Genomic DNA, 42309 nt, shown 5'->3' with positions numbered 1-42309 from the left:
TCCGATGAGATGCCGGTCTGTCTCACTCTCATGCAAAGGTAAGATCAACCATTTAATCCGCTTACCCTATCTATTCAGCCGCGCCAAGCGACGACACGCAATGGCGCAAGCCAATGGGCAGGTCATATGAGCAAGACACCTCCGATACAGGCACAGGACGGCAGGGCGATCGCCGGCAGCACGCCGGGGGGCACCCTGGTCGACGGCGAATTACCGTCTTCGTCGTCCCCGAAGGCCCTGATCGAGGCGGAAGATGACTGGCAGGCGGTGGCCCACTGGCTTGCCGAATACGCTGGCAGTGCGCAGACCCAGCGCGCCTACCGCCGCGAGGCCGAGCGGCTGCTGCTGTGGCTTGAAGAGCGCCGCCTTTCGTTGACCCAGATGACCCGGGGTCACCTTGATGAGTTCGAGGCCTTTCTCGCCGACCCGCGCCCCCGTGAGCAGTGGGTAGGACCGGTCAGACCGCGTCAGGATCCCCGTTGGCGGCCGTTTCGTGGCCCCCTGTCCCCGGCAAGTCGACGCCAGAGTCTGGTGATCCTGCAAGGCATGATGGCCTGGCTGGTGGAGGCGGGCTGGCTGTCGCGCAACCCGTTTCGATTGATGCGCGACAAGCGCAGGCGACTCAACAATGGCCAGCGGCGTGTCGAGCGCTATCTGGAGCGTCCGCTGTGGGACTGGTTGTGGGCCTGGCTCAACGAGCCGCTGGAGCCAGGTGCCGACCGACGAGCCAGATTTCTCTGGACCAGGCGGCGGCTGGTGTTCGGCTTTGCCTACCTGCTGGCCCCGCGGATCAACGAGATGAGCCAGGCGCGCATGGGGGATCTGGTGAGGCGGGAAGGGCGCTGGTGGTGGCAGGTGGTCGGCAAGGGCGGCAAGTTTGCCGAAATCCCGGTGCCGCCCGACATGATCGAGCTGGCCCGGGAGGCGCGGACGCTCTACGGCGAGCCGGCCGATCCCGCCGGGGATCCAGCGCCACTGTTGAGGCGCCTGGATGGAAAGACCGCGCTGGGTGACAACCAGTTGTACCGACTGATACGCACGACCTTCAGTCAGGCCGCGGACTGCCTGGAAGAGCAGGGCGGGGATCCCCAGGCGGTGGCACGGCTACGACAGGCTACGCCGCATTGGCTCAGGCACACCGCTCTGACCCATCAGGCCCAGGCGGGCGTGGAGCTTCGTTATCTGGCGCAGTCGGCACGTCACTCACGCCTGGAGACGACGACACGCTACCTTCACACCGAAGACGAGGAATGGCATCGCCAGCAGTCGCTGCACGGCCTTGGCCAGGCAGAGGGACCAAAATGGGGGCAAGGGAGGGGGGAGAATAAGGAATGAAGAAACAGCCCCCCTGGACAGGTTTCTGGCTGGGGGCGGGTAGCAGAATCCGCCAGTAGAACCCGCCAGTAGAACCCACCAGTGGAGCCCGCCAATGGAGCCAACCAGGCAAGCCTAGTGCTCGAGGGGGCCGCGCTTTCGGGCGATATAACGATTGGCGTGCTCGGTGAGCGCCTTGACGTCGGACTTGTAGCCACGGTCGAGTCGGTAGGCAGCCACCGCCAGCGCCAAGGTGGCGCCCAGCATGATCAGCATGGCGATATGGAATGTCATCACTTGTCCCTCCAGGTGAGCAGGGCCTTGGCATAGGATGCCACGAGAGCCAGACCAAAGCCAACGAAGGCGCCCCAAAGCGGCTTGGCCGTGCTGGCCACCACCAGCGTCGCCCCCGAGCTATCCTTGTCGGCGAAGAACAGCGCAATCAGCGAAAGCGCGCCGACGGTGGTGCCCGCGCGATCCGCCAGATCCAGCAGATTGGTAAGGATGGCCGCTCGCTTGGCCCGGCGCTGGGCGGCCAGGTGAGCGATGATTTCTTCCAGCTGCTGCTGCGTCAGGCCTCGCTCGGAGGCCGGCGTGCCGGTCTTGTCGGCCCGTGACGAGCCCAGATACTGGTCGAGCTCCTTTTCCAGTGCATCGAGTCGTCTATCACGTGAGCGATGCGGGCCCTGTCCTTGGGGGTCTGGCGCTTGCATGTCGATCTCTTTATGTAGCTTAGGCGGCGAGCGACAGCGAGTGCTCCGTTGTCACCCGCTCAGGGCGAATTCTAGCATGACGCCTGGCCGGGTTCTCCGAACCGGGGCTGACCGGGGGAGGACGACGGCGGGGCCAGGCAGGTATAATCCTGGCAGCATTCTAGGGAGTCACCATGACCACGACGAGTACCGCAGAACAGGCCCAGCAGGAGCTGCTGGAAGAGTTTGAACTGTTCGACAACTGGATGGACCGCTATCAGTACATCATCGACATGGGCAAGGCATTGCCGGCCTTCCCCGATGAGCACAAGCGTGACGAGCTGAAGATTCAGGGCTGTCAGTCCAATGTGTGGATGCACCACGAGCGCCAGGGCGACACCCTGCACTTTGCCGCCATCTCGGACGCCGCCATCGTGTCAGGGCTGATCGCCGTGCTGATGCGCATCTACAACGATCGAAAGCCCAGCGACATCCTCGCCACCAGTCCGCATTTTCTCAAGGACCTGGGTCTCGACAAGCACCTGTCGCCGACCCGCAGCAATGGCCTCAACGCCATGCTCGAGCGCATCTATCGCGTCGCGGAGCAGGAAGCTGCCTGACGCTTGAACCCTGGGCGTCGACGAGGCGCCCGCGTCAGTCCGCTGATCTCGAGTCGCTGTCGCCGCGCACCTCAAACCGCTCGTCGAGCTCCGGATCCTGGCGGCAAAGCCTCTCGCTGGGCCCGCCAGGCACAGGATCGATGCCGCCCTTGGCGCCAGGATGGCAGCGCAGAATACGCTTGAGCGCTAGCCAACCGCCCCGTATCGGGCCGTGAACCGTTATGGCTTCGTGACTGTAGTGCGAGCAGCTTGGCCAGTAGCGACAGCGTGGGCCCAGCAATGGGCTGATGACACCCTGGTAGAGGCGAATCAGCGCCAGTAACGGCCATGCCAGCCAGCGCTTCGGTCCGCGCCCTCGGAGTGATGGCTCCTGCGCGGGGGGCGATCGATCATCGCGACCACGGCCGCTGTCAGCCCCGGCCGTCGCCGATGACTCAGGATCCCTTGGTGTAGAGCTCATCGGGATCGATCAGCGCAGCGCTGCTGATGCGGGCGCTGTCAGCCTCCAGGGACAGATAGAAACAGCTACGACGGCCGGTATGGCAGGCCGGACCGGTCTGCTCGACCTGCAGCAGCAGGGTATCGCCGTCACAGTCCAGCGACGCACTCTTGAGATGCTGCTGCTGGCCGGAAGACTCGCCCTTGCGCCACAGCTTGGCGCGGGAGCGGGAGTAGTAGTATACCCGGCCAGTGCGCAGCGTTTCCTCCAGCGCCTCCCGGTTCATCCACGCCATCATCAGCACTTCGCCGCTATCGTGCTGCTGGGCGATGGCCGGCAGCAGGCCATCGCCGTTGAATCGCACATTGGCCAGCACCTCTTCGAGAGAATGACGGCTATCGCAGGGTTCGCGCTCGAGGCGTTTGAGCAGGTCGGTCATGGGGCTCAGGTGGCGTCCTTGGGGGTGGAAGAGGATGTATTGACTGGATCAGCGGTGGCGTCGGCACGCTCCTCGGCACCATCGTTGCGGCTGCCTTGGCAGGCCTGGCACAGGCCAAGCAGTTCGATGGTCTGGCGCTGTACCTGGAAGCCCAGCGTCCTGGCACGGGTTGCCAGTTGCTCGTTGATCTCGTCGAGGTGCAATTCCTCGACGCGCCCGCAGTCCCGGCAGATCAGCAGCTGGAAGCGATGGGCATGCTCGGGGCAGGGGCAGGCGACGTAGGCATTGAGCGACTCGATGCGATGTACCAGCCCCTGTTCGATCAGGAACTCCAGCGCACGGTACACCGTCGGGGGGCGCGCGGCGGCGTGATCCTTGGCTAGCCGATCCAGCAGATCGTAAGCCTTGAGGCCACCGCTGGCCTCACCGATCAGTTCCAGTACACGTCGCCGGATGGGGGTGAAACGCACGCCACGATGTGCGCAGTGAGCTTCAGCCTGTTGTAGCAGGGCGGTTTCGGTCATGGGGTCCAATATTCACGAAGCGGCAACCTAGTCTACGCGCTGGCCCGCCGGCGGGCCAGACACGCGAAACTGTCAAATGGCTTCTGCCGGGGCTTCCTGCAGCTCGCCCTGGCGGGCGAAGTGGTGCTGGGCGAAGGCCACCCGCTCGGCAGCGCTGCGCTCCTCGGTCTGCGCCTCGATCAGATCGAGGCGTCGCCGCAAGCCTTCGCCATTGGCCATCTGGATCGCCAGGCCAGGGCGGGCATTCAGTTCGAGCAACATGGGGCCGCGGTCACGATCGAGCACCATGTCGGTGCCGAGATAGCCAAGCCCGGTCATCTCGTAGCAGCCGGAGGCGAGTTCAAGAAGGGTGGTCCAGCCAGTGATCTGCAGGCTGGCCAGTTCGTGGCCGGTATCGGGATGATCGGTGCGCGAACGATCGAACTGGACGCCTCGTACGGCGCGCCCGCTGGCGATATCGATACCGACGCCCACCGCGCCCTGGTGCAGGTTGGCCTTGCCGTCGGAGGCGGCGGTGGACAGCCGCATCATCGCCATCACCGGGTAGCCCTTGAACACGATGACACGGATATCCGGCACCCCTTCGTAGGTATAGGCAGCGAAGGTGGTATCGAAGTTGATCAGCCCCTCGACCAGGGCAACGTCCGGGGAGCCTCCAAGCGAATAGAGCCCCGAAAGGATATTGGAGACGTGGCGTTCGACATCCTCGATATCCAGCTCAGCGCCGCTGGGCTTGATGAAGTGCTTGCCCTCGACGCGCTCGATGACCAGGATGCCCTTGCCGCCGCTGCCCTTGGCCGGCTTGATCACAAAACCGTTGTGGCCCGCCAGCATCTCGCTGATGTGCTTGACACTAAACTGGGTCGACACCGTGCCGATATGCTCCGGCGTGGTGATGCCGTATTCCTGTGCCAGCAGCTTGGTCTTGAGCTTGTCATCCACCAGCGGATACAGCTTGCGACTGTTATAGCGACCGATGTAACGGATGTTACGCCGGTTCATGCCGATGATGCCCTTGGCCTTGAGCTTGCCGGGACTGGTCCAGTTGAGCATGGCTCAGTCCTCCGTGACCGGCTTGAAACGACGCAGTTCGAGCAGCCGGTAACCGGTGTAGTTGCCCAGCAGCAGGATCAGCGCCATCAGGATGAGCTGCAGGCCGAGGAAGTTGAAGGTGATGTGGCGAATCCAAGGATTGTTCATCGCCAGATAGGCCAGTACCGCGGTCAGCAGGCTGCCGCCGCCCTGGATCAGCACCTCCTTGGGGCCTTCTTCTTCCCACAGGATCGACATCCGTTCGATGGTCCAGGACAGGATGATCATCGGGAAGAAGGTGATCGTCAGGCCCGCATTGAGGCCAAAGCGATAGGACAGCACGGTGAAGATCGAGATGATCGCTATCACCGTTATTATCACCGCCGTCACCCTGGCCACCAGCAATAGATTCAAGTGTGACAGATAGCTGCGGATGACCAGACCGACGGCCACCACCAGCAGAAACCCGACCAGGCCGGTGAGCAGGGTGGTCTGGATGAAGGCCAGGGCAATCAGTACCGGCATGAAGGTACCGGACGTCTTGATGCCGATCAGCACCCGCAGCAGCACCACCACCAGCGCACCGATCGGGATCAGCAGGATGGTCTGGAACAGCGCCTGTTCCTCGAGCGGTAAGCTGTGGATCGAGAAGTTGAGCAGGGTATCGCTGTCCTCGGCGAGCTGGCTGCGCACTGCCGCCGCGGCGGGCTGGTTGCGTACCAGCATGGAGAAGGAAATACGTGAATCGCGACCGCCTTCCACCTCGAGCACGGCATTGCCAGCGCTTTCCCACATCAACAGGTTGTCGGGCTTGCCCTGTTCGCCGGTGGCCGGATTGAACAGTGCGCGCTTGTCGCCGTCATAGACCTGTATCCACGAGGTCAGGCTCTGGCGCCGACGGCCGCTGTCGAGCATCAGGCCACTGACCTCACGGGCGGCAACGCCGGCCTGGTTCAACAGGCGCACGGCCAGCGGCACACGATCGAACTGGGTTAGCAGTAGCCTGGCATTTTCCCCCTGGCGGTCATCGGCGAATTCGCTCAGCAATTCACGGGCGAAGGTAAAGGCGTCGGACGAGCGTGCCCAGGCGCGGTCGATCACCTGCTGGGCGGCGGTGTCGTAGGGACGCTCCCAGGCGACATCGGTCACCGGCGGCGGCGGGGGCGGAGCGGTTGCCTTGCGGGCACCTTCGGTCACCAGTACCTGGGCGGTGTAGTAGAGGCGCTGATCGCCCACCGCCTCGCGGGTGGACCACTCGGCGCGACGTGCGCCGTTTTCCTGCAGGAACGCCAAGCCATAACCCGGCGAGGCGGTGTGCTCGGTCAGCACACGAAAGCCGTCCTGAGAGGAGGGCAGGGCCATGTCCACCTTGGCTGGCTCGCCCTGGCCATCGAAGGTGACCTGAGCCTCGATTTCCCAGACCTGGCGCTGTTCACCCGGCGTCCAGGGGACCTCGAATTCCACGTGGCGGTGAATGCTCATCGCGATGCCAACCACCATCAGCAGGGCGACGATCAGATAAAAGGGCAGTCTGGACATGGGTCTTCCTTAATCGGGAGCGAAAGGCCGACGCCCCGGGGTGTCGGCACACAGCGTTATCTCAGGGCTGTTCCTGATCATCACGATCGGCCGCTTCCTCGTCTGCGGCTTCGCTGGCCGATTCCCCTCCTGGGAATTCGGGACGGTCGTGCAGGTAGTGGCGTGCCACGTCGATGACGGCGATATCCAACAGGAAACGACGGCCAAGCAGGACGGGATAGCTCAGGTGGGTGCGGTCGTTCAGGGTGAATTCGACCTGTTCACGCAGCGGGCCGAGGGTCATCAGCAGGCTGACCACGGGGCGGCTTTCTTCACCGTTGGCCTGGACGATGGTCACCTTGCGTTCTACCGGTGCCTCGATCCATTCATCGCGCACGGCCTCGACCACCGAATCCTCTTCATTGAGGCCCAGCTTGAAGCGCACCCATTCGTCACCATCCCGTTCGAAGGTGGTGACATCGGTAGCGGACAGCGATGAGGTGTTGGCCCCGGAGTCGATCCGCGCCTTCAGATAGGTGCCCACATCGGGCAAGCCAACCCACTCGCTGCGACCCAGCAGTTCTTTGTTGTCGATACCGGACTCGGTGCTGGCCTCGCACTGCGTCGTCCGAGGACCGGGCTCCGCGCTGCCGCGCTCGAGCCCGGCCAGATCTTGGCGTACGCCGCGCAGCAGGCTACCGACTTCGCGGATATCGGCGGTCATGCGGCGATCCTGCGCCGCCTGTTCACTGAGCATGTCGTGGGTCAGGTCGCAGCGTCCCGCCAGGCGCGTCTCGAGCCCTCGGATCTCGGCGTGGAATTCCGAAGGCGTGAGAGGCTCAGGAGGAGGCGGAGCGTCGACCGGTGCCAGAGCACAGCCACCGAGCATCGCGGCGGCGGCCAAAGAAAGAAAACGAGTCGGTCGGAGGGGCATGACGCTAGCGTCCTTGTATCGGCATCGACAAAAATGGTGTGACTCGACAAGACCACTTCCGAGGAAGCTAATCGAACGAGACAAATTGAAGCGATGATAAGGAGCGACGCCAGCGCTGTCCATGCTGGGGCCGGGTTGATCACGCCTCAGGTGCTCCGCTGTACTGCTGAGAACCGCCCACAATCCCGAGCCCGCACCCCTGAAAAAGCGCAAGGGTGTCTACTGAGCGGGGCCCATGTCTACCTCATCAGAAATCGGGACAATAGACCCAAGGAGTTGCCTGAGTATTGGCGGCTACACAAGTCCCTATACACGCCCCTGGGCATTCCGCTTCCACTATGCAGAACCTTTCGTGCTTTGCTGAAGCTAGCACGAGGCTGACTACAATAACGCAACAAGATAGCGACAGAGTCGACTAAAAGGTTCAACGTTCTCGTCGGAGCCCTCGCCATGGATAACAAGATTCTTGTGGTAGTGACCAGTCACGCCAAGTATCCCAATCATGATCGAGCCACGGGTCTGTGGCTAGGTGAAGCCGTGCATTTCATCGATCATGTCGAACAGGCTGGCTGGACCTGCGACATCGCAAGCCCCAAGGGGGGCTATACGCCCATCGATCCCCACAGTCTGGCGGCCGCCGAAGCGATTGACTGGGACTACTATCAGAACAAGGACTTCATGAACCGCCTGGGTACGACGCTGGCCCTGGACGAGGTCAACGCAGCGGACTATCGGGCAATCTATCTGGCGGGCGGGCATGGAGTCATCTGGGACTTTCCGGGCAACGAGACGCTCCAACGCCTGTGTCGGGACATCTACGAGGCAGACGGTATCGTATCCTCTGTGTGTCACGGTGCCGTGGGCTTGCTCAATGTGACCCGGGATGATGGGGAATACCTGATCAAGGGCATGAAGGTGACCGGCTTCTCCAATCACGAGGAGCACCTGGCCAAGCTCGACGACATCGTGCCGTTTCTTACCGAAACGGAGCTTGTCGAGCGTGGCGGGCTCTATTTGAAGGCGGATCGCGCCTGGGAGCCATTCGCCGTAGTCGATGAGCGGCTGGTCACCGGGCAAAATCCAGCCTCGGGCCGACGCGTGGCCGAACTGGTGTTGGAAGCGTTGGGCGACTGATCACCGTCGGTCAGCAAGATCTTTTCTATCCGGACATCACCATGGCAGCCAGACATCGTCAGGGAAGACGCACGATAGCGATTATCGTCACCACGGCGCTGGTCGCCGGACTCGTCATGGGGTTCTACGCAGGAAGCCGTTACCAGCTCTGGCATCTCCAGGACGCCTGCCTGGATGCCGGAGGACGGGTTTCAGACGACGGTGTGGCACGATGTGACATCGAACGTGAGGTTCCTGCCAGCTAGCCTGTGCTCGCAAGCGGAGAGGAAGCGTCGCTGGGTTGTGCAGGATGGAAAAGCAGCCAGACGATCGACATGGAGGCCGCAAGCGCCAAAGGGGAGGCAGCAGAGCATCAGAGGCTTGTCGGGGAGAACCGGCAAACACCTCATTTAACATAATATAGATTATGCGAACCATGGGTCATGAAAGCTTGTGGAGGCTGATAACAGCCTCTTGTTACCAGAACCCCGCATCAATCGCTGTCCTTATCTACCTCGAACTTACCTCGAACTCGGCGGTAGCTTCCCACCGAGCCCAACGGATTCAGATCATCGAGCTGGCATCCCTACGTGGCGGCCACTCACATTCACACGAGCACGATCTGATGCTCTGGTGGCCGGCACTGACTCAACCCTTCTCCTTGAACTGCTGGTAGGTCTCCCGGGCGCGTTCCAGGTGGCGTGCCATGGCGGCTCTGGCGGCGTCGGGCTGGCGTGACAGGATGGCGTCGAGCACGTCCTGGTGCTCGGCTTCCACGCGCTTGAGATAGGTGCTGGTGGAGTCGGTGTTGACCTCGCTGGTCGCCAGCTTCGAGCGCGGAATCGCGCTCAGGTTGAGTTGCTCCAGCGCCTGGGGGAAGAACGGATTGTGGGTGGCCCTGGCAATCGCGTGGTGGAACTCGAAGTCCTCGTTACGCGCCTGGCTACGCTGCTGACGAGCCTTGACGAAGGCGGCATGGGTGTCACGCAGGCGAGTCTCGTCGTCGGCTTCGAAGCGCTCGGCGGCCAACGCCGCCGCCGCAGGCTCCAGATTAAGCCGCAGCTCGATGACATGCAGGATGTCTTCGACGGTGGTCGGACGAATCCGCTTGGCGGGCATGGCCTCGGCCGGTGCGGCCCGGATCACCGTGGTGCCGACGCCACGCCGTGCCTCGACCAGGCCCAGCGACTTGAGGTGAGCCACCGCCTCGCGAATCACCGTCCTGCTGACACCGAAGGAATCACACAGGCCGCTTTCTGTCGGCAGCTTCTCGCCGACGGCGATGGTTCCGGCGGTGATCAGACCTTCCAGCTGGTCGGCCACGTTCATCGACAGACTGCCTTCACGCGTCAGCTTCTTGACGTTTAGCGGTGCCGGTTCCGTGCGGGGTGCTGGCTTGGCTGCCATGGTCGATTCCTCTTCAGTTCGCGTGGCAATCACGCGACGTGCCGCAAAGTGCTATTTTTCAGGGCTATTTATCAGGGCTGTAGATCAGCACTGACTATCAGGACGCCAGTGTATCAAGGCGATGGCGTCAGGTCCCCGATGACAGGCAGGACCCTCTACCTGTACGCAGGCGCTGGTGCCTGGTGGCTTTCCGCGACGATTCAGTGGCTATTCATCGTCAGGGTGGCCCTGGCCTGCAAACTTGCCGCCCTGGAAGCGCACCGAAGGGTCATCGGGAGCCAGCCGCCCTCCCGTGGCCTCGATCTTGGCACGCCAGGGTTCCGAGCTATCCCTGGGCACCCAGCCCAGAAAGCCTGCTTCGCGATTGTCCCACCATTGTTCGGCGTTGTTGGAGGCGCCGTAGACCACGGTGTAGCCCAGTTCAGGGACGCAGAAGGCGCGCTCGAGCAACGCCATGAAATCCTCGACGCTCATCCAGGTGGCCAGCATGCGGGCATCGGCGGGCTCGGGAAAGCAGGAGCCGATACGCACCGCCAGGGTCTCGACCCCGAACTTGTCGAAGTACAGGCTGGCGAGGTCCTCGCCGAAGCCTTTCGACACGCCATAGAGCGAATCCGGGCGTTTCGGCACCTTGGCGTCCAGCCGCTGATGCTGTGGGTAGAAGCCGATGACGTGGTTGGAACTGGCGAATACCACCCGCGGCTTGTCATGACGGCGCACCGCCTCATAGAGGTGATAGGTGCCCATGATGTTGGCCGGCAGGATCTGCTGCCAGGAACGCTCCACCGATACACCGCCCAGGTGGATAACACCATCGCAGCCTTCGACCAGGCGAGCGACAGCATCGACGTCGGTCAGGTCTGCCGTGACGATCTCTTCATGGCGGGTGTCGTGGGTCACGTCCTGGTCGACGGCGACCATGTCGGACAGCCGGACCTCCTTCGCCAAGCGACTCAAATGAGGTCTCAGAGCGGTGCCCAGGCCCCCGGCGGCGCCGGTGACCAGCAGTCGATTCAACATGTCAGAATTCCTTCTCGGGTGTCGTGTCTCGTGTCTCGTGATACGCGCCTTCAGCGACCGAAGCCGTACAGTTCGGCGGGATTGTCGACCAGGATGCGTTGGCGCTGCTGCTCATTGGCCCAGGCCAGCAGTACGTCGAGCTGGTCAGGGTCGTCGGGGTACTGATCTCGCGGGACACCAACATGGGGCCAGTTGCTGCCCCAGAGGATGCGCTCCGGTGCGTGGTTGATGACCCGCCGGGCGATGGCGCCGACGTCGTCGTAGTCGGGCCCTCCGCTCAGGCTGGTTTCATAACCGGCGCAGATCTTGAACCAGGCGTTGCCGCGATCGAGCAACCTGAGAATGGCGTCGACGCGAGGATCATCGGCCGGCACCGGATCGATGAACTTGCCGATATGATCGATAATGTACGGACACTCGATACGTTCCAGCATCGGCAGGTGCTGGTCGAGCTCGCGGCCATTGAACTGCACCATCAGGTGCCAGCCCAGGGGCGCGATCAACGGCTCGACCTCGGGCAGGCGAGCCAACGGCATGGCGCCTCCGCCCAGGTTCATGATGCGTGCGCCGCGCACACCTCGGCCATGCCAGTCTTCGAGGGTTTTCAACGGGGTGTCAGGACTGACGACGGCGACCCCGCGGGCCTTGTCCAGGCCTAGTTGGTCGAGCGATTCAAGCAAGGCGCCATTGTCGAACTGATAGGCGTTGGACTGGGTCACGACCACCCTGTCGAGCCCCATCCAGCGCTGATAGCGCCTGAAGTCCTCGAGGGTCGCGAGCTCCTTGATCGGCGCGGCCTGCGGGTGTCCCTCGAAGCCTTCCAGAAACAGGTGGGCATGGCAATCGGTGGCGCCGGCGGGCGCCTTCAGCCTGGGCGCGCGCCCTTCCAGCGGACGGGTATTGGCCGGTATCACTGTGTTGTCTCCTTGAGGGCGAAACGTGTCAGGGCGTCGCGATCGATCTCGATGCCAAGTCCAGGGCCGTCGGGGATATCGACCCAGCCCTGATCATGCTCCAGCGGCTGGGTAACAATGGCCTGACGGAATGGATTGTGGGTCCGATCGAACTCCATGATGGGTTCGATCGGCTCACGTCTGGGCGGATTGGGCGGCAGCGCCGCCATGGCCTGAAGGCTGGCGGCGATGCACACGGCGGTGCCCCACACATGGGGAATCAGACGCACGCCATGAAGCGCCGCCATATCCACGACGCGCCGCATTTCGGTGAAGCCGCCGACGCCGCATATGTCGGGCTGGCAGATATCGATGGCGCGACTGGCCAGCGGCTCCTGCATGGCGTAGCGGCCATGCCAGTTCTCGCCACTGGCGACCGGTAGAGGCTGGCCATCGCGCACCGCGCGATAGGTATGAATCTGCTCCGGCAGTACCGGTTCCTCGAACCAGTCGACGTCGAAAGACGCCGCCCGCTTGCCGACCTCGAGGGCCTCCAGCAGGTCATAGCCGTGGTTGGCATCGATCATCAGACGCCGATCGGGACCGATGGCCTCGCGCACGGCGGCGATGACCCGAAGATCTTCCTCGACGTTGAAGCCGATCTTGATCTTGACCCCGTGAAAGCCTTCCTCGGCGTAGCCCGCCACCTCCGCGGCGATATCACTGACCCGGTCCACGCCATCGCGACGAAAGGAGCCGGTGGCGTAGGCCTGGACGCGTTCGCGAAAACGCCCTCCCAAGAGCTCCGACACGCTGGCACCGTAGTGCTTGCCCTTGATGTCCCACAGCGCGATGTCGATGCCGCTGAGGGCGGTCATGGTCAGCCCCCTCTGGCCCTGGTCACGCAGCCGGTTGTAGAGCACGAGCCACAGTCTTTCATGCTCCAGCGGGTTGGCGCCGATCAGGGTGTCGGCGTAGGTGGCCACTACCGCGGCGTTGGCCTGGGCCGGACCGAGGCACTCCCCCCAGCCGACGGTGCCGTCTTCGCAGGTGATCTCCACCAGGCAGTGCTGGCGGCGTTCGAAGCGCATGGAAGCACTTTCGAAGGCCTGTTCAAGGGGATGATCCAGCAGATGGGTCTCGACCCTGGCGATCTTCATCGGTGTGCCTCTTTTCCTGTAGGTGGTCAGCGGTGTGTGGCGCCTCGTCAAAGGCTGGCTTGGCATGGTCGCCATCACTCCAGCATGTTGGGCAGCGCCATGGACAGTGCCGGAACGTAGGTCACCAGCATCAGAGCGGCGAACAACGCCAGGTAAAACGGCCAGATGGTGCGAACGGTCTGCTCAATCTTGATCTTGCCGACCACGCTGCCGACAAACAGGCAGGCACCCACCGGCGGCGTGCACAGCCCCAGCCCCAGATTCATCATCATCATGATGCCGAACTGGATCGGATCCATGCCGAACTGGGCGGCAATCGGCAGGAAGATCGGCGTGCAGATCAGGATCAGCGCCGCCATGTCCATGATCATGCCGAGTGCCAGCAGGATCAGGTTCAGCATCAGCAGGATGGCGAGCGGATTGTCGGTGATCCCGAGCAGTGTGTTGGACAGCAACTCCGGCACGCTATAGAGGGCGAGCAGATAGGAGAACGCCGAGGCGCAGCCGACCAGGATCATCACCAGCGCGGTGGTGCGCACCGACTGATAGACCGCCTGCTTGAACGATGCCCAGCGCAGCTCACGATAGACCAGCGCGGTGACGACGATGGCGTAGATGGCCCCGAAGGCGCCTGACTCGGTCACCGTCAGCACGCCGGACAGCACGCCGCCCACGATGATGACCGCGGTCAGCAACCCTGGCAGTGCGGCGGCAAAGCTGATCGCCAGCGCCTGCCAGCCCGGAAAGCGTTCGCCCTGGTAACCACGCTTGACCGCTACCAGATAGGCGGCAAGGGCCAGCAGGCCACACATCAGGATGCCCGGCACGATGCCCGCCATGAACAGCTTGGTGATGGACAGGCCGCCCCCTGCCGCCACGGCGTAGAGGATCATGTTGTGGCTGGGCGGAATCACCACCCCAGCCACCGACGAGGTCACCGTCACGTTGACCGCGTAGTCCGCGTCGTAGCCCTTCTCCTTCATCACCGGAATCAGGATGGAGCCGAGCGCCGAGGTGTCCGCCACCGCGGAACCGGAAATCCCGCCGAACAGCATCGAAGAGGTCACATTGACCACCCCGAGCCCTCCGCGCACCCGGCCCACTGCGGCAGAGGCCAGGCGCACCAGGCGCTGGGAAATACCGCCGTGCAGCATCAGCTCGCCGGCGAAGATAAAGAACGGAATGGCCAGCAGGGAAAACACTGAAATGCCCGAGAGGATGCGCTGGAATGCCACGAACAGCGGCAGTCCCTCATAGAGAAAGCCCCCTACTGCTGCCAGTCCTACCGCAAAGGCCACCGGAGCGCCGACGGCCAGTCCCAGGGCAAAGAGTCCAAAAACGATAGCGAGTCCCATGCTCAGTCCTCCTGGGTCGGGTTGTGCCGGCCGCCAAGCCGCTTGACGATGTTGGCCACAGCGAACAGCACCATCAGCGCGCCACAGATCGCCAGCGGCGCGGCACGCCAGCTTTCGGAGAGTCCGAGCATCGGGATAGGTCGTGCCAGGTTGGTCATCATCAACTGCCAGCCCTGCCAGGCCATGAAGCCGCCAAAGGCCACCACGAACAGATCCGCCAGATGGTGCATCAGACCCTTGATCGGCGCCGGCATGTTGTCGCGTAGCAGGTCGATGGACAGGTGGCTGTTGTGACGAACGCCAGCAGCGGCGCCGAGAAAGGTGATGTAGGCCACGCTCAGAAGCGCCGTCTGCTCGACCCAGGTGGGGGTGTCATTGAGCACGTAGCGGCCAAATACCAGCCAGCCAAAGGTGATGATCAGCAACACCAGCAGCACCCCGGCCACCATGATGCAACCATGGGCGATACTGTCGAGGATGCGGTCCAGTCGGCTGGGTGTTTCTCGCTTGTAGCGTATGCTTCGTGACTCCGGCGATGCCGGAGGAAAGGCACCACGGCGTACCGTGGCGCCCTCTTGCTCTGACTCGGTTTGCTCGGACCCGACGTCAGAGGTGTCGGTGGGTGCGTTCACGCATCAGCCTCCCCGCCCGCCCCCGGCACCGGGGACGGGGCTCTCGTATCAATGGGATCAGTCGGCCTGAGCCGCACGAATGTCGTCGACCAGCGAGGCTAGGTCCGGGTTCTCGGCAAGAAAGCCCTCATAGACCGGTTGCATCAGCGCCTGGAATTCTGATTTGTCCGGAACCTCATTGATCTCGACGCCTGCGTCCAGCGCCGTTTGCCGACTGGCCGCGGTACGCTCTTCCCACAGTTCACGCTGCTGCTCGGTGGCGACCTGCCCGGCCTCCCGGACCGCCGCCTGGTCCTCTTCGGACAGCTCGTCCCAGGTACTGCGGGCCATGCACAGGCACTCGGGAATGACCAGGTGGTTGGTCAGCGAGTAGTAGCCGGCAACCTCGTAGTGACCGCTGGATTCGTAGGACGGGAAGTTGTTCTCGGCGCCGTCGATCACACCGGTCGTCAGCGATTGGTAAACCTCACCGTAGGCCATGGGGGTGGCGTTGCCACCCAGCGCATCGATCATGTCGACGTAGAGGTCGTTGTTCATGACCCGGACCTTCATGCCCTCGACATCTTTCGGAGTCTCGACCGGATGGTCGGTGTTGTAGAGGCTGCGCGAGCCTGCCCCGAACCAACCCAGCGCGACCAGGCCCTGCTCCTCCATCGCTGCGGCGAAGCGTTCGCCGATCTCGCCATCCATCAGTTCGTACATGCGCTCTTCACTTTCAAAGATGAAAGGCAGCGAGAGTACGTTGGCCGCCGGCACCATCGGACCCATGGGGCCCATGTTGAAGTTGCCGAAATCCAGAGCACCGTTGCGGGTCTGCTCGATGGCATCGGGCTGATCCCCCAGCACGGCGTTGTGATAGACCTTTGGCGTGATGCGCCCTTCCGTTCGCTCGTCCACCTCCTTGGCGAAGGTCTCCAGCGCAATGCTGTTGGGGTACTCGGGAGGATGAATATTCCAGCCGCGCCACTGTTCGGCCAGGGCTGGCGTTGCCAGCAAGGCGGTGGTCGCGGCCAGGCCGGCAAGATGGATGGCGCGGGTGAGCTTGCGTGAAGCGGCGGGATTCATGGCGAGTCCTCTGGTTGACCTTGTTGGCGTTGTTGTCATACCCGGTTGGGCAAGTGTCCGGCCCTCTCGTACTGCCATCACATGGCGATGGCCTGAGCCGTTTTCTGGAAACCATGGCATACTATGTATGACAAAGTAGAAGAGAGGACTTCCTGGCTGCAACCCCTTCCTGACACTTTTTGACTAAAGTGCAATGCCACTGTCGAGGTGCGTTAGCCAAGGCGGCCAACATGATCGACATTTTTCGGAAAAGCCCTTTATTCGCAGGCAATAACGACCTGTCCGAAACCTGTCTCTGGTGCAGAGAGGCCCCGCTGCAGCGGCAGTTTATTTGTAAAATGCTGTCATTTTAGAGCGTGACGCGTGACCCGCTGTGTCCATGTGCAGCATAAGCTGCATAGGCGACAGGAAGTCTCGTGGGACGAGCAAGGCCTCGGCTGATAAAGACATTCAGCGCAGACAATATCGATGCAGAACAACGGGAGAATCGGGCGCCGCTGAGCGCCCGAGAACATGGCGGAGATTCGTTCGAGGGAAGAATCGAGGCGGCGCGCCCGAACCATCGGATCGGGCGCTGGTCGGGAGGTGGGGAGGTGGCTAGAAGGCCCAGGCTGCCGACAGCGACACCGTATCACCATCGAAGCGATTTTCGGATGACACATCGTGAAGCCACTTGCCGATCAAGGTGACCGGCGCCTGGCCCAGTGAGACACTCTTCATGAAGGCCGGCCCTACCCCTGCCCCGCTACTGCGAAAACCATCTTCCAGGCGATCCGGTACCGGTCCCGAGTCCGACTCGAGCTGTTCGTAAACGTACCCGGCCAGACCCAGTCCGAAGCTTGGTGTCAGGTACTTCGCCGCCAGAACGTCTAGGTGAAACTCGTCGCCGGTGGTGTAGTCGGTGGCATCGTTCTTGAAGTTGAACAGGATGCCCGCGGTCATCGACAGGTCCCATCCGCTTTCGGGCAGCCAGCTGTAGGTAATGGTGGGATCGATCGACCAGTAGTGCCGCCCCAGGTTGATCCGATCGTCCTCGTCGTAGCGCCCCACCGGAATATTGATACCCACCGCCGCCGTGGTGTGGTGAGTCCCGTTGGCCCAGTTGAGGGCGACCGGCACCAGGTACGGATCACCGAAGCCGCTGTTGCTTCCGGTGTTGAAGCGTTCCTGGCCTGGGATGCTGGCCTCGAGATCGACGCTGACGTCAAACACGTAGGGAAGATTGATCCCGGCGATGTAGGTGGCACCGAGCCACTCGACGTCGGTCACCCAGGTCAGCTTGAGCAGGTTGAACCACAGCGTCTGGTCGAGACCCGCCGACAGCCGCCCGCCCAGGGGGCGCGCGCCGATATCGCCCTCGTAGCGCACCAGGTCGTTGCGCGCATAGACCCCGGGTGGCGGGGCCAAGCCTGCGGCAAAGTCGTTATAGGCGCCCGGTACATAGATGCTGCTGCCACCTTCCGAGGCATGAGCCGTCGCTGGGGCCAGCAGTGCTGCACCGAGGATCGGCGCTGCCAGCAGGTAGTGATACATACCGGAGGTCAGGAGTCGGGGGCGACAAATGGCCATGGGGACGGTTCCATTGAGAAGTTTGCTGCAAAGTATAGGAAGCACTACGAACTTTTGGGCACAATTTTGACGTACCTGCCTCCTATGCCCCCGCGTACCCTGCTGCTCTTCCCGTGACGTCTACCTCCAGCGTCCTGCGACTACTTCGGTCGTCCTGCGATTACTTCGGTCGATTGGCCAGATACGACAACGGCGCCCCAAGGGGCGCCGTTGTCGGGTGCGGGAAGCGAGTTCCGGGTACGCCCTTACTCGCCGGCGGGCGCGTAGGAGCCATCTTCGCGGTGCACTTCCTTGCCCGTCAGGCCCGGAGTGAACACGCAGGCCAGGTGCATGGTCTTGGAAGCACGCAGCAGGTGCTCGTCATGCTGATCCAGGATGTAGATGTCGCCCGGCTTGATCGGCCAGATCTTGCCGTCGGCCAGGGTCTCCACCTCGCCTTCGCCCTCGATGCAGAACACCGCCTCGAAGTGATGCTTGTAGTGGATGTGGGTCTCGGTACCCTCGAAGATACGGGTGATGTGGAAGGAACACTGACCGCCGTCATCGGCGAGCATCAGGCGGGTGCTGTCCCAGTTACCGTTCTCTGCCTTTACCAGGCGGTCGGTCTGACGGGCTTCTTCCAGGTTGCGAACGATCATCGAATTCTCCGTTGTCGGGTGTCGGGGGCGTCGGCGGTGCCGGGCATCGAAAGGCCCTGTGCGAGGCTTCGAGCGCTGGTGGCGTCCGCAGAAAAAGCGAGGGCGAGCCCTCGCTTTACATATTGCTCAGGGCAGGATCAGCGGCACCTTGCTGCTGGCGCCTGCCCGCAGATAGCCTGAGGGCGTATCCTGTTTCAGCTTAGCGCCTCGTGGGTGCTGCGCTCGAGGATATCGAGACCTTCGATCAGATCCTCGTCGGTGATGGTCAGCGGACACAGGCACTTGACCACCTCACCGTCCTGGCCACTGGTCTCGATCACCAGGCCGTTCTCGAAGGCCTTGGCGGTGATCTTGTCGGCGATATCGCCGCTTTCCACGTCGATGCCGCGCATCAGGCCGCGGCCACGCTCGGAAGCCGGATACCCCTTGTCGCTAAGCCAGGCGGCGATCTTCTGAAAGCGCTCTTCCACGATCCGCGCCTTGCGCTGGATGTCACGCTCGAAGGTATCGTCGCTCCAGTACTTGCGCATGGCAGCGGTAGCGGTGACGAAGGCCAGGTTGAAGCCACGGAAGGTACCGTTGTACTGACCCGGCTTCCACTTGTCGAGCTCCGGGCGCATCAGCACGTGGGCGAACGGCAGGCCGAGTGCGGACAGCGACTTGGAGTTGGTGACGATGTCCGGTGTGATGCCGGCATGCTCGAAGCTGAAGAACTTGCCGGTACGACCGCAGCCCGCCTGGATATCATCGATGATCAGCAGGATGTCATTGTCGCGGCAGATGCCCTCGAGACGCTTGAGCCAATCCAGGCCGGCCACATTGATGCCGCCCTCGCCCTGGACCGTTTCGACGATGACCGCGGCGGGCACGTCGAGACCACCGGACTTGTCGCCGAGCAGCTTCTCGAAGTAGTCCAGGGTATCGGTCTCGCTACCCATGTAGCCATCGAAGGGCATGAAGGCCGCACCCTGGGTCGGAATACCGCCGGTCGCCTCGCGGAACTTGCGGTTGCCGGTGGTGGCCAGCGCCCCCATGGTCACGCCGTGGAAGCCATTGGTGAAGGTCACGATGTTGTGACGACCCTTGGCGACACGAGCGAGGCGAATGGCAGCCTCGACGGCATTGGTGCCGGTCGGCCCCGGGAGGTGGACCTTGTAGTCGAGACCACGCGGCTTGAGGATCACCTCTTCCAGGGTCTCCAGATAGTCGCGCTTGGCGGCGGTCCAGAAATCAAGACCGTGGATGATGCCGTCGGTGGCCAGATAGTCGACCAGCGCCTGCTTCAGGTGCGGGTTGTTATGGCCGTAGTTCAAGGTGCCGGCACCGGCCAGAAAGTCGATGTACTCGCGGCCTTCCTCGTCGGTCAGGCGAGCGTTCTGCGCCTTGGTGAAGACCACCGGAAAGGAACGGGAATAGGTACGAACTTCGGATTCCATGCGTTCGAGGATCTGGGTCTGCATTGCGACCTCCTGTCGGGTTCGTAGGGGAAGTTATCGGGTATCGGTGGCGACGGACGCTGGCGCCCTGTCACCACCCTGGAAGCCGTTAGATACGCGTCGTGTCGAAGGGACCGATGCGCACCAGGTTTTCCGGATCGTGCTCTCCACCCAATTGGTCGGTAGAGAAGTACTCGCGGCTGTTCAACGGCGCCTGCCAGCGATCGGCCAGGCGGCGGAACAAGCCCCAGGAAGCCTGGTTATCCGGTGTGATGGTGGTCTCGAGGTGGTGGACCTCGTCAAATTCAGGGCGGGTCAGGATGGCTTCGACCAGTCTGCGGGCCAGGCCGGTACCGCGGGCCTTCTCGCCCACCGCGACCTGCCATAGAAAGTAGGTGTCCGGAGCATTGGACTTCACGTAGCCGGAGACAAAACCGACGATCTCGCCTTCCTCGTTGGTGGCAACGGCACAACTGTCACGGAACTGGGTGGCCAGCAACAGGTAGGCGTAGGCGGAGTTGACGTCCAGGGGCGGGCAGGACTTGACCAGCTCGTAGATGCCCCAGCCATCCTCGGGAGTGGACTTGCGAATAAACAGCGGCGCCGCTTCGTGACCCACCACCGCGTCTGCCACCGTAGGCTTGGCGAGGTCGGCTGATGGTGTGAAGGGCTCAGTGCTTGCGGTCATGTTCGTTATGCTTCGCTGTAGCGAATTTGGACAACCATTATAACAGTCGAGTATGACATTTCAAAATCTGGATTATTCTTAACCCCTGGAAGCATAAAAAAAAATTATGCGAGCGGCGCCAGGCCACGTCTCATGGCGGCTCGGAGCGATCGCTGCCGCTCACCTCCCCTATCCCTTTGGCGTAATCGATTGCCTCTCCAACGAGACGATTTCGTCCGCCTGAAGCAGTATAGTCGGACCTTTCGGATCGGCGAGAAAAGGCCACAAAAAAGGGCACCCACTGGTGCCCTTGTCGTATCGTGACGCCGGTCTCAGGTACGCGTCGGCGTGCGCATGGTGACAAACTCTTCGGCGCCGGTCGGGTGGATGCCGACGGTGGCATCGAAAGCTGCCTTGGTCAGGCCCGCACGCACCGCGATGGCGATGCCCTGGATCACCTCGCCGGCCTCCTCGCCGACCATGTGCGCCCCTACCACCACGTCGCTTTCGTCGTCGACGATCAGCTTCATCAGGCAGCGTTCATCGCTGCCGGACAGGGTGTGCTTCATGGGACGGAAGTCGGCGCTGTAGACGCGGACCGCCTTGCACACCTCGCGGGCCTTCTCTTCGGACAGGCCAACGGTGCCGATGTTGGGATGGCAGAACACCGCAGTGGCGATGTTGTCGTAGTTCATCGGCGCCTGGGGCGCGTCACCGTAGTGGTGTGCGACCAGATGCATGGCCTCGGCCAGGGCCACCGGCGTAAGCTCAGGACCGCCGGTCACGTCGCCCAGCGCCAGGATCGAGGGCACCGAGGTCTCGAAGCGATCGTTGACCTGGATGGAGCCGTTCTCGTTGAGCGCGATGTCGAGCTGGTCCAGGCCCAGGCCTTCAAGATGGGGCTTGCGGCCGGTGGCGGACAGCACCGCATCCACCTCAAGGGTCTCGCCATTGGTCAGGGTGGCCTTGATCCCGCCTTCGACCTTCTCGAGGGACTCGATGTTGGTGTTGAAGTGCAGGTTGACGCCCTTCTTGGCCATCTCGTCGCGGGTGAACTCACGCACCTCCTGGTCGAAGCCGCGCAGGAACAGCTCGCCGCGATACAGCAGGTGGGCGTCGGCGCCCAGGCCGTTGAAGATGCTGGCGAACTCCACGGCGATATAGCCGCCGCCAAGCACCAGAAAGCGCTTGGGAAACTCGTCCAGGTCGAAGATCTGGTTGGAGTTCATGGCCAGTTCGCTGCCGGGGAACGGCGGCACCCAGGGCCAGCCACCCACCGCCACCAGGATCTTCTCGGCGCTGATGGTCTCGCCGCCAACCTCGACACGGTGTTCGTCCACCACCTTGGCGCGACCGTTGATCAGGCGTACCCCGGCGTTGTCCAGCAGCTTGCCGTAGATGCCGTTGAGTCGCTTGATCTCACCGATCTTGTTGTCGCGCAGGGTCGCCCAGTCGAAGCTCGGCGCCTGGTCGAGCTGCCAGCCGAAGCCGCGAGCGTCGTCGAAAGCCTCGTGGAAGTGTGCGGCGTAGGAGTAGAGCTTCTTGGGCACGCAGCCCACGTTGACGCAGGTACCGCCGAGGTAGCGATCCTCGGCGACGGCCACCCTGGCCCCGGTTGCCGCCGCGGTACGGGCAGCGCGGACACCACCGGAGCCGGCACCGATGACAAAGAGGTCATAGTCGAATTGTGACACTTGCGTCTCCTGATTCTGTTGCTGGGGCCCTTGTTGTCGGGACCGCTTTCGGATCATTAGGGGCCTGGCCTACCAGGGACCTGCCTCGAGGCCCACCAGGATGGGAAACCTTCCCATGATACCAGCGGGCTGGCTACCACGGGAGGGTGCTTGACCACCTTGACCGAGGGGGGTAAAAACATGCACCACTTTAGCCATCCACTGCTTGCACGGGGAAAGTTCATGAGTGATATCGACAATCTGCTCGCCAATAATCGGGCCTGGGCCGACAGAATCTGCCAGGAAGACCCTGATTTCTTTGCCCGCCTTGCTCAGCAGCAAAGCCCGGAGTATCTGTGGATCGGTTGTTCCGACAGCCGCGTGCCGGCCAACCAGATCATCGACCTTCCCCCGGGTGAGGTGTTCGTCCACCGTAACGTCGCCAACCTGCTCTACCACAATGACATGAACGCCCTGTCGGTGGTGCAGTTCGCGGTGGACGTGCTCAAGGTACGTCACATCATGATCGTCGGCCACTACAACTGTGGCGGCGTGCGCGCTGCGGTCACCGGCGGCGAGAACGGTATGGTGGACAACTGGTTGCACAGCGTACGCGAGCTCTACAGCATGCATCGCTCGGAACTCGAGCATCTGCCGTTGGACGAGCAGGTGGATCGCATGTGCGAGCTCAACGTCCAGTCTCAGGTCAAGACACTGTGTCGTACCAAGATCGTCCAGCGTGCCTGGCAGCGCGGCCAGGCGCTGTCGGTGCACGGCTGGGTCTATGGCCTCAGTGACGGTCGCGTCACCGACCTAGAATGCAGCGTGCACGGCCTGGACCAGGTCGCCCAGCTCTATCGTATCGATCGCGTCTGTCCGCCCCAGCAGTGACGGCTGGCCTGAACTGACCGATTGACCGCCAGGCGACCCTGGGCACCGCTGTCGCCTCGGCGCTGTGTCGATTGCCCTTTCGCGCCCCCGAATTGCGTTCGGGGGCACTTGCACTTGCTGTTCTTCGGCTGCGCCTGTGGTCTTCAATTTGCCGCCACCACTTGCGGTTACCTCACTCGCCTCCGCCGGCTACCTCAGATCCTCTATTTTCCCTTACTTTCCTGTCTGCGCCACCTTCTCGTCGCTCACCGCTTGTCTGCCCCTTGAGGACACGCTCCCCTGGCCCATATTCGTTCCTCGCATGGGTGCTGTCACAATTTCGATTGTGTTTAAACGCGACACCTCACTATGTTGATGCAGGACATTGACTAGCCGGCGCTTACAACATTGACCAAGGCGCCCGACTGGCAATTACAACAACCTCAACAAGCAGGAACTCCTTCCATGTTCAAGAAGACCCTTCTGGCCGGTGCCCTCGGTGCCGCCATGCTGACGGCTGCCCTGCCCCAGACCGCACTGGCCGAAAACACCCTGCGCATGGCCTACGACGCCGATCCGGTGTCGCTGGACATCCATGAGCAGCTCTCCGGCGGTATCCTGCAACTGTCGCACATGGCCTTCGATCCGCTGGTGCGCTGGACCAAGGACTTCGAGTTCGAGCCCAGACTCGCCACCGAGTGGGAGCAGGTCGACGACACCACCATGCGCATCAGCCTGCGCGAAGGGGTCACCTTCCATTCCGGCAACCCCTTCACCGCCGAGGACGTCGCCTGGACCGTCGAGCGCCTCAAGCGCAGCCCGGACTTCAAGGCGATCTTCGAGCCCATCGAGACGGTCAACGTGGTCGATGAGCACACCGTGGAGATCATCTCCAAGCGGCCCAACCCGCTGCTGCTGAACATGGCCACCTACATCTTCCCGATGGACAGCCAGTTCTATTCCGGCGAGACCGACGGCGGCAAGGCCAAGGACGAGATCGTCAAGAACGGCAACTCCTACGCCTCGCGCAACATCTCCGGTACCGGGCCCTTCCAGGTGACCAACCGCCAGCAGGGCGTTCGAGTCGACTTCGAACGCTTCGATGACTACTGGGACAGCGAGTCCCCGGGCAACGTCGACGCCATCACCCTGACCCCGATCGGCGAGAACGCCACCCGCGTCGCCGCCCTGCTGTCCGGTGACGTCGACTTCATCGCGCCGGTACCGCCCAACGATCTGGAGCGCATCGAGAGCGACGAGGACACCAATCTGGTGACCATGTCGGGCACCCGCATCATCCTGTTCCACATGAACCAGGAGCGGGTCGAGGCCTTCCAGGACCCGCGTGTTCGCCAGGCCTTCAACTACGCGATCAACCAGGAAGGCATCGCCGATCGTCTGATGAAGGGCTTCGCCACCCCGGCCGCCCAGTTCTCGCCCGAGGGCTACTCCGGCCACAACCCGGATCTCGAGCCGCGTTTCGATCTCGACCGGGCCAAGGAACTGATGGCCGAAGCGGGCTATGAGGACGGCTTCTCGGTCAGCATGATGGCGCCCAACAACCGCTACGTGAACGACGCCAAGATCGCCCAGGCGGTAGCCGCCATGCTGGCGCGGATCAACGTCACGGTGGACCTGAAGACCCTGCCCAAGGCCCAGTACTGGGGCGAGTACGACGACCGCGCCGCCGACATGATGATGATCGGCTGGCACTCCGACACCGAAGACTCCGCCAACTTCCACCAGTACCTGACCGAGTGTCCGGACGCCGACAGCGGTGGCGGCCAGTACAACGCCGGCAACTACTGCAACGAGGAGCTCGACCAGCTGATGGTCGACGCCAACCTCGAGGTGGATCTGGAGAAGCGTGGCGAGATGCTGCGTGAGCTCGAGCAGGGCCTCTACGACGATGCCGCCTTCATTCCGCTGCACTGGCAGAACCTGGCCTGGGCCTCGGCGGCCAACGTCGACATCGAGCCGGTGGTCAACGTGATGAACTTCCCCTACCTCGGGGATCTGGTCATCGAAGAAGAGTAAGACGACAGGCACCGCCGCGCGGTGCCTGCAAGCTCCCATTCAGCAGCTGCCTCGGCTCCGTGACATGGTCGCGGAGTCGAGCGCCTGTACCCTGGACAATCCCCATGATCGCATTTCTGATCAAGCGCCTCTTTCATGCGCTGCTGGTGATGTTTGTCATCAGCGTGATCGCCTTCGCCATCCAGGACAACCTGGGTGATCCCATCCAGCAGATGGTGGGTCAGTCGGTGCCCGAGAGCGAGCGCGAGGTGCTGCGCGAGGAACTGGGGCTCAACGATCCCTTCCTGGTGCAGTACTTCCGTTTCGCCGTCAACGCCGCCCAGTTCGACTTCGGCTATTCGTACATCTACAACGAGCCGACTACCGAAGTGGTCCTGCGACACCTGCCGGCGACCCTCGAGCTGGTATTCGCCTCGACCCTCCTGATCATCTTCCTGTCGGTGCCGATCGGCGTCTACAGCGCGATCAAGCCCCGCGCCTGGCTGTCCCGTTTCTTCATGGGGGTGTCGATCATCGGCATCTCCATCCCGGTGTTTCTCACCGCTATCGTGTTGATCCAGCTGTTCGCCATCGGCGTGAGCTTCACGCCCTTCCCCGCCGATACCGGCTGGGGCGCCTGGCTCAACGGCCTGCTGTCCACCGAGGGCGGCATGCCGGCCTACGGTCGCGGCGACCCGGTCCACGTGTTCGGCACCTGGACCACCAACTTCGCCTCGCTGGAAGGGCTGACCTACCTGGTGCTGCCGGCCATCTCGCTGGCCTCGATCATGCTGCCGCTGTTCATTCGCCTGATCCGCGCCGAGATGCTCGAGGTGATGCAGTCGGAGTACGTCAAGTTCGCCCGGGCCAAGGGCATCTCGATGCGTCGCATCTACTTCCTGCACGCGCTGAAGAACACCATGTTGCCGGTCATCACCGTCGGCGGCGTGCAGATCGGCACCCTGGTGGCCTACACCATCCTCACCGAGACGGTGTTCCAGTGGCCGGGCATGGGCCTGATGTTCCTCGACGCCATCGAGCGCTCGGACATCCCCCTGATCGTGACCTACCTGATGATCGTCGGCCTGATCTTCGTGATCACCAACACCCTGGTCGACCTGATCTATGGCCTGGTCAATCCCACCGTCAAGCTGACAGGTAAGCCCGCATGAGCACCCAGAGCACTGCGACAAGCAGCCGGTGGGAGCGGTTTCGCGACTCCTACCTCTTGTACAGTTTCAAACGCGATCTGATCGCCCAGACCAGTCTTCTGATCTTCGTGGTGATGGTCCTGGCCGCGCTGCTGGCGCCTTGGCTTGCGCCGGCCGACCCCTACGACCTGGCCCAGATCGACATCCTTGCATCCGAGCTGCCGCCGTTCTGGATCGACGGCGCCGACCCCCAGTACCTGATGGGTACCGATTCCCAGGGGCGCGACCTGCTCTCGACCATCCTCTACGGCATGCGGGTGTCGCTGGTCATCGGCTTCGGCGCCGTGGCGCTGCAGGCTACCCTGGGGGTGTGCTTCGGTCTACTGGCGGGCTATCTGGGAGGGCGCGTCGACGCCTTTCTGATGCGCCTGGCGGATATCCAGCTGTCGTTCTCGACGTTGATGGTGGCCATCGTGGTGGGCGCCCTGTTCAAGGCGATCTTCGGCGGCGCCACCTACTCCGACTATGCCATGTGGCTGCTGGTGCTGATCATCGGCCTGGCCGAATGGCCCCAGTACGCCCGTACCGTGCGTGCCTCGGTGCTGGCAGAGCGCTCCAAGGAGTACGTCGACGCCGCCCGGGTGATGGGCCTGCGCAGCCGGCGGATCATGTTCCGTCACATCCTGCCCAACACCCTGTCGCCGATCTTCGTCATCTCCACCGTGCAGGTGGCCAATGCCATCATTTCCGAGGCGGCGTTGTCGTTTCTCGGCCTCGGCATGCCCGAGACCCAGCCGTCGCTGGGCTCGTTGATCAAGTCCGGCTTCGACTACATCCAGTCCGGTTCCTGGTGGATCACCCTGATCCCGGGCCTGGTGCTGGTGGTGCTGGTGCTGGTGATCAACCTGCTCGGCGACTGGCTGCGCGACGTGCTCAATCCACGACTGTACAAGGGCTGAGGTAGACATCATGGCACTACTCGACGTCAATCACCTCGACGTGCGCTTCGCCCTGCGACAGGGCGACGTGAAGGCACTGCGCGATGTGTCGTTCAGCCTGGATCGTGGCGAGCGTCTGGGCATCGTGGGCGAATCCGGCGCCGGCAAGTCGGTCGCCGCCTTCAGCCTGCTGAACCTGATAGCCAAGCCGGGCTATATCGCCGGTGGCAGCATCACCTTCGATGGCCAGGAACTGACCGGGCTCGGCGAGCGCGCCCTGCGCAAGGTGCGCGGCCACCGCATCTCGATGATCTTCCAGGATCCGATGATGACGCTCAATCCGGTGCTGTCCATCGGTGAGCAGATGGTGGAATGCCTCAAGGCCCACCGCCGTATCTCCAGCAAGGAAGCCCGCGCGATCTCGCTGCGCAAGCTTGAGCAGGTGCAGATCCCGTCGCCGGAAAAGCGCCTGGACCAGTATCCCCATGAGCTGTCCGGCGGCATGCGTCAGCGCATCATCATCGCCATCGCGCTGCTGCTCGACCCGGATATCATCATCGCCGACGAGCCCACCACCGCCCTGGATGTGACCATTCAGGCGGAGATCATGGCGTTGTTGCTGGAGCTGTGCGAGAAGCACAACGTCGGCCTGATCCTGATCACCCACGATCTCGGCGTGGTCAGCCAGGTGACCCAGCGCATGCTGGTGATGTACGCCGGACGGGTGATCGAACAGGGCCCGACCCGAGAGATCATCAATGATCCGCAGCATCCCTACACCCAGGGACTGATCAACGCCCTGCCCCAGATGGCGACCCCGGGCGAGCGGCTCAACCAGATACGTGGCAGCATGCCGTCGTTGAGTCAGCTCCCCAGCGGCTGTCCGTTTCATCCGCGCTGCGACTTTACCCAGCGCCACGACGGCAGCGAACGGACACCCTGCAAGACCGAGGTACCGGCCTTCGTGCGCTCCGGCAACTGTGAGGTGGCCTGCCATATGGTCGCCGAGATGCAGGATGCCGAGCGCATCGTGGCCAGGGAGGACAACTCATGAGCCAGACCACTCAGGCAGCCGTCAAACCGCCGACCGAGCCGATTCAGCAGGACGGCCCCGCCGACATGCCCCCTGCCGCTGGAGGCGACAGCCTGCTCGAGATCCGCGGGCTGGAAAAGCGCTTTTCGCTGTCCGGGGATTTCCTCGAGCAGCTCAAGTTTCGGCGTGGTCGTATCGTGCGCGAGCAACAGCACGTGCACGCGATCAATGGGGTCGACCTGGACATCCGCCGCGGGGAGTCGCTGTGCGTGGTGGGCGAATCCGGCTGCGGCAAGTCGACGGTAGCGCGTACCGTAATGGGCCTGCTGCGGCCCAGCGCCGGCGAGATCCATTACGACGGCGAGCGTATCGATCATCTCGATTCGAAAGCATTGCTGCCTTTCCGTCAGCGCATGCAGATGATCTTCCAGAACCCCTACGCCTCGCTCAATCCGCGCATGACCATCCAGCAGACGCTGGAAGAGCCGATCCGCCTTCACCACCCCGACTGGAAGCCACAGCAGGTCGTCGACAAGGTCCACGAGGTGATGAGCTCGGTGGGCATCGCCCCGGACTGGGGCTCGCGCTACGGCCACGAGTTCTCCGGTGGCCAGCGACAGCGTATCGCCATCGCCCGAGCGCTGGCGGTGGATCCGGAATTCATCGTCGCCGACGAGCCGATTTCGGCACTGGACGTGTCGATCCAGGCCCAGGTGCTGAACCTGTTGATGGAAGCCCAGCGCGAGCACCATCTCACCTACCTGTTCATCACCCACGACCTGGCGGTGGTGGAGCATTTCGGTACCCGGGTGGCGGTGATGTATCTGGGCCGCGTGTGCGAGGTGGCGCCCACGGCGACGCTGTTCGCCCGTCCACGCCACCCCTACACCCAGGCCTTGATGTCGGCGATTCCCCGGCTGGAAGACGATCGTCCCCAGCATCTGCGTCTGCAGGGCGAGGTACCGACTCCGGTCAACCTGCCGTCGGGCTGTGTGTTCCACGGGCGCTGCCCCCACGCCAACGACCGCTGCCGCCGGGAGATTCCCCGTCTGATCGCCACCGATGAGGGCGGCCAGGTCGCCTGTCATGGTGTCGAGGAAGGTCGTCTGTCTTGACCGCTGCCTTGACCTCCATCGCCGTCACCTGCAACACGCCGACGCCGGGTACGCCCGGCGTCGGGTTATCTGGCACAATCGACGTTTCGCAGGACAGGTGATACTTCCATGGAAATACGTTGGCTGGAAGACTTTCTCGCCTTGGCCCGCACGCGTCATTTTTCCCGTGCCGCCGAAGAACAGAACGTGACCCAGCCCACCTTCTCTCGGCGCATCAAGCTGCTCGAAGAGGAGATGGGCACCACCCTGATCAACCGTCAGACCCTGCCGCTGTCGCTGACGCCGGCCGGCGAGGCCTTCCTCGCCATGTGTCACGACGTCACCCGGCGGGTCGACCTGACCCGCCAGCGACTGGCGCAGATGGCTGAGGAACAGGCCGGACAGCTACGCCTGGGGGCACCCCAGAGCCTGCTGGCGCAGTTCCTGCCCCAGTGGCTCAGCGGCTGGCAGTCGCCACCGCCGCTGCAGCCCTACCTGCGTGCCACCGCCTGGCTGGTGGGCGACTATTTCCAGGGACTTGCCTCCGGCGAGATCGATCTTGCCCTGTGCTACTGGCCGACCAGCGGCAATCCGCTGGAGCTGGCCAACGAGGACACCGATTATTGCGTCATCGGCCGCGAGCGCTTTATGCCGGTGTGCCTGCCGGATGCCAGCGGCCAGCCTCGCTTTGCGCTGGAAGGCGGCAAGGGGCGCGCCCTGCCATTGATCGCCTATCATCCCCGGGGCATGATCGATGCCGCCATCCGCTCCCACCTGGACCGACTCGGCGACGCCCCTACCCTGACGGTGCTCAACGAGAGCGTACAGAGCGGCAATATCCGAGAACTCGTCGCGCTGGGCTATGGGCTGGGCTGGTTGCCCGAGCGCAGCCTGGGCGAGGCGCTGGCCTCCGGCGCGCTGGTGGCGGCAGGACCGCCACGCTGGACGGTGTCCTTCGATATTCGCCTGTATCGCCACCTCTCGACCCGTCGCGCGGCGGTCGACGCCGCCTGGCAGGAGCTGTGTGCTCACGCCCTCGAGACCGAGGCTCAACCATGATGCCCCCGACCACCCAGCGGAGACCTAGCCTTGCCCCAGCCTGACGCCCGTTCAAGCTTGTCCCCTGCCACCTCGGGCCTTCGCGCGGATGCAGCGACACCGGGCGGCTTTCGTGCCGCCCGCTGGCTGTCCAATCCGCATGTCCAGACCCTGCTGCCGAGGGTACTTCGTCCCGCGGAGGTGGACTGGCGACAGGAATTTCTCGACCTGCCCGACGGTGACGAGGTGGAGCTTAGCTGGGTGCTGCCGGAACCCGATGACCAGAGCGCCCCGCTGTTCGTGCTGTTCCATGGCCTCGAGGGGGGAATCACCTCGCCCTACGCGCACGATCTGCTGGCGGCCGCCAGAGACCAGGGCTATCGGGCGTTGCTGATGCACTTCCGTGGCTGTGGCTCACGCCCCAACCGCTTGCCGCGCGCTTACCACAGCGGCGATACCGGCGACGCCAAGGTATTGCTTGAGGTACTGGGCGATCGCTATCCCGAGGCACCCAAGGTCGCCGGTGGCGTGTCGCTGGGGGGCAATATGCTGCTTCGGCTGGTCGCCGAAGAGGACGCTAACTCGTTGGGGCTCGACGCCGCGGTGGTGATCAGCGCGCCGCTGGATCTGGCGGCCTGCGCCCAGCGCCTGGGCGAGGGTTTTTCGCGGGTCTACGAACGCCACCTGCTGGCCTCGCTCAAGCGCAAGGTGATACCTCGGCTCGAACGCGGCGAGCTTTCCCTCAAGGTCAGCGTCGAGCAGGTGCGCCGGCTGAAGCGCCTGCGCGACTACGACGACGTCATCACGGCGCCGATGCACGGCTTCCGGGACGCCGATGACTACTATGCCCGTGCCTCCAGCGGCCCGGTGCTCGATCGGGTGGCCGTTCCCACCCTGATGCTGCATGCCCGTGACGATCCTTTCATGCCGGCCGACCTAATCGAGCGTTTCCCGGCTCGCTCGCCGCTGGTGACCCTGGAAGTCGCCGAACGCGGCGGCCATGTCGGATTCATGGAGCCAGGCCCTCGCCGCCCTCGCCCCTGGCTTGGCCGACGGCTGGCGCGCTACCTGCAGGAATTGTCGCTGGACAAGCAATGACATGGCTCCTGCTCATGCAAGGGCAACTCAGATCAAACAATGTCACGCATCATCACACAAGAGCCCCGGCCATGGCCGGGGCTCTTGTGCTTTACGCCGTGTGTTGCGTGGAGTGCTGCGCGCTTGGTCACTGCAGTTCCGGAGGATCTCCCGGCAGGCTCCAGGTGTAGATCAGGTCCACCGCCTGGGCGGCGCCGGAGACCGCTTCCAGGTAGAGGCTCCTCCATAGCTGGTAGGTCAGGGTCAGCTCGGCGATGGGCGAGAAGATGCCGACGCCGTAGCCCACCTCCAGACGGTCGGTGAGACGGCCGCTGACCACCACCTGACTGCTCTCGCCACTGCCGGAGGTATCCAGTGACAGATCCTGGATGCCGAAGGCCTCACCCATGGCGCCTACCGCCCCCCCGGTCTTGCCCAGGGTCAGGCCGATCAGCGCCGAGGTCAGGGCGCCGCTGGAGTCGCCGCTGTCATCCGGCGCCCGGCCGCGCAGCACGTAGGACAGCGCCCGAGACTCGTCCATCGACGGCTCGGAGAAGATCTCCAGATCGGGCTGGCTGGCGGTACCGGTGACCTTGAGACCGGCGATCACTCCGTCTTCGGTGCTGGCCGGGTTACGGATGGCCTCGAAGTCCAGCGTCGGCAGACTCGGCGGGCCGGCGAAGATCAGCTTGCCCTGGCGAATCTGCAGATCCTGGCCGTAGGCACGGAAGCGGCCATCGACCAGGCTGACGTCGCCGAACAACTGCAGCGGCCCGTTGTTCTGGCGCACCTCCAGATCCCCTTCGAGCTCGGTCTGCAGACCGTAGGCGCTCAGGCGCATGTCGGGTCCCAGCAGCAGCCGTACGCGGATGTCGATGGCCATGCCCGCCTCGGCCATGGCCTCGGCGGTGGATTCTCCTACCGGGTCTTCCTGGGCACGCCGTTCGGCCTCCTTGGCCTCCTCGTCCATCTCGCGGGTGATGATGATCTCGTCACCGCTCGGGGTGACCGCGGACGCCGGAACGTCACCGACCTTGAGCCTGGCCCAGGGGATCCGCACCTCGCCACGTACCCGCAGTCGCGAGGGGTTGGCGGTGATGGTCAGGTCCGGGGCCAGCTTCAGCTTGCCGAAGGCCGGCATGGCGGCGAGCAGTGGATCCTGCACCGCGGACAGCGCCATGTTGGCCTCCCAGCTACCGTCAGGCCAGGCGGCGTCACCGCTGATATTCAGGCGCCCTTCCTCGGCGTCCACATGGCCGGAAATCCGCGCGCTGTCGCCGGACAGCGCGATATCCAGCCGTCCGTCGGTGACCGCCAGGGGAATATCACCACCGTGGACCCTGAGCCCGGTCAGACTGATGTCGCCACTGAGGTCGGGGGCCTCGCGGCTGCCGGCGATACGGATGGTGCCGCCAAGACTGCCCTCGAGTTTATCGAGGCCGGCCGCCAACGGCTGATAGGGTGCCAGGCGCACGTCGGTGATGGTCAGGGTACCGTCCAGGCCGCCGCGTCCCATGGGATCGTCGATGGCCAGGGCCAGGTCGATATCGCCGCTCTGGGCCAGTGACAGCGCCAGGTCCATGTCGATGCGGGCCTCGCTGGCGTCTGCACTGAGCGACATGCTGGTGGCTGGCACCGACCAAGGCTGGCCATAGGCGTCCTCGCCGGTCACGCTGACCTCGCTGTCGACCTGGACGTCGGCCTGCCAGCGACTGCCGCCGGCCGACCAGCCAGCGACGACACGAGCGCCGGTGTCGCCGTCGATGGCCCAGCCCTGAGGCAAGGCCTCGTTGACCAGGTCCATGGGCAGCTCATTGATCTCGAGGGTCAGCGAGCCGGCGTCCGCCGAGGCGCTCAGCGGCTCACTGATGCACACGGCGCCGCCCTGGCGACGTGCCAGGCAGAAGGGCTCGGCCTGGACCGACCCCGCGGCCAGGTCAGCCTCGAAGCTCAGCGGATCATCGAGGGCGATATCGCCCTGGGGCAGCGTGACCTCCAGCGGCGACAAGGTGCCCTGATAGCGGTCGCGGGCCTCGTTCATGGCCCCGTCAAGGGCCAGCACCAGACGGTTGAGTGGCCCCTCCTCGCTGCCTTCCACGGTGAGCTCCAGGCGGTGATCCGACAGCCGCCCATCGAGAGCCAGGGCGATATCGGAGAATCGCTGACCGCCGGCTTCGACCTGTCTTGCCTCAAGACCAATATCGAGCTCGGGGTCGTCGATTCCGGCCACACGGCCGGACAGCGACAGCTCGCCGACACGATTTTCCTCGAACGCTACCCCGCTGCCATTCAAGGCAAGGTCAAGCTGGGGCGCCTGGAGGCTGCCGCTGGCCGTGATGTCTCCGGATAGCTGGCCGGCAAGCCCCGGATACAGGCTCGCCATGTCCGGCAGTGATATCTCGGCGTCGACGTCGAGGTTGGACTCGCTGACCTGGCCGACGGCCTGGATGCGATTGTCGCCCTGGCGGAAATCGAGGCTGTCGATGTCCCATTGCATATTGCTGTTGCCGGCGAGCTGGGCCTCCAGCGACAGCGGTCGGCCATCGAGGGTACCCTCGATCTCCAGCGCCGGCACCTCCACCCGCCAACCCTCATCGGTCTGGGTGAAAGCCACCTGCAGGGTGCCGTCGATATCCCCCGCGAGCCCTTCGACGAAGGGTTCCGGATTAAGGTCCGTGAGGGTCGCTGCCGCCTCCACCGAGACGCCGTCAGACCAGTCGACACGTCCCTCGGTGCTGAGCGCGCCGGCACCCTCCGGTGCGACCTCAAGAGGCGCCCAGGCAAACTGTGAAAGATCCCCCTGGCCCTGAAGGGCCAGGGTGGTTGGCGGTACATCCGGTCCCTCGGCGGCCAGGGCCAGTTGCAGCGTATAGCCGGTCAGGGAACCCTCGATGGCGAGATCCAGATCGCGGGCGATCCACGGCTCCACCTCGGCCGTGGCAGCGGTGGCATTGCCAGCTTCAGCATTGTCTGGTGCGCTTGTCTCGGCGTCGCTCACCTCGCCAGTCTCTTCGATGCCTTCAGGCAGGGGGCTGTCCATGCCAGGCAGCGGCCATTGCAGTCTGGGGCTCTGGAAGGTGGCGCTGAAGGGCAACGTGGGGTCGAGGGCGTCGAGTCGGGCGACCAGGTGGGTGTCCACCGGGCCCGAGGTCTTCAGGTCGATTTCCAGGTCGGCCAGACTGCCGGCTGCACTCAGCTCGACCCGCTCGCCGGACAGCGCCGGGAAGATTTCCGGCAGGTACAGATCGGCGGCAAAATTGAGCTCCAGCGGGTAGTCGCCGCTCAACGTGGCGCGGGCCTGGAGCTCGGCGTCGGCATCGGCGGAGGCCACCGCCAGGGGCTCGATGGTAACGGTCTGGCCGCGGGCATCGAGACTCAGGTCCAGACGCTCGACGTGGTAGTCGAAGGCACCGTCGACGGTGGTGTCCTCGACCACCAGCTCGGGTACTTCAATGGCCAGTGGCAAGGTGACCTCGGGCAGCACCAGACGCTCACGCTCACCCAGCGGGATGTCATCGGCCTTGGCTGCGGCCCCTTCCATCTCGGCGGCGGCCTCGCTCGGCAACGGCGAGCGCACCGCGATGGCGGCGTCGATGGCCTCGGCGCTGACGATGGGCCCTTCGTGTTCGGCGTCGCTCAGGGCCAGCATGGCGCCGGGCGTCAACGGCAGGGTCAGATGAAGACCCGCCAGGCGCGTAGGTCGAACGCTAAGGGTATCGCCCTCGGCCACCGCCGCGGTGGTGAAGCTGTCCCAGGCCAGTCGAGTGCCGTCGGCCAGTTGCACGGCGACGTCCTCGACCGCCAGTTCACGGATCTCGACGGGAAACGGCAGCGCCAGGGGCCCCGGCTCGGCACTGGTCGGCTCGGGTTCGACGGGAGGCTCCTCCGCGGCTTCGCTCTCGCCCAGGCGGACGTCAGTACCCGACACCCTCAGGTAATCAAGACACAGCCGGCCATCAAGAACGCAGTCCTCTGCCCAGGACAGCGACAACGCGTCCACTGACAGCCGCAGGCTGCCCATCTCCATGCGAAAGCCATCCAGCGCAAAGGTGTCGAGCAGCGCGCCTTCGACCGCCTCGTACTCGAGAAAGCCCATGCGCTGGCCCTGATCCAGCGCCATTCGGGTGCCCCAGGGACTCAGCACCAGGCCGCCAATCAGCAGCACCAGGCCAACCAGGGTCAACGGCAGCCAGATCAGCAGACGTGTCAGGGCCCACAGGGCGCGTCCTTTTCTCATTGAAGCCTCGTGTCAGGGGCCAGCGGCATCGGGTTCAAAACTCGGGCCCGATGGCGAAGTGCAGCCGGAAATTGTCGTCTTCGTCATCGAAGGGATGGGCGACATCGAAGCGGATCGGGCCGACCGGAGAAATCCAGCGCACGCCCAGACCCGCGCCCTTGTTCAGGTCGCCAGGCCACCACTCGGAGAAGGCGTCACCGACATCGAAGAAGGCCGCGCCCCACCACTTGCCGGTGATCCGGCGCTGGGCCTCGACGCTGGCGGTGAACTCGTGCTGACCGCCTTCCAGGTCGCCGTTCTCGTCTTCCGGCGACAGCGACTCGTAGCTGTAGCCACGCACGCTGGAGTCACCACCGGTAAAGAAGCGAAGCGAAGGAGGGATCTTCTCGAAATCGTCGGTATTGATCGCGCCGACACCTAGTCGGCCAATAAAGCGGTTGTCGTCACCCAACTTGCGGATCCAGGCGGTATCGCCGGTCATGCGGAAAAACTCGGCGTCAGAGCCCCACGCGTCGCTGGAGTACTGCAGTTCGAGATTCTGGCGATCGCCCCAGGTGGGAAACTGAGGGTTGCGGGTACGGGTGCGCGACCAGCTTACCCCGGGATAAAGCAGCAGTACCTGGTCGGACTGGTCACCCTGGGTGAAGTCCTCGTAGGTGGCGCGCAGATAGATCGTCTGCTCCCAGTCATTCTCGAACACCCAGTGCCGACCAAAATCGACAGTACTCTCGAAGCTTTCGGTGTCCTCGATGTCCTGCTGGCGCAGCCCGTACTGCAGTCGGTAGCTATCGTTGAGCGGATCCTCCAGCGGGATCTTGTAGGTGCCGCTGAACTGCTGATCCGGTGCCGACAGATATAGCTGATTGGTCCAGCTATGGCCGTAGCGGTTGACCCAGGGCTGCTCCCAGGAGAACTGCAGGCGCGGCCCCACATCGGTGGCGAAGCCGATACCCGCCTCGAACTGGTGACGATCCGCCGGCGTCACGCTGACATCGATCGGCATGGTCGGGAATTCCGGTGGATACAGTCCAAGCGCCACCGCCAGAGCGTCGCGGCTGATCCGCGGCCCCTGGTACGGCGTCGGGATCTCCGCGACGTCCACCGAGTACCACCAATTGTCGTTCTCGGGCAGCGCCAGGGAGCCCTTCTGGCGTTCCAGGCGGGGGCGTACCGTCAGCGAGCCGAACCATTCGGTCTCGCTCAACTGGTTGTTGAGTTCGGCGACGTCGCTTGCCAGGTAAGGATCGCCGTAGTCGAAGGGCACCAGATTGCGCAGGCGTTCCTCGACGATGTGATGGCCCTTGAAATTGACCCTGCCGAAGCGATAGCGCGGCCCGCTGTCCATGCCCAAGTACAGCCGGGCGCTGTTGGCCCAGGGGCGAATTTCCATGCGCTCATCGGTGAACTGCCAATCGAAGTAGCCTCGCTCCACGGTCAGGCCCTGCAGCCTACCCTTGAGACTCTCGTAGGGGGCGTGTTTGAGGATGTCGCCTTCCTCTTGCGGATAGGCGTCGATCGCCAACTGAAAGGGGGCGTCATCGCGGGCGTCGCCCTCCAGGGTGAAATCGATCACTTCCAGCTTGACCGGCTCCCCCTTGTCGATGGTGAGGAAGACCTCCTGGGGCTCGTCATCGCGGTCGAAACGCATCTCGATCTGCGGTTCATAGTAGCCGTAGACCCGCATCGCCTCCTGGGTCAGTCGAACCACCTCGTTGCGCAGCCGCTCCACACGATACTGGCTGCCGTCGAGCCCCTGCAGGTAGACCTCGACATTGTTGGCCATATCCCCTTCGATACCGACGATCTCGGCATCCATGCCCAGGGCCGGCACCGACACCGAGACCAGGCAAAGGGCGGCCCCTGATCGACGGACGAACGGACCCAGACCCGAACGAGCGGGAACGCGATTTTCCATAATAGACTGGCTTTCCTGACGTGGGTGCTGGATCAACGCAGCGCCTCCAGTTGGGCGCTGAACGCGAGCTGGGACTGACGCAGTTCGCGAAGATCGGCGCCAAGCGACCGGGCGCTGTCATCCAGCGCATCCAGGCGCTGCTCGAGCCTGGCTTCCATTGCGCGACGTTCCTCCGCACCATCTTGGCGCGATTGGCGCAGGCCTTCAACGTCCTCGTCCAGGGAGGCAAGCCGCTGCTCCAGGGTGTCGAACCGCGGCAACAGCTGCCCCAGCCGGGTATCCAGGCGCGTTACCACCTCATCGACCCTGGTGGTCAGCGACCCCAACCGGCCGGCAAAGGACTCGCGGGCATCATCGAAGCGGTCCATGCGAGCCTCCAGGGCACCTCGGGCATTGTCGCCGGCTCGTTCAACGGCACCCAGCGATGTGCGTGTCGCCGCCAGCGTATCGGCGATGGAGGCGATACGCTCTTCGACGTCCTGCAGAGTGTCGGCGTTGTTGCTGTGTTGGTCCAGCGTTGTCTGTGCCTGTTCGGAAACAGTGTTTCTTATATCCTCGGCGGTCGACTCGAGTCGCTGGGCCAGGGCATCGTCCCGCTGTTCGAGTTCGGCCACTCGACGCTGGATGTCCGCCACCAGGTCCCCTTCTCCCTGCTCGGCATCGAACCGCGCATGAATGTTGGACAACTCCCCCCTCAAGCGGGTCAGCTCACCCTCGAGCCGCTGACGTTCCTGCCAGGCCAGCCAGCCAGCGGCCCCCACTGCACAGATAATCAACAGCACCAGTAGCCATAACGGCCAAAGTCTAGGCGCCGGGGGCCGGCGATAGCGAGCGGCGGATACACTCTCTCCTGGATCGGGTACGATAGCGCCCGGACGGCCGACTTCCGGTGGATGCCCCATGAAACTCTCCTTGCGGTTCAGCGTGTGGCACTGTGGCACCGGATGACATCGCTGGCTCAGGGCCGATCACGTGCCACGGGCCTTGGCGGCCAAAGTTGGCTGATAGTGTAAGGTTTTTTACCATATTTACGCACGGCAGACGGATAACGCGTTAGCGCTATCCCTATCAACGCCTTGCTGTGGGGCACCTGCCATACCTCGCTTCACCATGACGTTCACGACCCCGGAGTCCCCATGATCCTTGAATTGCCTGCGCTGCCCTTCGATAGCCACCAACTGGAACCCTACCTCTCGAAGGCCTGGGTCGAGGATCGCTACCAGGGGGACCATCAACGTCATCTGACAGCGCTCAATCATTGGGCGAGCGGCTCAGGCACGGCTACGAGGTCCCTCGAGGACGTAATGTCAAAGGCCCATGGTGAGGTGCTCGAACATGCGGTCGAAGCCTGGAACCTTACCCTGTTCTGGCACTGCCTGTTACCGCGCCCGACAGCACCGGAGGGTCGACTGAACGAGGAACTGACACAGACGTTCGGTTCCTTTACAGGATTGAGAGAGGCGATGCACGGGCGGGTCGAAAACGAACAGGAGCAAGGGAACCGGCGGCCAGGCTGGCTGTGGCTGCTGCACTCCAACCGTGGCATGAGCCTGACGATCAGTGCGCGTGGCCAGCGGCTTGATGACGCATCGGGCAGGCCGCTGCTGGTCATGGATCTTGGCTGTGGAAAGTCTCCGGTTGAGCAACTCTGGCCGCTGATTCACTGGGACTTTGTCGCCCAGAATCTCGGCGACTGTCATTGACCGATGACACCTCGAGCAGCTCAGTTCGGGCCAGGCCTGGTCTGGCCAAGACAGAACAAGACACCAAAGCAAAGAGCGCAGTAAATACTGCGCTCTTTACGGGACAGACCCGGTGCCGGGCCGATGGTTCGGCTGTCAGGTCCTGATCGATATATCAGGTTGACGGATCGGCGCGTCGGCCGATGCCGCGATAGTGAAAGCCCTGGGCGGCGACATACTGGGGGTCATAGATATTGCGACCATCGAGGACCAGGGCGCCCTTCAGCTGTCGCTTGAGCGCCATCCAATCGGGATTCCAGTAGGCCTTCCACTCGGTGACCAGCATCAGCGCATCGGCGCCATGGCAGGCGTCGAGCGGGTCGTCCTGATGCAGGCTCAACAGCGGGTGGTCACCGACCACCGCACGTACGGCAGGGAGCGCAGCGGGGTCATGCAATCTGACGTGTACACCCTGGGCCCACAGGGCGCGCAGCAGCGTCAGCACGGGCGCATGATCGATGCGCGCAGTGCCGGGCTTGAAGGCAGCCCCCCAGATGGCCACGGTGCGCCCTTCCAGACGCCCCTGATAGTGAGCCCACAGCTTGCGGAACAGCGTCTCCTTCTTGTGCTCGTTGATCTCGAGCACCTGGTCGAGCAACTCGGAGTGGCGGCCGCTGGCCGACTGGACATCCACCAGGCCCACCAGATCCCGGCTGAAATTGGGGCCACCGAAACCACAACCGGGGTACAGGTATTCATAGCCGATGCGCTGATCTGCCCCCATGCCCTGACGCACGTACTCCACGTCCACGCCCAGGGTGTCGGCTAGCCCGGCCATCTCGTTCATGTAGCTGATACGGGTCGCCAGCATGCCGTTGATGGCCAGCTTGGTCAGCTCCGCGGCACGTCGAGGCATCCGCTTGAACACCTCGTGACGCCGATTGAAGGCACGCATCAATTCTCGCACCTGGCGCTCGGCGTGGTCATCGTCACAGCCCAGCAGCCAGCTGCGGGCGCGGGTAAAGGTCTCCCAGGCCCGCCCTTCCTCGAGGGTGTCAGGCAGCGCCACCGAGGTCACATTCTGGCCCTCGAGCACAGACTCGAGCCGCTCGGTGTCGCCCACAGGAAAGGTCGCGTTGTTGACGATAATGGCACCGTCGGCAAGACGCGAGGCGTTCTCCTCCACCAGACGGCTGGCATCGTCGCGCTGGGTCGGTGACAAGGCCAGCCACAGCACGTCGATATCAGGGCCGTCGACCTCGCTGTTCCGCTCCAGGGTCAGGTGCCCGGCCTCCATGGCCTCCGTCAGGCGTTGCAGTACCGAAGGCTCACGGATCAGCCAGTCACTATCCTTGAGCTCGCTCCAGCGGCGATCCAGCGGTTGCCAGCAGACATCATGTCCAACCCAGGAGAGCGCGGCGGCAGCGGTGGCTGCCGAAAGCTCACTTCCATGTATCACGACCTTCATGGCTTCAGTCCTCGGCGGCGTAGCGTTTCAGCAGCTCGGTGAAGCCCTTGCCATAGCGGGAGTGGCGCCGACCATAGGCCAGGATCGCCTCCAGGTAGCCGAGCTGGTGGCCGCAGTCGTAGGTGGTGCCCTGCATGCGGTAGGCGTCCACGCCTTCGGCGACGCGCAGCTCCTCGATGGCGTCGGTAAGCTGAATCTCGTTGCCGGCGCCGGGCGGGGTCTTGGCCAGCAGCGGGAAGATACGACCCGGCAACATGTAGCGTCCGATCACCGACAGGTTGGAGGGCGCTTCCTCGACCTTGGGTTTCTCGACCAGGCCGGAAAGCTCACAGGACTCACCGGGCTCGGGGGACTCGCCCTTGGGCGCAACGATGCCGTACTTGTAGACCAGCTCGCGTGGAACCTCTTCCACCATCAGCTGGGAGCGTCCGGTGCGCTCGAAGGCGTCGATCATGCCGGCAAGGTCATTGCGCTCAAGGCCATCATCGTCGACCAGTACGTCGGGCAACAGCACGGCAAAGGGCTCGTCGTCACCGATCACTGGACGAGCGCACAGCACCGCGTGGCCGAGGCCCAGAGGTTCAGGCTGACGCACGCTGATGATGTTGACGTCGGCAGGAACGATGGCACGCAGCTCCTCGAGCAGCTCGGTCTTGCCCTTGGCCTCGAGCCCGGCCTCCAGTTCAAAATGCTTGTCGAAGTGGTTCTCGATGGCGCTCTTGGTGCCGTGGGTCACCAGCACGATGTCACGAATGCCCGCCGCAACGGCCTCCTGTACCACGTACTGGATCACCGGGCGATCGACGATGGTGATCATTTCCTTGGGGATGGCCTTGGACGCCGGCAGACACCGTGTGCCAAAACCTGCGACGGGGAGAACGGCCTTGCGGATCATGAGACTTCCTTCTTCTCGAAATTGGGTTCGGCTGTCGTCCATGGCGATCTGGGCCATGGGACTCGGAACAGGGAATGCGTAGAATAGCGTACCAGACGAACTCGGTCCGCTGACATCGGCGGCATGGAACGCCCTGGAGATACAGATGAGCATATCCGATACCCCTTCCGCCAACGTGGACCACAACGAGATCGACAAGTTCTCCGCGCTGGCCGAACGTTGGTGGGATCCCGAAGGCGAATTTAAACCGCTGCATGCCATCAACCCGCTGAGGCTCGATTTCATCGACGCCAGAGTGGGACTGGCCGGACGCGAAGTGCTGGACGTCGGTTGCGGCGGAGGCATCCTCTCCGAGGCCATGGCACGCCGCGGCGCTCGGGTGACCGGTATCGATCTGGCCGAGGCGTCGCTGGCGGTTGCGCGTCAACACGCCGATGAGCAGGGGGTCGCTCTCGAATACCGCTACATCAGCGTCGAAGACATGGCCGAGGAAGCGCCGGAGCGCTTCGAAGTGGTGACCTGCCTGGAAATGCTCGAGCACGTGCCCGATCCCGAAGCGATCGTGCGTGCCTGCGCTCGCCTGCTCAAGCCCGGCGGACAGCTCGCGCTGTCGACCATCAATCGAAATCCCAAGTCCTACGCCCTGGCTATTCTCGGCGCGGAGTACGTGCTCGGCATGGTACCTCGTGGTACCCATGACTACGCCCGTTTCATCCGCCCAGCCGAACTGGCCCGCTGGTGTCGCGATGCAGGAC

38 protein-coding genes (1 of these 38 cut by a window edge) are annotated in these 42309 nt (G+C 63.6%); 13 read left to right on the top strand and 25 right to left on the bottom strand.

The window, feature by feature from the left end; translation table 11 throughout:
• The first annotated feature begins 126 nt into the window (after positions 1-126).
• Entirely contained in the window at positions 127-1335 is a 1209-nt protein-coding gene (locus C6W88_RS19240) for a tyrosine-type recombinase/integrase (protein ID WP_108133632.1), read from the top strand.
• Between the two features lie 114 nt (positions 1336-1449).
• Here C6W88_RS19240 and C6W88_RS21545 read toward each other — a convergent pair whose 3' ends face one another.
• Together C6W88_RS21545 and C6W88_RS19235 are read right to left on the bottom strand one after the other, a co-directional pair.
• On the bottom strand, positions 1450-1608 hold the full coding sequence (locus C6W88_RS21545; RefSeq protein ID WP_156088610.1) for a hypothetical protein: 159 nt from the start codon (positions 1606-1608) through the stop codon (positions 1450-1452).
• Positions 1608-2027 (bottom strand): hypothetical protein, encoded by a 420-nt coding sequence (locus tag C6W88_RS19235; RefSeq protein ID WP_045992081.1) that lies wholly within the window; start codon positions 2025-2027, stop codon positions 1608-1610. The genes C6W88_RS21545 and C6W88_RS19235 overlap by 1 nt, the downstream gene beginning before the upstream one ends.
• A gap of 173 nt (positions 2028-2200) precedes the next feature.
• Between C6W88_RS19235 and C6W88_RS19230 the strand changes: the two genes are divergently transcribed.
• Entirely contained in the window at positions 2201-2626 is a 426-nt protein-coding gene (locus tag C6W88_RS19230) for a SufE family protein (RefSeq protein WP_045992080.1), read from the top strand.
• A 34-nt stretch (positions 2627-2660) separates the two neighbouring features.
• Here the strand turns inward: C6W88_RS19230 and yidD are convergent, their stop codons facing one another.
• From yidD to C6W88_RS19200, 6 genes are all read right to left on the bottom strand, one after another.
• A complete protein-coding gene (gene yidD, locus C6W88_RS19225; protein ID WP_197037158.1) occupies positions 2661-2960 on the bottom strand; it encodes a membrane protein insertion efficiency factor YidD in 300 nt (99 codons plus the stop codon).
• Between the two features lie 100 nt (positions 2961-3060).
• On the bottom strand, positions 3061-3504 hold the full coding sequence (hisI, locus tag C6W88_RS19220; protein WP_108133630.1) for a phosphoribosyl-AMP cyclohydrolase: 444 nt from the start codon (positions 3502-3504) through the stop codon (positions 3061-3063).
• A 5-nt stretch (positions 3505-3509) separates the two neighbouring features.
• Positions 3510-4028 carry a Fur family transcriptional regulator gene (locus tag C6W88_RS19215; RefSeq protein WP_108133629.1) on the bottom strand — a complete coding sequence of 173 codons (519 nt, stop codon included), beginning with the start codon at positions 4026-4028 and terminating at the stop codon, positions 3510-3512.
• A gap of 72 nt (positions 4029-4100) precedes the next feature.
• Positions 4101-5081 (bottom strand): alpha-L-glutamate ligase-like protein, encoded by a 981-nt coding sequence (locus C6W88_RS19210; protein ID WP_045992077.1) that lies wholly within the window; start codon positions 5079-5081, stop codon positions 4101-4103.
• A gap of 3 nt (positions 5082-5084) precedes the next feature.
• Positions 5085-6599 (bottom strand): inactive transglutaminase family protein, encoded by a 1515-nt coding sequence (locus C6W88_RS19205; protein ID WP_108133628.1) that lies wholly within the window; start codon positions 6597-6599, stop codon positions 5085-5087.
• A 61-nt stretch (positions 6600-6660) separates the two neighbouring features.
• Positions 6661-7512 carry an ATP-dependent zinc protease family protein gene (locus C6W88_RS19200; RefSeq protein ID WP_108133627.1) on the bottom strand — a complete coding sequence of 284 codons (852 nt, stop codon included), beginning with the start codon at positions 7510-7512 and terminating at the stop codon, positions 6661-6663.
• A gap of 450 nt (positions 7513-7962) precedes the next feature.
• On the opposite strand from C6W88_RS19200, the gene C6W88_RS19195 reads away from it, so the two are divergent.
• Positions 7963-8646 carry a type 1 glutamine amidotransferase domain-containing protein gene (locus tag C6W88_RS19195; RefSeq protein WP_108133626.1) on the top strand — a complete coding sequence of 228 codons (684 nt, stop codon included), beginning with the start codon at positions 7963-7965 and terminating at the stop codon, positions 8644-8646.
• A 627-nt stretch (positions 8647-9273) separates the two neighbouring features.
• On the opposite strand, the gene C6W88_RS19185 is transcribed toward C6W88_RS19195, so the two are convergent.
• The 12 genes from C6W88_RS19185 to gorA all read right to left on the bottom strand — a co-directional run bounded on the left by C6W88_RS19185 (position 9274) and on the right by gorA (position 22161).
• Entirely contained in the window at positions 9274-10032 is a 759-nt protein-coding gene (locus C6W88_RS19185; RefSeq protein ID WP_108133624.1) for a FadR/GntR family transcriptional regulator, read from the bottom strand.
• Positions 10033-10239: 207 nt separating this feature from the next.
• Positions 10240-11052, bottom strand: coding sequence for an NAD-dependent epimerase/dehydratase family protein (locus C6W88_RS19180; protein WP_108133623.1), 813 nt, complete (start codon positions 11050-11052; stop codon positions 10240-10242).
• Between the two features lie 50 nt (positions 11053-11102).
• Positions 11103-11966 carry an amidohydrolase family protein gene (locus tag C6W88_RS19175; protein WP_231498709.1) on the bottom strand — a complete coding sequence of 288 codons (864 nt, stop codon included), beginning with the start codon at positions 11964-11966 and terminating at the stop codon, positions 11103-11105.
• Positions 11963-13105: a mandelate racemase/muconate lactonizing enzyme family protein gene (locus C6W88_RS19170; protein ID WP_108133622.1), complete on the bottom strand. Its 1143-nt coding sequence runs from the start codon at positions 13103-13105 to the stop codon at positions 11963-11965. Before C6W88_RS19170 ends, C6W88_RS19175 begins: the two co-directional genes overlap by 4 nt.
• A gap of 74 nt (positions 13106-13179) precedes the next feature.
• Positions 13180-14460, bottom strand: coding sequence for a TRAP transporter large permease (locus C6W88_RS19165; RefSeq protein WP_108133621.1), 1281 nt, complete (start codon positions 14458-14460; stop codon positions 13180-13182).
• Positions 14461-14462: 2 nt separating this feature from the next.
• Positions 14463-15092 carry a TRAP transporter small permease gene (locus C6W88_RS19160; protein WP_231498708.1) on the bottom strand — a complete coding sequence of 210 codons (630 nt, stop codon included), beginning with the start codon at positions 15090-15092 and terminating at the stop codon, positions 14463-14465.
• Between the two features lie 57 nt (positions 15093-15149).
• Positions 15150-16157 (bottom strand): TRAP transporter substrate-binding protein, encoded by a 1008-nt coding sequence (locus tag C6W88_RS19155; protein ID WP_045992069.1) that lies wholly within the window; start codon positions 16155-16157, stop codon positions 15150-15152.
• Positions 16158-16754: 597 nt separating this feature from the next.
• A complete protein-coding gene (locus C6W88_RS19150) occupies positions 16755-17726 on the bottom strand; it encodes a SphA family protein (protein WP_052704298.1) in 972 nt (323 codons plus the stop codon).
• 245 nt (positions 17727-17971) lie between these two features.
• The gene (locus tag C6W88_RS19145) at positions 17972-18364 is read right to left on the bottom strand and encodes an ectoine synthase (RefSeq protein WP_045992068.1); all 393 of its coding nucleotides are present in this window, start codon (positions 18362-18364) and stop codon (positions 17972-17974) included.
• A 194-nt stretch (positions 18365-18558) separates the two neighbouring features.
• On the bottom strand, positions 18559-19824 hold the full coding sequence (gene ectB / locus C6W88_RS19140) for a diaminobutyrate--2-oxoglutarate transaminase (RefSeq protein WP_045992067.1): 1266 nt from the start codon (positions 19822-19824) through the stop codon (positions 18559-18561).
• An 85-nt stretch (positions 19825-19909) separates the two neighbouring features.
• On the bottom strand, positions 19910-20488 hold the full coding sequence (gene ectA / locus C6W88_RS19135) for a diaminobutyrate acetyltransferase (protein ID WP_108133620.1): 579 nt from the start codon (positions 20486-20488) through the stop codon (positions 19910-19912).
• A 311-nt stretch (positions 20489-20799) separates the two neighbouring features.
• Positions 20800-22161, bottom strand: coding sequence for a glutathione-disulfide reductase (gene gorA, locus C6W88_RS19130; protein ID WP_231498707.1), 1362 nt, complete (start codon positions 22159-22161; stop codon positions 20800-20802).
• Between the two features lie 222 nt (positions 22162-22383).
• On the opposite strand from gorA, the gene can reads away from it, so the two are divergent.
• The 8 genes from can (at position 22384) to C6W88_RS19090 (ending at position 31378) form a co-directional block, all read left to right on the top strand.
• Positions 22384-23031 (top strand): carbonate dehydratase, encoded by a 648-nt coding sequence (gene can / locus C6W88_RS19125; protein ID WP_108133618.1) that lies wholly within the window; start codon positions 22384-22386, stop codon positions 23029-23031.
• 444 nt (positions 23032-23475) lie between these two features.
• Positions 23476-25047: an ABC transporter substrate-binding protein gene (locus C6W88_RS19120; RefSeq protein WP_108133617.1), complete on the top strand. Its 1572-nt coding sequence runs from the start codon at positions 23476-23478 to the stop codon at positions 25045-25047.
• Between the two features lie 104 nt (positions 25048-25151).
• The gene (locus C6W88_RS19115; RefSeq protein WP_108133616.1) at positions 25152-26198 is read left to right on the top strand and encodes an ABC transporter permease; all 1047 of its coding nucleotides are present in this window, start codon (positions 25152-25154) and stop codon (positions 26196-26198) included.
• Positions 26195-27136 carry an ABC transporter permease gene (locus tag C6W88_RS19110; protein WP_045992061.1) on the top strand — a complete coding sequence of 314 codons (942 nt, stop codon included), beginning with the start codon at positions 26195-26197 and terminating at the stop codon, positions 27134-27136. Before C6W88_RS19115 ends, C6W88_RS19110 begins: the two co-directional genes overlap by 4 nt.
• 10 nt (positions 27137-27146) lie before the next feature.
• Positions 27147-28169 carry an ABC transporter ATP-binding protein gene (locus tag C6W88_RS19105; RefSeq protein ID WP_108133615.1) on the top strand — a complete coding sequence of 341 codons (1023 nt, stop codon included), beginning with the start codon at positions 27147-27149 and terminating at the stop codon, positions 28167-28169.
• Positions 28170-28234: 65 nt separating this feature from the next.
• Entirely contained in the window at positions 28235-29263 is a 1029-nt protein-coding gene (locus C6W88_RS19100) for an ABC transporter ATP-binding protein (protein ID WP_108133639.1), read from the top strand.
• A 108-nt stretch (positions 29264-29371) separates the two neighbouring features.
• Positions 29372-30301, top strand: coding sequence for a LysR family transcriptional regulator (locus C6W88_RS19095; RefSeq protein ID WP_108133614.1), 930 nt, complete (start codon positions 29372-29374; stop codon positions 30299-30301).
• 30 nt (positions 30302-30331) lie between these two features.
• Positions 30332-31378, top strand: a complete 1047-nt coding sequence (locus tag C6W88_RS19090) for a hydrolase (protein WP_231498706.1) — start codon at positions 30332-30334, stop codon at positions 31376-31378.
• Between the two features lie 127 nt (positions 31379-31505).
• On the opposite strand, the gene tamB is transcribed toward C6W88_RS19090, so the two are convergent.
• Genes tamB through C6W88_RS19075 form a run of 3 tightly spaced genes read right to left on the bottom strand, consistent with a single transcriptional unit; the run spans position 31506 to position 38411 of the window.
• Positions 31506-35594 carry an autotransporter assembly complex protein TamB gene (gene tamB, locus C6W88_RS19085; protein ID WP_108133613.1) on the bottom strand — a complete coding sequence of 1363 codons (4089 nt, stop codon included), beginning with the start codon at positions 35592-35594 and terminating at the stop codon, positions 31506-31508.
• 34 nt (positions 35595-35628) lie between these two features.
• Entirely contained in the window at positions 35629-37509 is a 1881-nt protein-coding gene (gene tamA, locus C6W88_RS19080; protein ID WP_108133612.1) for an autotransporter assembly complex protein TamA, read from the bottom strand.
• Between the two features lie 32 nt (positions 37510-37541).
• Positions 37542-38411 (bottom strand): hypothetical protein, encoded by an 870-nt coding sequence (locus tag C6W88_RS19075; protein ID WP_146164684.1) that lies wholly within the window; start codon positions 38409-38411, stop codon positions 37542-37544.
• A 234-nt stretch (positions 38412-38645) separates the two neighbouring features.
• Here C6W88_RS19075 and C6W88_RS19070 point away from each other — a divergent pair, with 234 nt between their 5' ends.
• Positions 38646-39212 carry a Fe-Mn family superoxide dismutase gene (locus C6W88_RS19070; protein ID WP_108133610.1) on the top strand — a complete coding sequence of 189 codons (567 nt, stop codon included), beginning with the start codon at positions 38646-38648 and terminating at the stop codon, positions 39210-39212.
• Positions 39213-39366: 154 nt separating this feature from the next.
• On the opposite strand, the gene C6W88_RS19065 is transcribed toward C6W88_RS19070, so the two are convergent.
• Both C6W88_RS19065 and galU read right to left on the bottom strand, forming a co-directional pair.
• Positions 39367-40659: a nucleotide sugar dehydrogenase gene (locus tag C6W88_RS19065; RefSeq protein ID WP_108133609.1), complete on the bottom strand. Its 1293-nt coding sequence runs from the start codon at positions 40657-40659 to the stop codon at positions 39367-39369.
• A gap of 4 nt (positions 40660-40663) precedes the next feature.
• On the bottom strand, positions 40664-41554 hold the full coding sequence (gene galU, locus C6W88_RS19060) for a UTP--glucose-1-phosphate uridylyltransferase GalU (protein ID WP_045992053.1): 891 nt from the start codon (positions 41552-41554) through the stop codon (positions 40664-40666).
• 145 nt (positions 41555-41699) lie between these two features.
• Between galU and ubiG the strand changes: the two genes are divergently transcribed.
• Positions 41700-42309 carry the 5' portion of a bifunctional 2-polyprenyl-6-hydroxyphenol methylase/3-demethylubiquinol 3-O-methyltransferase UbiG gene (gene ubiG, locus C6W88_RS19055; protein WP_108133608.1) on the top strand. It continues 116 nt past the right edge of the window, so only the first 610 of its 726 coding nucleotides appear in the window; the start codon lies at positions 41700-41702; the stop codon falls past the right edge of the window.

This window comes from Halomonas litopenaei (assembly GCF_003045775.1).
In the GTDB taxonomy this organism is placed as follows: Bacteria; Pseudomonadota; Gammaproteobacteria; order Pseudomonadales; family Halomonadaceae; genus Halomonas; species Halomonas litopenaei.
This window is presented reverse-complemented; position numbering and strand designations above follow the sequence as displayed.

Excerpts from the sequence above, each read along its gene's own strand:
- C6W88_RS19095 (WP_108133614.1), top strand. The coding sequence starts at position 29,372 with ATGGAAATACGTTGGCTGGAAGACTTTCTCGCCTTGGCCCGCACGCGT.
- C6W88_RS19155 (WP_045992069.1), bottom strand. The coding sequence starts at position 16,157 with ATGAATCCCGCCGCTTCACGCAAGCTCACCCGCGCCATCCATCTTGCC.
- ectB (WP_045992067.1), bottom strand. The coding sequence starts at position 19,824 with ATGCAGACCCAGATCCTCGAACGCATGGAATCCGAAGTTCGTACCTAT.
- can (WP_108133618.1), top strand. The coding sequence starts at position 22,384 with ATGAGTGATATCGACAATCTGCTCGCCAATAATCGGGCCTGGGCCGAC.
- C6W88_RS19240 (WP_108133632.1), top strand. The coding sequence starts at position 127 with ATGAGCAAGACACCTCCGATACAGGCACAGGACGGCAGGGCGATCGCC.
- C6W88_RS19110 (WP_045992061.1), top strand. The coding sequence starts at position 26,195 with ATGAGCACCCAGAGCACTGCGACAAGCAGCCGGTGGGAGCGGTTTCGC.
- C6W88_RS19235 (WP_045992081.1), bottom strand. The coding sequence starts at position 2,027 with ATGCAAGCGCCAGACCCCCAAGGACAGGGCCCGCATCGCTCACGTGAT.
- tamA (WP_108133612.1), bottom strand. The coding sequence starts at position 37,509 with ATGGAAAATCGCGTTCCCGCTCGTTCGGGTCTGGGTCCGTTCGTCCGT.
- C6W88_RS19215 (WP_108133629.1), bottom strand. The coding sequence starts at position 4,028 with ATGACCGAAACCGCCCTGCTACAACAGGCTGAAGCTCACTGCGCACAT.
- C6W88_RS19170 (WP_108133622.1), bottom strand. The coding sequence starts at position 13,105 with ATGAAGATCGCCAGGGTCGAGACCCATCTGCTGGATCATCCCCTTGAA.
- C6W88_RS19070 (WP_108133610.1), top strand. The coding sequence starts at position 38,646 with ATGATCCTTGAATTGCCTGCGCTGCCCTTCGATAGCCACCAACTGGAA.
- C6W88_RS19120 (WP_108133617.1), top strand. The coding sequence starts at position 23,476 with ATGTTCAAGAAGACCCTTCTGGCCGGTGCCCTCGGTGCCGCCATGCTG.
- C6W88_RS19195 (WP_108133626.1), top strand. The coding sequence starts at position 7,963 with ATGGATAACAAGATTCTTGTGGTAGTGACCAGTCACGCCAAGTATCCC.
- C6W88_RS19230 (WP_045992080.1), top strand. The coding sequence starts at position 2,201 with ATGACCACGACGAGTACCGCAGAACAGGCCCAGCAGGAGCTGCTGGAA.
- C6W88_RS19075 (WP_146164684.1), bottom strand. The coding sequence starts at position 38,411 with ATGGGGCATCCACCGGAAGTCGGCCGTCCGGGCGCTATCGTACCCGAT.
- C6W88_RS19180 (WP_108133623.1), bottom strand. The coding sequence starts at position 11,052 with ATGTTGAATCGACTGCTGGTCACCGGCGCCGCCGGGGGCCTGGGCACC.
- C6W88_RS19150 (WP_052704298.1), bottom strand. The coding sequence starts at position 17,726 with ATGGCCATTTGTCGCCCCCGACTCCTGACCTCCGGTATGTATCACTAC.
- C6W88_RS21545 (WP_156088610.1), bottom strand. The coding sequence starts at position 1,608 with ATGACATTCCATATCGCCATGCTGATCATGCTGGGCGCCACCTTGGCG.
- C6W88_RS19065 (WP_108133609.1), bottom strand. The coding sequence starts at position 40,659 with ATGAAGGTCGTGATACATGGAAGTGAGCTTTCGGCAGCCACCGCTGCC.
- C6W88_RS19205 (WP_108133628.1), bottom strand. The coding sequence starts at position 6,599 with ATGTCCAGACTGCCCTTTTATCTGATCGTCGCCCTGCTGATGGTGGTT.
- C6W88_RS19200 (WP_108133627.1), bottom strand. The coding sequence starts at position 7,512 with ATGCCCCTCCGACCGACTCGTTTTCTTTCTTTGGCCGCCGCCGCGATG.
- C6W88_RS19105 (WP_108133615.1), top strand. The coding sequence starts at position 27,147 with ATGGCACTACTCGACGTCAATCACCTCGACGTGCGCTTCGCCCTGCGA.
- hisI (WP_108133630.1), bottom strand. The coding sequence starts at position 3,504 with ATGACCGACCTGCTCAAACGCCTCGAGCGCGAACCCTGCGATAGCCGT.
- tamB (WP_108133613.1), bottom strand. The coding sequence starts at position 35,594 with ATGAGAAAAGGACGCGCCCTGTGGGCCCTGACACGTCTGCTGATCTGG.
- C6W88_RS19115 (WP_108133616.1), top strand. The coding sequence starts at position 25,152 with ATGATCGCATTTCTGATCAAGCGCCTCTTTCATGCGCTGCTGGTGATG.
- C6W88_RS19145 (WP_045992068.1), bottom strand. The coding sequence starts at position 18,364 with ATGATCGTTCGCAACCTGGAAGAAGCCCGTCAGACCGACCGCCTGGTA.
- C6W88_RS19100 (WP_108133639.1), top strand. The coding sequence starts at position 28,235 with ATGCCCCCTGCCGCTGGAGGCGACAGCCTGCTCGAGATCCGCGGGCTG.
- galU (WP_045992053.1), bottom strand. The coding sequence starts at position 41,554 with ATGATCCGCAAGGCCGTTCTCCCCGTCGCAGGTTTTGGCACACGGTGT.
- C6W88_RS19165 (WP_108133621.1), bottom strand. The coding sequence starts at position 14,460 with ATGGGACTCGCTATCGTTTTTGGACTCTTTGCCCTGGGACTGGCCGTC.
- C6W88_RS19210 (WP_045992077.1), bottom strand. The coding sequence starts at position 5,081 with ATGCTCAACTGGACCAGTCCCGGCAAGCTCAAGGCCAAGGGCATCATC.
- C6W88_RS19185 (WP_108133624.1), bottom strand. The coding sequence starts at position 10,032 with ATGGCAGCCAAGCCAGCACCCCGCACGGAACCGGCACCGCTAAACGTC.
- ectA (WP_108133620.1), bottom strand. The coding sequence starts at position 20,488 with ATGACCGCAAGCACTGAGCCCTTCACACCATCAGCCGACCTCGCCAAG.